Here is a 53,204-nt window from a genome sequence, read left to right as displayed (position 1 = left end):
CGTCGGCATACCGGGCGCGCCGATGGACACCGGCGCTCCCTTGGGGGCGGTGCCTACCGGCCCTACGGGCACGGGGCGCCGCCGTCGGGACGCGCCGTACCCCGCCGCTGAGGGCGGCCCGCCCACGGCACCCTTCGCGGCTCCTGTGTCCGGGGGGCTTCCGGGCGGGTTCCAGGCGCCGCAGGCCGGACACGGCGGGCAGGCCGGGCACGCCGGGGCTTCGTCCGCTCCGTACGCGGATCCGTTCGCGGATCCGTTCGCGGCGCGGACGACCGATGGCGCTTCTTATGGGATGCCCGGCGCGGCGCCCTCTTACGGGCCGCAGGGCGTTCCGGGGGACGCCGACGGCCACGGCTACGCCGCCGGTTTCCCGGTGGCCGGTACGGGTGTTGCGCACCCCCAACAGGCCCCGCCCGCCCCGCACGCCTTCGTGCCGCGGCAGCGCCGGGAGGCCCCGGACGCGGCGGCGGGTTTCCCGGGCCCGGACGCCGTCTTCCCGGCTCCGGGTCCGGCCCCTGCCGCGAACGGTGACGCGTACGGGCCGGACGCGTGGGAGCCCGCGGACGGGCCAGGGGCGGGCCTCGCCACCGATGGATCGTCCTCCCCGTCCGAACGGGACGGCGCGGCGGCTCCCCGGAGGAAGGGCGCCGTGGCCCGGACGCTCACCGGCGTGGCGGCGGCGGCCGTGACCACGGCGCTCGCCGTGGTGATCGGCGGACAGGTCACCGCCGCGCAGAAGGCGGTCGAGGGCGGCGGCGGCCCGGCGCACAGCGAGCCGGACCGGATGCCGGACGCCGACACGGCCTCGCGCTCGCACGCGCGGACGGCTCCCGCCTCGTACGACGAGCGGATGGCGGGGCAGTACCCGATGGCCCCGGACTTCGCCGGGTCGGGGCGCTTCGAGGCCGTCGGCGGTGACGCCCCCGCTCCGGGCCGGGGCACGGTCAAGCGCTACCGCGTGGACGTCGAGGAGGGCCTGGGCCTGGACGGCGAGCTGTTCGCCGACGCGGTGCACAAGACCTTGAACGACGAACGCAGTTGGGCGCACGGCGGCCGGTACGCCTTCCAGCGCGTGGCCTCCGGCACGGCGGATTTCGTCATCACCCTGGCGAGTCCGGGCACCACCGCCAAGTGGTGCGCGAAGTCCGGCCTCGACACGACGCAGGACAACGTCTCCTGCGACTCGGCGGCGACCGAGCGCGTGATGATCAACGCCTACCGGTGGGCGCGGGGCGCGGACACCTACGGCCCCGACCGGATGCACGCCTACCGGCAGATGCTCATCAACCACGAGGTCGGGCACCGGCTCGGGCACAACCACGAGCAGTGCACGAAGCAGGGCGCCCTGGCGCCGGTCATGATGCAGCAGACCAAGTTCCTCAACACCGGCGATCTGACCTGCCGGGCCAACGCCTGGCCGTTCCCCGCCGACCACGATCCGGAACGGCTCGAACGGCACTGACCCCCTGTCGGCGTGCTCGGCGGTCACGGGCGCGCGCACTGCGGGTGGTTGGCCACCGGCGCGCACGGTCGCTCGGCGGGTGCGGCACCGACGCGCCCCTCGGCCATCGCCGCCCGCGCGATGGGCCGTTGGCCACCCGTGCGCACGGTCGCCGACACGCGTCCAGCCGCCCGGAATGACCTGTTTGTCGGGTTCGCTGTGCGCTCTAGAACGCGCTCGGTGGCGGAAGGTTACGCGCGTTCACCCCTTCCGGTGGTGCGATGGACAACCGTCCGCCGCGCCGCGACCCCCGTGCATAACTTCTCCTGGCAAGGGACGGCGACGCCGTCGATCCGGAGAACGCCCCTCGTGGGCGAACGGGGGTGCATTTCATGCGCATCGGACTGCTCACCGACGGTGCCCACGCGTACGCGTCAGGTGAGGTGCGCGCCTGGTGTGACCGGCTCGTGCGCGGGCTCACGAGTCACGAGTTCGACATCTACGCCGTCGGACGCGACGCGTGCGACGCCTGGCCGGAACGGGCCGAACGGCGCGGCGAGCAGGGCACCCGCGGCGGGAACGGCCTGCCGGAGCGGGTGCGGCCGGCGCGCACGGCGGTGCGGGGCGAACCACCGGGGAGCGCGCGCGCCTGCTCCGCGCGCCGCAGACCGCACGGCGTCGGCAGGCGCCAACGACGCCGGTTCCTGGAGCACTTCGGTGACCTCGTGGCGGCGTTCAGCACCGCACCGGACGCGACCGCCCACGGTGCCGCGGGCCCCGCCCCCGACCCGTTCGAAAACGGCTCCGGGCGCACGCCGGCGAGGGCGAAGGCGGACCGTTTCGCCGCCGGCCTCTACGGACTGGCCGAACTCGCCCGCGACGGCGGCGGCCTGCCGTCCCTGCTCCGCTCCGAACAGGCCGTACGGACGCTGGACGCCGCCTGCCGCGCGTCCGGCGCGCTGCGCACCGCGCACGGCGCCCGGGTCGCGGACCTCCTCGCGGTCGCCGACCGGCTCGAACGCGAACTGCGCCCGCTCTCCTTGGACTGGTACGGCGACCCGCCGACCTCCCGCGACCGGCACGGTGGCGACGGCCTGGCCGGAGTCGACCTGTGCCACGCCACCTCGTCCGGCACGGCCGCGCTCCCGGGACTGCTGGCCAAACGCTTCTTCGGTACGCCCCTCCTCGTCACCGAACACGGCACCCGCCTGCGCGAACAGCACCTCGCCCGCGCCGCCTCACCCATGAGCCCGCCCGCCCGCGCGCTGACCGCCGCCTTCCAGAGCGCGCTGACCGCCGAGACCTACGCCCGCGCGGTGCTCGTCACCCCGGACACCGCCCACACCCGCCGCTGGCAGGAGCGCTGCGGCGCGGACCGCGACCGGCTGCGCACGGTCTACCCCGGCGTGGAGGCGGGGCGGTTCACGGCGGTGCCGGACGCGGCGGCCGACCGTTCCGCGGCGCTGGTCTGGGTGGGCGGCGCGGAGCCCGCGCGGGAACTCGTCTGCCTGCTGCATGCCTTCGCGCAGGTACGGCGCGCCGAGCCGACGGCGACGCTGCGCATCGTCCGGACGACGGCCCCCCATGACGCCCACCGGACGACCGGCCCGGACCACCTCGCCCACTGCCGCGCGCTGGCGGACCGGCTCTGCCCGCCCGCGCCGCGGGGCGGCGCCCCCGTCGCCTTCGACACGGTCGGCGGGCCCGGCGCGCCCGGCCCGGAGCATGCCTACGCGGCCGGGACGGTGATCGTCCTCTCCGGCGTCGCCGAGGGGTTCCCGCGGTCCCTGGTGGAGGCCATGCTGTGCGGCCGGGCCACGGTCTCCACCGACGTCGGCGCCGCCTGCGAGGTCATCGGCGGCACCGGCCTGGTGGTCCCGCCCGGCGACCCCCACGCCCTCGCCGACGCCTGCCTCGCGCTGCTGCGCGACCCCGCCCGGCGGGCCCGGCTCGGCGCCGCCGCCCGCGCACGTGCGCTCGAACTGTTCACCGCGGAGCGGTGTGTCGCGGCATTTCGTGGCATCTACCTGGAGCTCATCTCCCACGCCCCGGCCCGCCCCGACGTCCCGGCCCGCCGCGCCGCACCACAGCTCTTCGCCCGCCCCGCCGAGGCCTCCGTACCCGGCCGCTGGACCGCCGCCCGCGGCGGCACCGGGCGACCGGCGGCCCCCGGAGGCCGGGTCCCGCACTGGGCCGGGCCGGGCCCGCACGCCGGGGAGGGCACCGCTTCCCCCGTGGGGGCGACCGGCTCCGTCGATCCGCCACCGGGTGCCGCGGGGGAGAGCGCGCCGATGTTCCCGGCCGGAGCGGTAACGCGGTTCCACCGGGCTGGTTGTGAGGGGTCGGCGGATGAGCAGGTCTGAGACGGGCCGCACGGTCCCGACGGGCGGGGAGGACGGCGTGAACGCCGCGCCGCGCCCGTATGGCAGCGGCCGGGGGGACGGCGAAATCGGCCGACCGGAAGCGGCCGGGCCCTCCGAGCCCGGCGCGCTCACGCCCTACCGGCGCCGCTCGGCCGACCCCGTGCGGTCGCTGATGCGGCAGCACTGGGAGCTGTGCGAGCGGGCCGTGGATCCCCTGGAGATCGCCGCCGGACTGGAGGCCCAGGGGGTCACCGACCGCACGGCGGCCCGCTTCCGGCACCGCGACGTCTTCTCGCTGGCCGAGGAACTGTACGCGCGGGTGCCCCGGGCCGAAGGGCGCGCGCCGGACGAACCGGCGCCGAAGGCACGGAGCGCCGGGACCGTCGTCGTACAGACCGCCCTCCACCTGCTGCCCGGCGCGGTGTGCGCCGCCACCGCCGCCGCGTTCGCCGCGACCGAGGCGTCCGCACCGGGTGCGGACGCCCGACCGGCCGTCGCCGCCGTGGGAGGCGCCTTCACCCTCCTGGCGCTGGGGCTGTGCCTGCGCGGCGGTCCGCTGCGGATCCGGGCCGCCGTCCCCGGCAGCGCCGGGACGAGGGTCGGCCGGATCGGCCGCCCGGTGGTGTCCGTCCTGCTGGGGGGCGGCCTGCCGACCGTCATGGCAGTCGGCTGGTCGGGGGACGGGGCGGGCGTGTCCGTTCCCTGGCCGCTGCCTTCCTCCGCCGTCGGCGTCGTCGTCGCGCTGGCCTGCGCCGTGCTGCCCGCCGCCGGGTGCGCCGGGTGGTTCGCGGTGCGCGGGCGGCGGGAGGTGACGGCGTGCCGGGGGCCGGACGAGTTCGCGGGCCGGATGCGGACCGCGCTGGTGGCCGCCGTCGTGGCCTTCCTCGGCTCCCTGCTCGCCCTGTCGACCGCGGCGGGCACGATCACCGGCGGCGGGACGGCGGGAACGGCGCTCACGGCCGCCACCTCCGGCAGCACCTGGGCGTGCGCCGCGGTGGGCACGCTGCTCTTCCTCGCCCGCCTGCTGGACCTGTACGGCTTCCCCGTCGCGGCCTGCGCCGGACCGGCCGCCGCCGTCGCCGTGGGGGCCGCCGCCACCACCGCCCCACTCGCCCTCCGCGTCCCCGACCTGGCGCCGCCGGCCCGCCCGGTGGAGGCGGCGGCCACCGCGCTCGGCCCGCACGTCCTGCCGGTCCTGGGCTGCGGCGCCGCCACGCTGGGCCTGCTGCTGTACGGGCTGCACGCGCTCACCAGGGCGACCGCGCACCGCCCGGTCCACCGGCCGGAGGCGGTGGCCGAACGACCATGAACACCCCTGGCCCGCCATCGCCCCCCGCCCACCGTTACGCCACGCCGTTACCACCGGCCTCGTCCGTTCCCGTTGCCGTCTCCGTCCCCGCCCTCGTCCCCCTCGCCAGGCCCGCGCTCCGACGCTCGGCGCGTCCCCGCCCCCGTCCCCCGTCCTCCCCGGCCGTGGCCGACGACCCCGCTCCACCCCGGCCGACGCACTTCCGCACCGCCCCCCGCACCGCTCCGCGCGCGGACCGCCCGGCGCGGAACACCGCCCCCACCTCACCCCGCCACACCGCCGTCAAACCGGCCGTCAACCTCGCTCCCGGCGCCGCGACCCGAGCCGCCGGCCCGGCCCCCCTAGGGGCGCACGCCCCCACCTCGCACCCCGGCGCCGTCACCCACGCGGCGATCCCGGGGCGCGACCTGGCGCCGTCATCGTCAGCAGCGCCCCACGCCAGCATTCCGACCGACGCGGACGGCCGTCGTCGTCACCACGGAGACGGAGACGGACACGGAGATGGACGCGGATGCGGAGACGGACGCGGATGCGGACGCGGATGCGGTCACGGACATGGACACGGACGCCGCCCCGGCACCGCTTCCGTCCTCGTCCACCGGCGGCCCGGACGGCACCGTTGCCAAAACCCCGCACCGTCCCGAAACCCCGCACCGTCCCGAAACCCGGCATCGTCCCGAAACCCTGCACCGCCCCCGAGAAGCACGACGTCCCCGAGAAGCACTCCGCCCCCAAGCGGCGCTCGCCCTCCCCCCAACGAGCCCCGGCGCGCACGCCGGTGCCGAAGCACGTCACCCAACCCTGTGCATCCAACCCTCAGAGGAGCCGACACATGAACGTCCAGCCCGCCGAACGCCGCCGGCACCCAGGGGGTACACGATGAGGGTGCTGCTCATCGGAGCCAACGGGTACCTCGGCCGCTACGTGGCCGACCGTCTGCTCGCCGACCCCGCCATCCAGCTCACCGCACTCGGCCGCGGCGACGACGCCGACGTCCGGTTCGACCTCGCCACCGGCAGCCCGGGGGCGCTCACCCGCTTCCTGGACGCCGTCCACCCCGGCGTCGTCGTCAACTGCGCGGGCGCCACGCGCGGCGGCGCCCGCGACCTGACCCGGCACAACACCGTCGCGGTGGCCACCATCTGCGAGTCGCTGCGCCGCAGCGGCTGCGCGGCCCGGCTGGTGCACCTGGGGTGCGCGGCCGAGTACGGGCCCTCGCAGCCCGGTTCGTCCACGGCCGAGGACGCGGTGCCGCGGCCGGGCGGCCCGTACGGCGTCAGCAAGCTCGCCGCCACCGAACTCGTCCTGGGGTCGGGGCTGGACGCCGTGGTGCTGCGGGTCTTCTCGCCGGTGGGGCCCGGGACGCCGGCCGGTTCGCCGCTGGGGCGGCTGGCCGAGGCGATGCGCCGGGCGATGCAGTCCGGGGACAACGAGCTCAAGCTCGGCGGGCTCGGCGTGCAGCGCGACTTCGTGGACGTGCGGGACGTGGCGCGGGCGGTGCACGCCGCCTCGCTGTCCGCGGCCCAGGGCGTGGTGAACATCGGGACCGGCCGGGCGGTGCGGCTGCGGGAGGCCGCCGCCGTGCTGGCGCGGGTCGCCGGGTTCGGGGGCGCGCTGCACGAGTTGGACGCGCCGCACGGGTACCACGGGGGTGCCATGGTCCGGCCGGCCATCCCCGCGCCGTCCACTGAGCACGGCGGCCCGGCGCCCTCGTACCCCTACCCGGACGGCTGCGGGAGCTGGCAGCAGGCGGACGTGCGCACCGCGCGGGACCGGCTGGGCTGGCGCCCGCGGATCGGCCTCGAAGAGTCCCTGGCCGACATCTGGATGGAAGCCGCATGCCGCATCTGATGACCTCGACGAACCCCGCCCGCGCCGGGACGGTCCCGAGCGCCCCGCCGCTGGGCATCGGCGTCCCGGGCTTCGCCCACCCGCTGCTGGCCCCCGCCGAGTGGGCCGAGCTGCTGCGGCTGGCCCGGGGCCGCGCCCGCCCGGCGCCGGGGTGGCGGGCCGCGCTGCACTGGGCGGTGCTGGACGTGGCCGGCGGGCCGGGCGTGCGTCCCGACCCGCACTGCGTGCCGGCCGCCGCCCAGCTCCGCGACGCGGGCGTGCGGCTCCTCGGCCACCTGGACATACGGCACGGCGCCCGCCCACCGGGCGAGGTGCGGGAGGAGGCCCGGCGGTTCGTGGAGTGGTACGGCGTGGACGGCTTCCGGCTGGACCGCTGTCCCACGGAGCGGTCACTGCTTCCCACCATCCGGACGGTCACCGCGGCCCTGCGCGACCTGCGGGAAGGCGCGTACGTCGTGTACGGGCACGGCGCCCACCCCGATCCCGGCTACGCCGAGACCGCCGACCAACTCGTCACCTTCCGCGGCTCCTGGGACGCGTACCGACGGGCGGAGACGGCGGACTGGACGGCCGGGTACCCTCCGGACCGCTTCTGCCACCTCGTGCACGACGTGCCCGCGACGCATCTGGACGAGGTGCTCGGGCTGGCCCGCCGGCGCGGCGCGGGCACGGTCTACGTCACCGACCGGACGGAGCGCTGCGGCGCCCCCTGGGAGTCGCTGCCCGGTTACTGGGACGCTTTCGTCTCGCGCATCGGACCTGGTGTCTCGGAATGAAGAAGGGCGTGGCACTGTTACCGGAAGAACAACCGTACTGAGATCGACCAAACCCCTTGATTGAGGTTTCCCGTGTCGCTGCCACCCCTGGTCGAGCCGGCTTCCGAGCTCACCGTCGATGAGGTTCGCAGATACTCGCGTCACCTGATCATCCCGGATGTCGGGATGGACGGGCAGAAGCGGCTGAAGAACGCCAAGGTGCTGTGTGTCGGTGCCGGCGGCCTGGGCTCCCCCGCGCTGATGTACTTGGCCGCGGCGGGCGTGGGCACGCTGGGCATCGTGGAGTTCGACGAGGTCGACGAGTCGAACCTGCAGCGCCAGATCATCCACAGCCAGTCGGACATCGGCCGCTCCAAGGCCGAGTCCGCGCGGGATTCGGTGCTGGGCATCAACCCGTACGTCACGGTCAACCTGCACGAAGAGCGGCTGGACTCCACGAACGTGATGGAGATCTTCGCGCAGTACGACCTGATCGTGGACGGAACGGACAACTTCGCCACCCGCTACCTGGTCAACGACGCCTGTGTGCTGCTGAACAAGCCGTACGTCTGGGGCTCGATCTACCGGTTCGACGGCCAGGCGTCCGTCTTCTGGTCCGAGCACGGCCCCTGCTACCGCTGCCTGTACCCGGAGCCCCCGCCGCCGGGCATGGTCCCCTCCTGCGCCGAGGGCGGCGTCCTGGGCGTGCTGTGCGCGTCCGTCGGCTCCATCCAGGTCACCGAGGCCATCAAGCTGCTCGCCGGCGTCGGCGACCCGCTGGTCGGCCGTCTGATGATCTACGACGCGCTGGAGATGTCCTACCGCCAGGTCAAGGTCCGCAAGGACCCGAACTGCGCGGTCTGCGGCGAGAACCCCACCGTCACCGAGCTCATCGACTACGAGGCCTTCTGCGGCGTCGTGTCGGAGGAGGCCCAGGAGGCGGCGCTCGGTTCGACGATCACTCCCAAGCAGCTCAAGGAGTGGATCGACGCGGACGAGAAGATCGAGATCATCGACGTCCGCGAGCCGAACGAGTTCGAGATCGTCTCGATCCCCGGCGCCAAGCTGATCCCGAAGAACGAGTTCCTGATGGGCAACGCCCTCAAGGACCTCCCCCAGGACCGCCGCATCGTCCTGCACTGCAAGACGGGCGTCCGCTCCGCGGAGGTCCTGGCGGTCCTGAAGTCCGCCGGGTTCTCCGACGCGGTGCACGTCGGCGGCGGCGTCATCGGCTGGGTGAACACGGTGGAGCCGGAGAAGCCGGTCTACTGACCCGGCCTCTTGGCTGACCGGCGATACAGCGGAAGCCCGCGCCTTCGAGCAGATCGGAGGCGCGGGCTTCCGCTGTGTTACCCCGATGACATGAAAACCGGAGAACGGCCGTAAGGCCCGTCCGCCGAATGTGACAGGCGGGCCTGACGTGTTTTTGTTGGACGTTTGTGGTGTTCAGACGCGGCGGTCCACCCGTACGCGGCGGACAAAGGCCCGCCACTCACGGACGGGGAAGAGAAGGACGGGCCCGTCGGGATCCTTGCTGTCGCGCACGGCAGCGCTCTCTGGGAGAACGGCGACCTCTACGCAGTCGCCGCCGGACGATCCTCCGCCGCTGTGGGTGCTCTTGTGCCAGATGACGCCGTCGAGTTCAGGGATACGCATGATGGTCACCTCGACCTTCCGTGAGTTGGAGCTCATGTCGGATCTGCTGGATCAGTTCCGAACTGTCCGCGGGACTCAGCGCGGCCGACCTCAGTGAGTCGAACGCGAGCGTATAGCGACCAGTTTCCTCCGGTGTCTCCATGTGCAAACTCCCGGTGACATGCTCGACGCACACCACGTCCGAGAAAGCGGGCGTCGGAAAGCCGAAGAGGACGAACGCGCCGATCAATCCGACGTGTGCGCCGGTGTTCAACGGCAACACCTGCATTTCGATGTTGGGGCGGTCGGCGAGTTCCACAAGCCGGTCGAGTTGCGGCCCCATGACCTTGCTGCCACCGACCTGACTGCGCAGCGCCGCCTCTCCTTCGATGACGCAGATTCGTGGGGCGCCGGGCTCGTCCAGAACCGCTTGCCGCCGCATTCGCGTTTCGACGAGTTTTTCCACGCCTTCCAGGCTGATCATTTCCGGATTGGTGCGATACAGCGCGCGGGCGTAATCGGGTGTCTGGAACAGCCCGGGGATCAGTAGCGGTTGGTATGACCGGATGTAGTCGGCCGTCTGCTCGTAATCGATGTGATCGGCGTAGGACGGCAGGGTCGTCCCCAGATGGCGGGTCCACCCCCGCTCGTTTCCTTTGCGCGCGAGGTCGACCAGCCCTTCGATGAACTGAGCGTCCTCGATCCCGTAGAACATCAAGAGATCGCGCAACTCACCGAGCGAGATGCCCAGCCGGGCGTTCTCGATGCGACTGATTTTCGAACGATGACACCCGATGCGTTCGGCGGCTTGTTCCGGTGTTTTCCCGGCTTCCTCTCTGAGTCTGACGAGTGTGGCGGCAAGCCGACGACGGCGGACGCTTGGCCGGGATTCGGCCATGTGTTGCCCCTCTGCTCGATGACGGTTCATCAAGGGTAGTGATATTCGCAGACCTTGGAACTTTTTCTCTTGGGTTCGGTTGCGGCGCGAGTGCGCATCGGAGCACTCTGATGGCCGGTCGCTCACGGTGATGACTCGATCGCTGTGAGCGGCTCTAGGTTGCCGCTGTGCGCCCCGCCGAAGGGCGTCGCCGTGGCAAGAAAACCCCCGCGACCGCGCGCACGGTCCGGGGGCCTGGCCAACGCTGACAAGGAGCGTCGACGTGCTGAACTTTATCGCCCGGCTGCCGAAAACGCGGTCGCGGCTTGTGTTCCTTCTGGCAGACCGGTGCCGGTCGTACGCACATCAGGGTGAGGCGGTTGCCCAGTGGACGTGAAGTCATCACGAGCGCGCCCAAAGGAGAGGCGGTCCGCTGCCGAACCGAGCGAGGACGGGCACACGGCCGTCGCGCGGTGGAGCCCCAGCCTGAGGAGTGTCGGCATGGCCCGGCGGGAACTCCGCGTCTTTTTGGGCGCCGAGGGGCTGGGAGCGATGGAGGACATGGCGCTCTTGGTGCTGTCGGAGCTGTTCACCAACGCCGTGAACCACGCGCGGGTCCCTCGGGGGCGGCAGGTCGAGACGCGTTTCGTCCGATTGGGCGGCGGCCTCCGCATCGAGGTGCATGACGCGGCGGACGAGCGGCCCTGCATGCTGTCGCCGGGGCCCGATTCCGACGGGGGGCGCGGGCTGTTCCTGGTGGCGGCCTTGGCGTCGCGGTGGGGCGTCTCGGAGCGCGGAGGTCCCGGCAAGGCGGTGTGGGCGGAGCTGGCCGGGCCGGTGATGTGACGATCGGAGAAAGGCCGTCAGGCCCGTCCGCCGAGTGCTGGCGGACGGGCCTGACGGGTGATGGGTCCCAGGTGTGCCTACCGGCAGGTCGTTCCCGACTTCGGGACCTTGCCGTTGAGGAGGTAGGCGTTGACGGTGCGGGTGAGGCAGGGGTTGCCGGTGGGGTAGGCGCCGTGGCCCTCGCCCTGGTAGGTGACGTGGATGCCGACGCCCCTGCCGAGGGCGCGGGCCATCGTGCGGGAGCCCTCGTACGGGGTCGCCGGGTCGCCCGTGGTGCCGACGACCAGGATCGGGGCGGCGCCCTCGGCGGCGACCTGGGGCGTGCGGGCGGCCCCGGCGACCGGCCAGTTGGCGCACCATCCGGCGGTGTCCCAGGCCAGCATCGGGCCGAAGACCGGGGAGGCCGCGCGGAAGCGCGGGAGTTGGGCCTTGGCCTCGGCGAGGGTGGGGCGGGCGCTGGTGTCGGCGCAGGAGACCGCCCGCTGGGAGTGGCTCTGGGTGCCGTAGTGCCCGCGTTCGTCGCGGTTGTTGTAAACGTCGGCGAGGGCGAGCAGGCCGGTGCCGGTGTGCCGTCGCAGCGCCTCCTGGAGGGCGATGGTCAGGTGCGGCCACATGTCCTTGCTGTAGAGCGGCAGGGTGATGCCGGTCAGGGCCTGGGTCTGGGTGAGCCGGCGGGTGCCGGAGGTCGGCAGGGGCTTGGTGTCCAGCCGGGCGAGGAAGGCGGCGAGGGTGCGGGTGCCCTGCTGGGGGCCGCCGCCCACGGGGCAGTCCCGGCCCTGCTTGGCGCAGTCCGTCAGGTAGTTGTTCAGGGCCCGCTGGAAACCCGACGCCTGGCCGAACGCGTGGGTGACGGCGTCCGCGGACGGGTCGACCACGGCGTCCAGCACCGCCCGCCCGACCCGGCGGGGGAACAGGTGTGCGTACGTACCGCCGAGCTGGGTTCCGTACGAGAAGCCGAAGTAGTGCAGCTTGGCGTCACCGAGCAGGTGCCGCATCAGATCCAGGTCGCGGGCGGCGTCGGCGGTGCCGGCGTGGGGGAGGAGCGCGCCCGCGCGGCGCGCGCAGCCGGCGCCGAAGGTCGTGGCGTCCTTGAGAAAGGCCCGTTCCTCGGCCGCGTCGTCGGGCGTGCTGTCCACGTTGGCGGCGGCCTCCAGCTCCGCGTCGTCGCGGCACCGCACCCCCGCGCTCGCGCCCACCCCGCGCGGGTCGAAGCTCACCAGGTCGTAGCGCGACCGCAGGCCCTCGAACGTCGCGGCCGACGTGGGCAGGCTGGTCACGCCGGAGTCGCCGGGGCCGCCGAAGTTGAAGACCAGGGAGCCGATGCGGGAGGTTCCGCCGGCGGTCCCTCCCTTGGCTGCCTCGGCGGCCTTGGTGCGGGCCCGGATCAGGGCGATGGGGATCGTCCGGCCGTCCGGGTGCGCGTAGTCCAGGGGCGCCTTGAAGGAGGCGCACTGCCAAGAGGTGCCGTCGGGCAGCGGCTTGGGCGGCTTGCCGTCGCCGCCCTGGGCGCGGGTGGGGGCGGTGCAGGGCTTCCAGGCGAGTTTCTGGCCGGTCAGCGACGCGGGGAGCTGGGGGAGCGCCGGGCCGCTACGGCCTTCCGGCTCCGCCGTGCCGCGCGGGGCGCCCGCCGGCGGGGTCGCCTTGGCGTCCGGGTCGGGGCCGCCGCCCCCGCCGCACGCCGTGCCGGCGAGCAGGGTGAGTGCGGCCAGCGCGGCCAGTGCGACCGGTCTGCCGCGGCGTGCGGACCGCCGCGTGGCGGTCGTGGTCAGGCCCATCGTGCTCCCGTCCCCGGCGCTGTCCGCCGGTCCCGTGTCGTGCGGTGCGGTGTGGTGCGGTGTGTGCGGTGCGGTGTGGTCGTCGCGTTTCCGGTGTGGTGTGTGTGGCGCGGTCGTCGCGTTTCCGGTGTGGTGCCGGTTTGATGCCGGGTGGGTGAGGGGGTGGGTTTCGGCAGGTGGTGCGTCGTGCGTGGTGTGCGTCGTGTGCCGGGGGAGGTCGGGCGTTCTGCGTATGCGTACGGGAATCCGTCCGCGTACGAACCCCCGCAAGCGGACGAGATGTCACGAAAGGTCGGTAAACGAACACCGATCGTCATCGTAAGCCCCGGGCGTCCGCCCGATGGCAGGCGCGACGCGGAGCCCTACCGTGTGGGCATGGACTTCTTTCCCCCTCCCCGAGCGAGGGACGAAGAGCTGGCCGAGAGGCCGGAGCGGGTGCCATGGCAGGACGTCCCGGAGGCCGTCCTCGGTGGCATCGTTCCTCTGGAGCGCATCCTGGTCCGGAACGATCATTTGGTGATCGCCGCGACCGAAGCGGTCGCCTATCAGGACGGTGTGGAGCTGCGGCTGCTGCTGCGCGCCCGGCGGCGGCCCGGCATGAGCAGGCGGCAGTGGGTCGAGATCTCGCGCGGTATGTGGGGCGACGACGTGTACTCGTGGGACGAGGACGCCGAGCGCACACCGGGCCGGTACCCGGACGCGCTGCTGCGCTTCGGCGTGCGGTTCGCCGACGGCACGACCGCGACCACCGTCGACGCCGACGCCGAGCCGGAGCCGGGCGTCTGGCCGCCACCGCGCCCCGACGGCCCGGTGCTGGTGCTGAACGACGGCGGGGGCAGCGGCGCGGAGGACTCGATCGAGTCCGAGCGGTCCCTGTGGCTGTGGCCGCTGCCGCCGGAGGAGGCGTTCGAGCTGGCCGTGGAGTGGCCGCTGCTCGGTGTCGACCTGACCTTCGTCCCCCTGGACGGGGCGGCGATCAGGGAGGCATCGCGGCGCGCGCGGCCCTTCTGGGACGACTGAGCGCGCCCCTTTTGGGGACTGGGCGACGAAGCCGCGGGTGTTCGCTGGAGCGACGGGGCTGCGGGGTCCGCAGGAAGCGACGAGGCTGTCGCGGGGTTCGCTGGAAGTGACGAGGCTGTCGCGGGGTCCGCTAGATCGCCCCGCGCCGCTGCAGGAACGTGAACGCCACCCAGCCCGGCAGCACCGGCAGCCAGAAGACCATCAGCCGGAAGAGCAGCACGGCCGGGAACGCGGTCTCGGCTTCAAGACCGGCGAACGTCAGCGCCGTGATCAGCGCGCCCTCGACGGCGCCCACGCCACCCGGGGTGGGCGCCGCCGACCCCAGGGCGTTGCCCGCCAGGAACGCCACCGCGATGGCCGCGTAACTGATCTCGCCGCCGGCGCCGAAGGCCCGGATCGAGGCGTCCAGGCACATCACGTTCGCGAGGGTGAGCAGCAGCATGCCGCCGATGCCGGTGACCAGCTTGCGGGGGCGTTGCAGGATGTCAAGCATGCGCGGGATCACGCCCGCGAACAGCGACCGCAGCCGGGTGACGACGAACTTCCGCAGTGCCGGGACGGCGGTGACCACCAGCACCAGCACGGCCGCCGTCAGCAGCCCCGCGATGACCGTGCGGGAGGGAGAGATGTCGGCCGTGCTCTCCGTGCCGGTCAGGTAGCCGAAGGTCAGCAGCAGCAGGATGTGGCTGCCCAGGCCGAAGAGCTGGGACGCGCCGACGCTGGCCACCGCCAGCCCCGGCCGGATACCGGCGCGCTGGAGGAAGCGGGTGTTGAGCGCCACGCCGCCCACCGCCGCCGGCGCGACCAGCTTCACGAAGTTCCCGGCGATCTGCGCCTGGACGGTGCGGACGAAGGAGACCTTCTCCGGTACGAAGCCCAGCAGGCTCTGCGCCGCCGCGATGTAGGTGAGCGCGGAGAACATCGCCGCCGCCACCACCCAGCCCCAGTGGGCCTCGCTGACCACCTTGTTCAGCGGGACGTGGGCGAGCTGGGAGAGCAGCAGGTACACCGCGATGGCGCCGGCGATCCAGCTGACCAGGATGCGCGGGCTGAGGCGTTCGAGGCGGGCCGGTTCCACCGGGGCGGTCGGGCGCACCAGCAGCACCTGGCGGCGGATCTGCGCGAGCAGGTCCTCCTCGCGGGCCTCCTCCATCGCCTCGTCGATGGCCCGTTTCTCGGCGTTCTTCCGGGCGCGCAGGGCCTTGCGGCTGGGCTGCTCCTCGGCGGTGGCGCCGTCGAGGGAACCGGCCGCGACGGCCTCGGCGCGCAGTTCCTTGGCGGCGCGGGACGCCTCCAGCACCGCCTCGCGCTCCCGCTTGGCGCGCTCCCGGGCGAGCCGGCGCAGGGTGGCGCGGGTGGTGCGGCTGAGTGCGATGGGCTGGAGGAGGGGGAGGCTGTCGGCGACCGCGTCCGGTCCGAGGACCTCGACGGCGGCGGCGACCGCGCGCTCCGCGCCGACCCGCAGCCCGAAGGTGGCCAGGAGCTGCGCGACGTCCATACGGAGGACGAGGTCGCCCGCCGCGATCTCGCCGCCCCTCAGGTCGGTGAGGACGACCGTGCCGGAACGATCCACCAGCAGCGCGTCACCCACCAGGCGCCGGTGTGCGATCCGGCGCGACTGGAGGGCCGCGACCTGCCGCCACGCGCTGTGCATCAGCTCGTCCGTGACCTCCTTGTCCGCCAGCGCGTCCAGGGACTGCCCGCCGATGTGCTCGTACACGAGCATCACGGCGTCCGGGCCCAGCTCGGAGGTGGCGATCAGCTTGGGGGCGTTGGCCCCGGCGGCGATGGCCGCGTAGGCGAGCAGCGCCTCCTGCTCCAGCGTCTGCCGCAGGGACTGGAGGCTGCGGCGCTGGTTGATGCCGCGCAGCGACAGCCGCCGCCACAGGCGGTAGTAGAAGCCCTGGGCCTGCTGCTCGCGGTCCACGACCGTGACGTCGATGGGCGGGCCGTCCTCCAGGGTGACGACGTACCGGCGGCCCCGGTCGGAGTGCTCGGGGTGCTCCGGGTGGGCCAGGTCCTCGGCGCGGACGGCGCTGACCGGGGTGAAGCCCACCCGGCGCAGCCCCGCCAGGAGGTGCTGGCCGGTGGGCCGCACATTGGGTGACCCGACCGCGTACAGCGTCCCGAAGGCGACCGTCCAGCCGATGAGGACGGTGATGACGATGGCGAACGGCGTGGTGTACCGCCCGACCAGCACCGCGAACGCGTCCAGCAGCAGCACGCCCCACATGGCGACCCGCCAGCGCGGGCGCCGGGACATGCCCACCGCCGTCATATAGGCGATGACGGGTGCCAGATAGCTGTGCACCGGGGCGGTGAGGGCGCCGTTGGACAGCGGCTGGGTGAGCGCGTTGCGGATCGACTCCGGGGCGGACTCGGTCACCCACAGGTCGGTGGCCAGGGAGACGCCGTGCGCCAGAACCGCCGCCAGGACGCCGTCCGCGATGCGCAGCCCGTCCCGTTTGATCAGCCGTTCGACGGCGAAGGCGACCGGTACGACCAGGACGGCGATGCTGGACGCCAGTCCGGCGAAGTTGATCAGCAGCCGGGGCGCCAGCCCGGCGCCCTCGCCGATGTCGTTCTGGAGCCCCTGGGTGGTGCCGTGGGCGAAGGTCGCCAGCAGCAGGACGAGCGCGATCCCGACGATGCCGAGCAGCAGCCGCAGCAGGTCCGACGGGCGGTGCACCCGGGCGGGCAGCAGCGGCTCGTCCCCGGAGAGGTGGTCGGCGTGGAACTCGCTGCCGATGTGGTCGCCGGGGGTGGGGGCGAGCTTGCTGTTTTTGGCGATTTTTGGGGATTTGGGTGATTTAGGGGACTTATTAGGCTTTGGGTTTCTGGTGGGGTGGTGGAGCCCGGGTGGGTCGGTGGTTGCGGTGGCTCCCCCGGGGTGGGACGGGTGGGGGGCGGCGTTCCGGGGAGGGGCGGCCGGGGCCGGTTCGCCGGTGGGGGTCGGCTGCCGGTTGGCGGTGCTGGCCGGGCGGGTGGCTGTTTCCGTTCGGTCGGCGGTGTTGTCCGTGTGGCTGGCTGTTTCCGTCCGGTTGGCGGCGTCCGGTTGTTCCAGCCTGTTGTCCGTTTCCGGGCGGTTGGCTGTTTCCGGCTGCTTGGCAGCATCCGCTTGCTTGGCTGTTTCCGGCTGGTTGGCCGTTTCCGGTCGCTTGGCAGCATCCGGCGCGTCGGCGGTTTCGGGCTGCCCGTCGGTTTCCGGCTGTTCCGTCCGGGTGGGGCGGCCGGTCGCGTCGGTCGCGCGGGGGGCCTCGGTGGCCGAGGGGGCTTCCCTGTCGTCTCCGGCCGTTTCCCCGGCCAGGGGTGGCCGGGGGGTGTCGCCGGGCGTGCCGGAGTCGGAGGCGTCCCGCGTCGTCGTCTCTGCGAGCTGTCCGGTCCGCTCCGGGCGTGGTGGCCTCGGGGACTCGTCGGCTCGTTCGGCCTTCTTTATCGTGCTCGCCTTTTCCGTCTCGGAAGCCACCCTGGACGACTTCCCCCGTCGCTGCCCGTACTCCTGCTGTCCGTGCCGCTTTCCGTACCGGCGCCATCGGTGCCGCGCCGCCCGCTCGGCCTGCCTGGGGCGGGCCGGGTCGGAGCCGTCTTCGGCCAGCGCGTCAGGGGTGCCCGCCTCCCGTGGAGGCACCGCACCCTGCTGCTCGGCCGTCTCTTCTTGATCGCGTATCACCAGTCACCGCCCGGAAGATGGTGGCACGGACCTGCGGCGGAGGGGGGCATCAGGGTGCATTTCGGCGTCCGGCGCAGCGAATGGTGCGTCAGCGTACTCGGTCGCGTACGAACGGTGATCACCGCGGGGGTGCGGCGGGCACCCGGCCGTTGTCGGTGGGGTGGGGCAGGATGGGGGGAATGAGCGGAGGGGCACGGGAAGCCGAGAGCGGTCCGTCGAGCGGGGGCGGCCTGTCGAGCGAGGGCGGTCCGCCGAGCGGGGGCGCGGACGCGGCGTACGCGCAGATCCCCGCGTACGCGGAACGCGTGCTGGACGTGGCGGAGCTGATCCCGCCCGGCCGGGTCATGACGTACGGCGACGTCGCGGAGTGGCTGGGGGAGGGCGGGCCGCGCCAGGTGGGCCGGGTGATGGCCCTGTACGGCGGCGGTGTGCCCTGGTGGCGCGTGGTCCGCGCGGACGGCGCGCTGCTCCCGGGCAGCGAACTGCGGGCCCTGGCGCACTACCGGGACGAGGGCACGCCCCTGCGCCCGGCGCCCCGCTCGGCCGAGGGCCACATACCGCGCCTCGACATGCGCCGCGCACGGTGGGACGGCCGGGTGCCGGACGAGGATGGCCGGATATCGGGCGGGAACGGCCGGATATCGGGCGATACGGAGGAGGAAGGGGCGGCAGAGAGCGGTACGGGGCGGTGAAGGGACAAGGCAGGGGCGTGCGGACGCGGACGGCGTCCCGTAAGCCCGGTCGTCGCGGCGCCCGGTCGGCCTCGCGGTCGGGACGGTCCGCGTTCGGGGCTTGCCCGGCGTCACGGCCGGGCCGACCCGCGTCCCTGGCTTCCCGGCCCGCGGCTTCCGGCCTCCTGGCGTTCCGGCTCCCGCCTTACCGGCCCTCGCCTTCCCGCCCCCCGGCCTTCCGTTTCCCAGGAGCGTGGCCTTCCCGGCCCCCGGCCCTCCGCTCCCCAGGAGCGTGACGGACACCACGGCGTGCCCGCCCGCGTCCGAGAAGGCGCAGGTCGGGCGGGTGGCGGCGGCCGGGCGCGGCACGTCGTAGGCGGCGGACTCGCCGGGGACGGCGGCGGGACTCCTCACACCTGACAGCATCCGACGTACGGTCGTGAGACGCGCTGCGGCTCGTGCGCCACCTGGCGTAGCGTCGGGCACGTCCCGCACGACCGCCCCGGGCGCGGCCCCGGCCCACCGGGGCACCACCCTGTCCACGGTTCGCACGAACCGCTGGACGACCGTCCGCACCACTACCAGTACCTCCCCCAGGACCGGCGATCCACGTGAGTTCCCCCTTCTCGGCCGGCTCGTCCGCGCTGCCGCACCAACGGGCGCCGCGACGGGACGCCTCCGGCGCGTACCGGCTGGTGCGCACCCCGCCGGGTCAAGGGGACCCACCTGTTCTGGACGCAGCGCAGCGCGCGGTGGTTGACCACGGGCGCGGGCCCCTGCTCGTCCTGGCGGGCCCGGGGACGGGGAAGACGACGACGCTGGTGGAGTCGGTGGTCCGGCGGGTGCGCGCGGGCGCCGATCCGGAGCGGATCCTCGTCCTCACCTTCAGCCGCAAGGCCGCCGTCGAACTGCGCGACCGGATGGCCGCCCGCCTGGGCGCCCACGGCCCGCAGGCCACCACCTTCCACTCCTACTGTTACGCGCTCGTGCGGGCCCATCAGGACGCCGACCTGTTCGCCGATCCGCTCCGGTTGCTCTCCGGCCCCGAGCAGGACCTCGTGGTCCGTGAGCTGCTGGAGGGGCAGGCCGAGCTGGCGGGCGACGGCCGGGCGCGGGTCGGCTGGCCGGACGAGCTGCGGGCCTGCCTGACCACCAGGGGGTTCGCCGACGAGGTCCGCGCGGTGCTGGCCCGCAGCCGCGAACTCGGCCTAGGCGCGGACGCCCTCGCCGCCTTCGCCGCGCGCGCCGGACGCCCGGACTGGGAGGCGGCGGCCGGGTTCCTCGCGGAGTACCTGGACGTCCTGGACGCCCAGGGGGTGCTGGACTACGCGGAACTCGTCCACCGGGCCGTCCTTCTGGCGGAGCGGCCCGAGGTGGCGGCGGAGCTGGCGGGCCGGTACGACGCGGTCTTCGTCGACGAGTACCAGGACACCGACGTCGCGCAGGTGCGGCTGCTGCGCGCGCTGGCCGGGCACGGCCGCACGCTCGTCGCCTTCGGTGACCCCGACCAGTCGATCTACGCCTTCCGCGGCGCCGACGTCAACGGCATCCTCGACTTCCCCCGGACATTCCCGCGCGAGGACGGGAGTCCGGCCCCGGTGGAGGTGCTGGGCACCTCCCGCCGTTCGGGCGCGGCGCTGCTGGCGGCCACCCGCCTCCTCACGCACCGGATGCCGCTCACCCGATTGCCGGCCCAAAAGGTGCGCGCCCATAGGGAGCTCGCTCCCGTACGGGACGGGGGCCGCGTCGAGGTGTACACGTACCCGACGCCCGGCGCGGAACTGGAGAACATCGCGGACCTGCTGCGGCGCGCCCACCTGGAGGACGGGGTGCCGTGGCGCGACATGGCCGTTCTCGTGCGCGCCGGTGGCCGTTCGATACCCGGCGTGCGGCGCGCGCTGACCTCCGCGGGCGTGCCGCTCGACATCGACGGCGACGACCTGCCGCTGCGCCACGAGCCCGCGGTGGCGCCCCTTCTGGTGGCGTTGCGGGCGGCGGCGCGGGGGGCGCTGGCGGATGTGACGGCGGCGGGTGAGGGCGCGGAGGGTTCTGCGGCCACGGAGGGTTCTGCGGCCACGGAGGCTGACGGCTCGGTGATTGCTGAGGTCGAGAGGCCCGTCGACGATCAAGCCGACGAGGTCACGGTCATGGAAGCCGATGACGTCGCGGCCCTGGAGGCTGACGGTGACGCGCTCCCCAGTGACGCGCTCCCTGGTGACGCGCTCCCTGGTGACGCGCTCCCTGGTGACGTGCTTCCTGGTGACGCAGTCCCTGGTGACGCGGTTTCTGGTGACGCGGCCCCTGAACCCGACACCCCCCTGGCACCGTCCCCCACCGCCTCCACCCCGCCCGGCGGCCTCGACGTCGAGTCCGCCATCGAGCTGCTGACCTCCCCCCTCGGCGGCATGGACCCCGCCGACCTGCGGCGTCTGGGCCGTGCGCTGCGCGAGGAGGAACGGGCCGCGGGCCGGGCCGTGCCGCGCCCTTCCGATGTCCTGATCGCGGAGGCGCTCGCCGAGCCGCAGTGCCTGGTGGCGCACGACCCGGCGTACGCGCGGGGTGCGCAGCGCCTGGGGCTGCTGCTCCGTAAGGCGCGCGAACTGCTGGCGGGCGGCGGCACCGCCGAAGAGGCCCTGTGGGAGCTGTGGAACGGCACGACCTGGCCGGACCGGCTGGAGCGGGCCGCCCGGCGCGGCGGCGCGGCGGGCCGCAACGCGGACCGGGACCTGGACGCGGTGGTCGCCCTCTTCGAGACGGCGGCCCGCGCGGAGCAGCGTACGGGTGGTCGCGGCGCGCTGAACTTCCTGGAGGAACTGGACGCGCAGGACATCGCCGCGGACACGCTCACCCGCCGCGCAGCGCGCCCCGACGCGGTGCGCCTGATGACGGCCCACCGTTCCAAGGGGCTGGAGTGGCGGCTCGTGGTGGTGGCCGGGGTGCAGGAGGGGCTCTGGCCCGACCTGCGCCGACGGGGTTCGCTCCTGGAGGCGGACCGGATCGGCCGGGACGGCATCGCCGAACCGCTGACGCCGGGCGCGCTGCTCTCCGAGGAGCGCCGGCTGTTCTATGTGGCCGCCACGCGGGCCCGGGAGCGTCTGATCGTCACGGCGGTGAAGGCCGCCTCCGAGGACGGTGACCAGCCCTCCCGCTTCCTGGGCGAGCTGGGCGTCGAGCCGAAGGACGTCACGGGCCGCCCGCGCCGCCCGCTGTCCGTGGCCGCGCTGGTCGCCGAACTGCGCGCCACCACCGTGGACCCGGCGGCCTCGCCCGCCCTGCGCGAGGCCGCCGCGGTGCGGCTGGCGCGGCTGGCGGCGCTGTCCGACGAGGAGGGCCGGCCGCTGGTCCCGGCCGCGCACCCGGACCGCTGGTGGGGGCTGGAGGAGCCGACGCGCAGCACGGTGCCGCTGCGGGACCGCGACCGGCCGGTGGTGCTGTCCGGCAGCGCGCTGGACCAGCTCGCGAACAGCTGCTCCCTCCAGTGGTTCCTGGGCCGGGAGGTCAAGGCGGAGCCGCCGGCGACCGTGGCCCAGGGGTTCGGCAACGTCGTCCACGTCCTGGCGGACGAGGTCGCCTCCGGACGCACGCCCGCCGACCTGACCGTCCTGATGGCGCGCCTGGACTCCGTATGGGACGCGCTCGCCTTCGACGCCCCCTGGAAGTCCCGGCAGGAGAAGGAGAACGCCCGCGCCGCCCTGGAGCGCTTCCTGCGCTGGCACGTCCTGGAGCGGGAGGCACACGCCCGGACGGTCCTCGCCACCGAGCACGCCTTCGACGTGACGCTGGAGGCGGGCGAGTACGGCATCCGCATCCGGGGCAGCATGGACCGCGTCGAACGGGACGCCGAGGGCCGCGCGTACGTGGTGGACTTCAAGACCGGCAAGCAGAAACCGACCGGCCCCGAGGTGGCCCGTCACCCGCAGCTCGCCGTCTACCAGCTCGCCGTGGCCCAGGGCGCGGTGGACGACGTCTTCGACGGGCGCCGGCCCGAGTCCGGGGGCGCGGAACTCGTCCACCTGCGCCTGGGCGCGCCCAAGAAGGAGGGCGGCGACACGCTGCCCGCCGTACAGGCGCAGCCCCCGCTGGAGGGGGAGTGGGTGGGCGAACTGCTCGCCACCGCGGCGGCCCGCGTCCTGGAGGAGCGCTTCACCCCGTCCACCGGGCAGCACTGCACCCACTGCGCCTTCCGCCACGCCTGCTCGGCGCGGCCGGAGGGGCGGCAGGTGGTGGAGTGATCTTCGGCGGGGGGCTTGGGCTCCTGGGGGCTCCGGGGCGAGGCCGGGGTCGGGGCTTCGTCCCGGTCCGGGCGTCTCGGGTCCGGAGCACCGCGCGCCCGGCGTTGGATGCCTGGCGTTTCGCGTTCGGTGTCGGACCTGTGCCAGGGGTCTGGCGTTCTGCGTTCGGCGCCGGTCCTGCGTCGGATGCCTGACGTTTCGCCTTCGGCGTCCGCCCCGCGTCGGAAGCCTGGCGTTCAGCCTCCGGCACCCGCCCCGCGGCTGAGGCTCCCGGCCCCGCCTGATGCGTCTGACCTGCGCCGTTGCCGGACGGCCCGGAGTTGTCAGTGGTGCCCGGTACGGTTTTTGTTGTGTCCGCTCGCATCACCGACCCCGAGCAGCTCAAGCAGCTCCTCGGCATCCCGTTCACCCCGGAGCAGATGGCCTGCATCACAGCGCCGCCCGCCCCGCAGGTGATCGTGGCCGGGGCCGGGTCGGGCAAGACCACGGTCATGGCCGCGCGGGTGGTGTGGCTGGTGGGGACGGGGCAGGTCGCGCCCGAGCAGGTCCTCGGGCTGACGTTCACGAACAAGGCGGCCGGAGAGCTGTCCGAGCGGGTCCGCAAGGCGCTGGAGGCGGCCGGCGTCACCGAGCCGGGAGGCGCGTTCCCAGAAGGAGGGTTCGCAGACGGGCGGGGAGCGGGCCCGGAGGAGGAGCACGTCCCCGGCGAGCCCCGCATCTCCACCTACCACGCCTTCGCCGGGCAGCTCCTGAAGGACCACGGCCTGCGCATCGGCCTGGAGCCCACGGCCCGCCTGCTCGCAGACGCCACGCGCTTCCAGCTCGCCGCCCGGGTGCTGCGGGCCGCGCCCGGCCCGTATCCGGCGCTGACCAAGTCGCTGCCCTCCCTGGTGGAGGACCTGCTCGCGCTGGACGGCGAGCTCGCCGAGCACCTGGTGGAACCCGAGCGGCTGCGCGCGTACGACACCGAGCTGCTGGCCACCCTGGAGGGCGTCAAGCTCTCCAACGCCGACCTGCGCAAGGTCCCCGAGACCGCCGAGGGGCGCCGCGAGCTGCTGGAGCTGGTCGGCGCCTACCGGAGCGAGAAGCGCCGCCGCGACCTGCTCGACTTCGGTGACCAGATCGCCCTGTCCGCGACGCTGGCGATGACGCGCCCGGAGGTGGGCGACCTGCTGCGGCAGGAGTTCCGGGTCGTCCTCCTGGACGAGTACCAGGACACCTCCGTCGCCCAGCGGCTCCTGCTGTCCGGCCTCTTCGGCGGCGGCACGGGCCACGCCGTCACCGCCGTCGGCGACCCCTGCCAGGCGATCTACGGCTGGCGCGGCGCCTCCGTCGCCAACCTCGACGACTTCCCCGCGCACTTCCCCTTCGCCGACGGCACCCCGGCCCGGCGGTACGCGCTCAGCGAGAACCGCCGCAGCGGCGGCCGGCTGCTGGACCTGGCCAACGGGCTCGCCGCCCCCCTGCGCGCGATGCACGAGGGCGTGGAGGCGCTGCGCCCGGCCCCCGGCGCGGAGCGCGACGGCGTGGTGCGCTGCGCGCTGCTGCCCACCCACGCCGAGGAGATGGCCTGGCTCGCCGACTCCATCGCCCACCTGGTGCGGACGGGGACGCCACCGGGCGAGATCGCGGTGCTGTGCCGTACGGCGGGCGACTTCGCCCGCATCCAGGGCGAGCTGGTCGCACGCGAGATCCCGGTGGAGGTCGTCGGCCTCTCCGGGCTGCTGCACCTCCCGGAGGTCGCCGATCTGGTCGCCGTCTGCGAGGTGCTCCAGGACCCCACGGCCAACGCCGCCCTGGTGCGCCTCCTGGTGGGGCCGCGCTGGCGGATCGGCCCCCGGGACCTGGCGCTGCTGGGGCGCCGGGCCCGCATGCTGGTGCACCGCCCGGGCCGGACCGAGGACCCCGAGCGGCGGCTGGCCGAGGCGGTGGAGGGCGTGGACCCGGCCGAGGCGATCTCCCTCGCCGACGCGCTCGACACCTTCCTGGAGGCCGAGGGCCACCCCGACGACCAGCTGCCCTTCTCCCCGGAGGCGCGGGTCCGCTTCGCCCGCCTCGCCACGGAACTGCGCGAGCTGCGGCGTTCCCTCGCCGACCCGCTGATGGACGTGCTGCACCGGGTGCTGGCCACCACGGGCCTGGAGGTGGAGCTGTCCGCGTCCCCGCACGCCCTGGCGGCCCGCCGCCGCGAGACCCTGGGGAACTTCCTCGACGTCGCCGCCGCCTTCGCCGCCAAGCAGGGCGGCGCGGCCCTGGACGGCGAGGCGACGCTGCTGTCCTTCCTCGGCTTCCTGCGCACGGCCGTCCAGTACGAGAAGGGGCTGGACAGCTCGCTCCCGGGCGGCGAGGACACCGTCAAGGTGCTCACCGCCCACAAGTCCAAGGGCCTGGAGTGGAACGTGGTGGCGGTGCCCGGCCTGGTCACCAAGCAGTTCCCCAGCGAGCAGGCCCGCGAGTCGTGGATCTCCCAGCCCAAGGTGCTGCCGCACGGCCTGCGCGGCGACGCCGCCACGCTCCCGGACGTCGAGGACTGGAGCAGCCGCGGCCTGAAGTCCTTCAAGGAGGCGATGAAGGAGCACCAGGAGACGGAGGAGCTGCGCCTGGGCTACGTCACGTTCACCCGCCCGCGCTCCCTCCTGCTCGGCTCCGGCCACTGGTGGGGCCCCGACCAGAAGAGGCCGCGCGGCCCCTCGTCCTTCTTGGAGGCCCTGCGCGCCCACTGCGAGGCGGGCCACGGCGAGATCGAGGCCTGGGCCGATCCCCCGGAGGAGGACGAGGAGAACCCGGCCCTGCGAGAGGCCGTCGCCGAACAGGACTGGCCGCTGCCGCTCGACCCGACGGCCACCGCCCGCCGCCGGAAGGCCGCCGCCACGGTCCGCCGCCACCTCGACGCCCTGCTCTCCCCGTCCACCGCCCCGGCCGGCCCCGCGGGCAGCACCCACGACGCCCCGCACCCGGCCGCGGACGCGCCCGGGCCGCGCACCGGGCACCCGGCCGCGCTCGCCGACTCCCCGGACTGGCCCTGGCCCCCCGAGGACGAGCCGCCCTTCGAGGCCCCGTACGACAACGAGCCTCCCTTTGGCGAGCCGTACGACGACGAGCCGCCCTTCGAGGCCCCGTACGACGACGACCCGTACGCGTACGAGCCCCTCCCGGAGGAGGCGCACGCCCACGAGCTGCCCGAAGACGTGCCGCAGGAGGACGACGCGGCACACGGACACGCGCCGCACGAGCACGCGGCGGACGAGGACGAGCAGCCGCCCCACGACCCGGCGAACCCTCACCCGTCCCCGTCCCCGTACGACGCTCACGAGCTGGACGCCTCGGATGATCCCTACGACGAGGCCCCCGCCGAGACGCGGCCCGGCAACGACCTGCTCCCCGAGGAACGCCGCGCCGTGGCGTCCTGGGACCGGGATCTGGACGCGCTGGCCGACGAGCTGCGCCGCGCCCGCGCCACCGTCTGGGAGGTGCCGATCCCGCCGGTGCTCAGCGCGTCGCAGATGATGCGGCTGGCCGCCGACCCGGAAGGGTTCGCGCGGGAGCTGGCCCGCCCCATGCCGCGCCCGCCGCAGCCCGGGGCCCGCCGGGGCACCCGGTTCCACGCCTGGGTCGAGTCCCGCTTCGAGGAGCTGACGCTGCCCATGCTCGGCCCGGACGAGCTGCCGGGCGGAGACGACGAGTACGGCCCGCTGCCCGGGGGCGGAGCCGAGCCGGGCGACGGCATCACGGACGAACGGGATCTGGAGGCGCTCAAGGAAGCGTTCGCCCGCACCCCGTACGCCCACCGCACTCCGTACCGCGTCGAGGCGCCGTTCCAGCTCGTCCTCGCCGGCCGGGTGATCCGCGGGCGGATCGACGCCGTCTACAAGGTCAGCGGCCCCGACGGGATCAGGTACGAGATCGTCGACTGGAAGACCGGCCGGTCCGGCACCGCCGATCCCCTCCAGCTCGCCCTGTACCGGCTGGGCTGGGCCGAGCAGCGCGGCGTCCCGCCGTCCGCGGTGGACGCCGTCTTCCTGCACGTCCGCAGCGGCGAGGTGGTCCGTCCGGAGGGACTGCCCGGGCGGGCCGAACTGGAACGCGTCCTGCTCGGCGACACACAAGGGACCGACGGGGCGGACGGGACGGACGCGAAGCCCGGCCGGGAGACGACCGGGACACCTGGCAGAAAAGGCGCGCCCGGCAGGAAAGGCGCACCTGGCAGGAAAGGCGCGCCCGGCCAAAGAGGCGCACCCGACGGAAAAGGCGCACCTGGCAGGAAAGGCGCGCCCGGCCAAAGAGGCGCACCCGACGGAAAAGGCGCACCTGGCAGGAAAGGCGCGCCCGGCCAAAGACGCGCACCCGACGGAACGGAAACACCCGGCGGAAGCGAAGTGACCCCCCGGACAGGTGTGACGAACGAGTCGCACGAGACCCCTGATCCCCTGCCCGGGGAAGCCGGATAGGCTCGTTGGTATGAGCAGCTCGATCCCGGACAGCGCCGTCCGCACGTACATCGACCACCACCGCGACGGCTTCCTCGCGGAGCTGTCCGAGTGGCTGCGCATCCCGTCCGTGTCCGCCGACCCCGACCGCGCCCCGGACGTGCGCCGCAGCGCCGAATGGCTGGCGGCCAAGCTCACGGCCACGGGTTTCCCGGTCGCCGAGGTCTGGGAGACACCGGGCGCCCCGGCGGTCTACGCCGAGTGGCCCTCGGGTGATCCGGACGCGCCCACCGTCCTCGTCTACGGTCACCACGACGTGCAGCCCGCGGCCCGGGAGGACGGCTGGCGCACCGACCCGTTCGAGCCGGAGGTCGTCGACGGAAAGCTGTACGCCCGCGGTGCCGCCGACGACAAGGGACAGGTCTTCTTCCACACCCTCGGCGTGCGCGCACACCTGGCCGCGACCGGCCGCACGGCGCCCGCCGTGAACCTCAAGCTGCTCATCGAGGGCGAGGAGGAGTCCGGCTCGCCGCACTTCCCCGACCTCATACAGCGGCACGCCGCCCGGCTGGCGTGCGACGCGGTGATCGTCTCGGACACGGGCATGTGGTCCAAGGACGTCCCGACGGTGTGCACGGGCATGCGCGGCCTCACCGACTGCCAGGTCGATCTGTACGGCCCGGACCAGGACATCCACTCGGGTTCGTTCGGCGGCGCCGTCCCCAACCCGGCCACCGAGGCCGCCCGCCTGGTCGCGGCGCTGCACGACGAGGACCGGCGCGTCACCGTCCCCGGGTTCTACGACGGGGTGGTGCCGCTCACCGACGAGGAACGCGAGCTGTTCGCCGAGCTGCCCTTCGACGAGGCCGAGTGGCTGCGCACGGCGCACTCGCACGCCACCCTCGGCGAGGCGGGCCACACCACCCTGGAGCGCCTGTGGGCGCGCCCCACCGCCGAGGTGAACGGCATCGGCGGCGGGTACCAGGGCCCCGGCGGGAAGACCATCGTCCCGTCGTCCGCCCGGCTGAAGCTGTCCTTCCGCCTGGTGGCGGGCCAGGACGCGGGCAAGGTCGAGCAGTCCTTCCGCGACTGGGTCGCCGCCCGCCTCCCGGAGGGCATCCGCCACGAGATCACCTTCTGGGGCGCCACCCGCCCCTGCCTGACCCCGCTCGGCCACCCGGCCCTCCAGTCGGTCGTACGGGCCATGGGCCGGGCGTTCGGCGGCAAGATCCGTTTCACCCGTGAGGGCGGCTCCGGCCCCGCCGCCGACCTGCAGGACGTGCTCGGGGTGCCGGTGCTGTTCCTGGGGATCTCCATCCCCTCGGACGGCTGGCACGCGCCGAACGAGAAGGTGGAGTTGGACCTCCTGATGAAGGGCGTCGAGACCGCCGCGTACCTGTGGGGCGACCTGGCGGAGAACTGGCGCACCGCTTGACCCGTGCCCGTACCGCCGTCCCGACCCGCGCGCACCCGCAGCAGACACCTACGCCACAGGGGGAGTTGGAAACAGCAGTGACCACCTGGACCGACCACGAAGCCGACCGGCCGCTCACCTTCAGCGTGCCGAGCGGCATCGACCGCTCCGCCCACCACCGCCTGGACGAGGCGTGGCTCGCCGCGGCCTGGAGCCACCCGACGACGCGCGTCTTCGTGGTCTCCGGAGGCCAGGCGCTCATCGACGACACCCCCGACGGCCGCACCGAGCTGATCATGACGCCGTCCTTCGAGGCGCCCATGACGGAGGCGCACCGGTACTTCCTGGGCACGGACGAGGACGGCATCCGCTACTTCGCCCTCCAGAAGGACTCCCTCCCCGGGCGCATGGACCAGTCCGCGCGCCCGGCAGGGCTGCGCGAGGCGGGGCTGCTGCTCTCGCCGCGCGACGCCGGGCTGCTGGTGCACGCGGTCGCCCTGGAGAACTGGCAGCGGCTGCATCGTTTCTGCTCGCGCTGCGGCGAACGCACCGTCATCGCCGCCGCCGGCCACATCCGCCGCTGCCCGGCCTGCGGCGCCGAGCACTACCCGCGCACCGACCCCGCCGTGATCATGCTGGTCACGGACGAGGAGGACCGCGCGCTGCTCGGCCGCCAGGTGCACTGGCCCGAGGGCCGCTTCTCCACCCTCGCGGGCTTCGTCGAGCCGGGCGAGACCCTGGAGCAGTCGGTGGCTCGTGAGGTCTACGAGGAGGCGGGGGTGGTGGTCGGCGAGGTCGAGTACGTCGCCAGCCAGCCGTGGCCCTTCCCCTCCAGCCTGATGCTGGGCTTCATGGCGCGCGCCACCTCCTCCGAGATCCAGGTGGACGGCGAGGAGATCGAGGAGGCCCGCTGGTTCTCCCGGGAGGATCTGCGCGCCGCCTTCGAATCCGGCGAGGTGCTGCCTCCGTACGGGATCTCCATCGCGGCCCGCCTGATCGAACTCTGGTACGGCAAGCCGCTGCCGAGGCCGTAAGGCCCATAGGGCGCACGAGGCCATAGGGACGCACGAGACCTATAGGGGCACGCGAAGCGCCAGGGCCCACCAGGCCCGTAGGGGCAACGAGGCCGACAGGGCACCCGAAGTCGGCAGGGCACCCGAGGCCGACAGGGCATCCGAAGTCGGCAGGGCACCCGAAGTCGGCAGGGCACCCGAGGCCGACAGGGCACACGAAGCCGACAGGGCACACGAAAAGGCCCCGGGGACGCGACGGCACGTCCGTACGCGGCGCATCGCGCGTCGTACGTACCCTCGCGACCCCGGGGCCTTCCCTGACGTTGCCGGGCTCTCCCGGCACGACGGGGTGTCCGGGCGCCTAAACACCCGTCCCGCGCGTCGTTGCCCGTCACGCCGCGTTCGAGACGCCCAGTGTCTGCTTGACCTGGGCCAGACTCGGGTTCGTCATGACCACCGCCTCGCCGCCCGTGGTGGGGACCACCTGGACGGTCGGGACCGTCTGGTTGCCGCCGTTCACCGTCTCCACGAACGCCGCCGACTCCGGGTCGTGCTCGATGTTGATCTCGGTGTACGCGATGCCCTCGCGGTCGAGCTGCGTCTTCAGTCGACGGCAGTAGCCGCACCAGGTCGTGCTGTACATCGTCACCGTGCCTGCCATGGGTTCGGCGCTCCTCTTGTCCGTGGTGATCCGGGGATCACGGTCCTTGCTCTTCCTGCCCGGCCGCGCACTCGCCGACGGCCGCGCGCGTACGCGTCCCCGACGAGCGGCGCCAACGCCGTACGACCGCGATGACGTGCGGCGACGCGGACCGCCACCCCGATCATCACGGCTCGGCCGCCGTGCACTGGAAGAACATCCGACGGGCCCCGGCCATTCCCGCCACCCGCGACCGTGCGTGCACGACCGCCTGCACAGGGGGCCCGGCCCGCCCGGCAGGCCGTCGGCAGTCCGCGCGGACGGACGGCCGCGGGCTCCGGCCCGTCGCCGTCCGTGGGCCCGGGGGAGCGGCTCCTCGCAGCTGGGGGCCGGAGGAGGCCCACAGCGAAACGGACGCGACCCGCACGGCGAAGTGAACGATCCCCCGCACGGCGAAGTGGGCGAGCCCCCGCGCGACAGAGTGGGCGAAGCCGTCCCCCACCACTGTCCGTGCACATTCGTACGACCGCGAGCCACCGCCTGTGGACAACTTTCCCGGCCGCCTCTGCCGACCTGGCAGCATGGCAGAGTGACAGCAGCAACGGACTCCACCCTCTTCCCGCAGGCCACCCCGGAATCGCCCTACGCGGCGCCGCCCCGGGACGCCGACGCGGTGCTGGAGGGGCTCGATCCCGAGCAGCGCGAGGTCGCGACGGCGCTGCACGGGCCGGTCTGCGTGCTGGCCGGCGCCGGCACGGGCAAGACCCGGGCGATCACCCACCGGATCGCCTACGGCGTGCGGGCCGGCATCCTGCAGCCCGCCAGCGTCCTCGCCGTCACGTTCACCGCGCGCGCCGCCGGTGAGATGCGCGGCCGGCTGCGGCAGCTCGGCGCCGGCGGGGTCCAGGCCCGCACGTTCCACTCCGCCGCCCTGCGCCAGCTCCAGTTCTTCTGGCCCAAGGCCGTCGGCGGTGAGCTGCCGCGCCTGCTGGAGCGCAAGGCCCAGTTCGTCGCCGAGGCCGCCGCCCGCTGCCGCCTCCGCCTGGACCGCAACGAGCTGCGCGACGTCACCAGTGAGATCGAGTGGTCCAAGGTCACCCAGACGGTGCCCGCCGACTACGCCGCCGCCACCGCCAAGGCCCACCGCGAGCCCCCGCGGGACCCTGCCGAGATCGCCCAGATCTACACCACGTACGAACAGCTCAAGCGCGACCGCGGCATGATCGACTTCGAGGACGTGCTGTTGCTCACGGTCGGCGTGCTCCAGGACCGGCACGACATCGCCGATCAGGTCCGCTCCCAGTACCAGCACTTCGTCGTCGACGAGTACCAGGACGTCAGCCCGCTCCAGCAGCGGTTGCTGGATCTGTGGCTCGGCGACCGGCCGAACGTCTGCGTGGTCGGCGACGCCAGCCAGACGATCTACAGCTTCACCGGCGCCACCCCGGACCACCTGCTCGACTTCCGGACCCGCCATCCGGACGCGACGGTGGTCCGGCTCGTCCGCGACTACCGCTCCACCCCGCAGGTCGTCCACCTGGCCAACGGCCTGCTGGCCCAGGCCCGGGGCCGCGCCGCCGACCACCGGCTGGAGCTGGTCTCCCAGCGCCCGGCGGGCCCCGAGCCGGTCTACACCGAGTACGCCGACGAGCCCGCCGAGGCCGAGGGCGTCGCCCGGCGCGTCCGCGACCTCATCGCCTCCGGCGTCCCCGCCGCGGAGATAGCGGTCCTCTTCCGCGTCAACGCCCAGTCCGGGCTCTACGAGCAGGCGCTGGGGGATCAGGAGGTGCCCTACCAGCTGCGCGGCGCCGAGCGGTTCTTCGAACGGCCCGAGGTGCGCGAGGCCGGGGTGGCGCTGCGCAGCGCGGCCCGCTTCGGCGGCAACGACGCCCTGCTCGACGACGCCGTGGACCTGCCCTCCCAGGTGCGCGCGGTGCTGAGCACCAAGGGCTGGACCGACCGCGCCCCGGCCGGTACGGGCGCGGTGCGGGATCGCTGGGAGTCCCTGGCCGCGCTGGTCCGGCTGGCCGACGAGTTCGCCGGGGCGCGGCCGGACGCCACCCTCGCCGATCTCGTCGCCGAGCTGGACGAGCGGGCCAACGCGCAGCACGCGCCCACCGTCGAGGGCGTCACGCTGGCGTCCCTGCACGCCGCCAAGGGCCTGGAGTGGGACGCCGTCTTCCTGGTCGGCCTCACCGACGGCATGCTCCCCATCACCTACGCCCGGACCGACGAGCAGATAGAGGAGGAGCGCCGCCTCCTCTATGTAGGGGTCACCAGGGCCCGCCGTCACCTGTCTCTGTCCTGGTCGCTCGCCCGCTCGCCGGGCGGCCGTGCCTCCCGCCGCCCCAGCCGTTTCCTGGACGGGCTGCGGCCGGGCTCGGGGGCCGCGGCCCGCCGCACGGCCGGGGGCATCGCGGGGGGCCTGGAGCGGGGCGAGGGTTCCGGCGCCGTCGCGGGCCTGGGGCCGGCGGCCGGTACGCGGCGTCGCACGGCGCGGGGCACCGTCCGCTGCCGGGTCTGCCGCAGGACGCTGACCCAGGCCGGCGAGATGAAGCTGATGCGCTGCGAGGACTGCCCCTCGGAGCTGGACGAGGCGCTGTACGAGCGGCTGCGCGACTGGCGCGCGGAGCAGGCCCGGGAGATGGGGCAGCCGGAGTTCTGCGTCTTCACCGACAAGACCTTGCTGGCCATCGCGGAGGCGGCGCCGGGGACGGCGTCGGAGCTCTCCGCCATCCCCGGGGTGATCTCCCGCAAGCTGCACCGGTTCGGGGACGCGGTCCTCGCCCTGTGCGCGGGGGAGGAACCGTCCGGCCTGCCCGGTCAGCCCGGCGAAGCTCCCGGTGAGGACGTTGGGGAAGGGAACGCCACAGGGGTCGAACCCGATCCCGGAAAGTCATCGGAAAAATAGTTTGCGCGTGCGGAGCGCATCCCCATAGCCTTCGGAACACGGAGACAACGGGCCTTCCGGGAACCGCTGGATCCGTGCTGTACTGAACAAGCTTTGGGCCGTTTGACCGGCCCCCCGAGACGCCGAGAGGAGGCGAGACCAGTGATCAGCTTCATGGAGACCAAGATGACCGATCTTTCGGTCGTCGCCGCCTGCACGCTCGGCTCCTCGCACCAGGGCACCGGTCTGTCCGGCTTCGGCCGGGTTTCCGCCGACGCCGCCGCCCGTCCCGCGTTCCTGGCATCCCTCCAGGTCAACGAGGTCAACGAGCGACCGACCCAGGCACCGGCGGTAGTGGCGATCCAGGCAGCGGCACCCACCGCTGCCGTCGCGGCTCCCAATGGTGCCGGATCCCCGAAGCAGTACCGCAAGCAGCAGGAAAAGTGGGCCTTCCGTGGCCTTGAACCCTGGAGAGATCCAGCCTGATCGGCATGATCAGGTCGGCACCTTCCAGGGCCGCGGAACCCACACCGGGATCCGCGGCCCTTTTGTTTTGCCAAACGCGCCCAGCCACCAGCCGGGCCGAACAGACGAGGAACACACCGCCGTGCAGCTCCAGACGCGCACCCCGTCCGTCGCCACCGACCTGATTCCTCCGCCCGACCTCCAGGAGAACTCCTTGTTGCCCCTCACCGAGCTCGACAACCAGATCGACCGCCTCGGCGCCGCTGTCCCGTGTCGCACCTACGACCCGGAAGTCTTCTTCGCCGAGTCCCCGGCCGACGTCGAGTACGCCAAGTCGCTGTGCCAGACCTGTCCGGTGCGCGAGTCCTGCCTCGCCGGCGCCAAGGACCGCCGTGAGCCGTGGGGCGTCTGGGGTGGCGAGCTCTTCGTCCAGGGCGTCGTCGTGGCCCGCAAGCGCCCCCGTGGCCGTCCGCGCAAGAACCCGGTCACGGCATGAACACCGCACGCACAGGAACGATCGACCGTCCCTCCCAGAGGGACCCCCAGAAGCAGGACCCGACGATGAACCCCTTCCACACCGAAGCCACCGCCCCCACCCACTCGGACGTCCTTGAGGCACGTCAGAACAGGATCCGTGAAATGCAACTCATCCCAGAAGCCCTGGCGCGCGCGCATATACATGAACGCCTCAGGCAGGCCGAGGCGGACCGCCGGGCCGTGCGGTTCAGCCGCGCCCGGCGGATGCAGCGCCGCGCCGAACGCGCGTCGCTCCGCGCCCGCCGCGCCCTGGCCCTCGCCGTGATGCAGTAACCGTCCCCTTCCCGGCACTGCTCCCGGCCCACCGGCCGTTTCTTTCCGCGGGGTCCGTCCAACAGGGCGGGCCCCGCGCCCCGTTGGGGTGGAGCGCACGCGGTGGTGCCGCGGCAGGGTTCTGTTGCGTTGTGTCCCGCTTCGCCGTTCCGTGGGGCTATCGTCTACGGGTGGACCACAAACCCCGCAAACACACGGAGTTGACCACCCGGCCGAGCCGCGAGAACGGTTCGGCCCGCACCGTCCGGCAGGCCCGGACGAGGACGGTGTGTACCCGCTGCGGTGCGACCGCCGAAGGCGAGGCCGTCACCTGGACCTGTTCGGTGGAGGGCGGCGTACGCCGCTACTTCTGTGACAGATGCGCCCGGGAGAACATCCGCTCCATCGAGGGGCGCCTGGACTCGGCGTGGTGGTGACGGGACGGCCGCCGAAGGTACCGGCCGCCCGGCCGGCACCTTCGGGCGGACCGCCCCCGGTCGTCACGGGCTTCAGGCCGGGGTGCCTTCGGCAGCGTCCTCCTGCGCCGTGTCCGCCGGATCAGTGGCGCTCTCCGCGCCGTCCAGATCTCTCGCCTCGGCGGTGAAGCCCGGTACCCATGCCTCCAATTCGTCCCGCAGCCGTACCGTCGCGCCCAACTGGCACAGGACGCCGATGGTGCTGAGCGTCACACGGTGTATCAGGAGGTAGGACGGGGGCAGGTTGAGCTGCCGGCCCAGTTGGTGGGCGGGGGAGCGGGGGTCGGCGATCCGGGCCCCCTGGGCGCGCATCCACCCCCGCGTGAAGGTGAACTCCGGCGCTCGCGCGGGCTCGATGATCGGCAGGAGGTAGTCCAGCACCGCGTCCGGATCCAGCTCGATCGACTCTTTGACGAAGCCCTCCGCGCACAGGTGGTCGTAGACGGCCTCGGCTTCGCCTTCCAGCGTCATCCGCAGGGCCGTGCCGATCGTCGGCGGCAGGCCGTCGGGGAGGCGGTCCACCGTGCCGAAGTCCAGCACGCCCAGCCGCCATTTCTCGGGCGGGCCGTCCGGGGCGTCCCCGGTGAGCAGCCGGAAGTTGCCCGGGTGCGGGTCGGCGTGCAGCAGGCCCGTGCGGGCGGTGCCGGAGAAGAGGAAGCGGGCCAGCAACTGCCCGGCCCGGTCCCGCTCCTCCTGGGTGCCGTCGGCGATCACCTCGGACAGCGGGACGCCGTCCATCCACTCCGTCACCAGGACCTGCTCGCTCTGGTGGACGACCGCGGGAACCAGGACGTCCGGGTCGTCGGCGAATTCCTCGGCGTGTGCCTGCTGGGCCTGGGCCTCCAGGCCGTAGTCCAGTTCCTCGGAGACCCGGTCGCGCAGCTCGGAGATCAGCGGCTTGATGTCCATGCCCGGGATCAGAGGGCCGAGCAGTCGGGCGAACCTGCTCAACTGCGTCAGATCGGAGAGCAGCGCGGCGCCCGCTCCCGGATACTGCACCTTCACGGCGACCTCGCGGCCGTCGTGCCACACGGCCCGGTGCACCTGCCCGATGGAGGCCGCCGCGGACGGTTTGTCGTCGAAGTCCTCGAACAGGTCGCGCCAGTCGGCGCCGAGCCGCTCCGCGAGCACCGCGTGGACGGTGCTGGTCGGCATGGGCGGGGCGGCTTCCTGCAACTTGGTCAGCGCGGCGCGGTACGGACCGGCGATTTCCTCGGGCAGCGCCGACTCGAAGACGGACAGCGCCTGCCCGAACTTCATCGCTCCGCCCTTGAGCTCCCCGAGCACCCGGAAGAGCTGTTCGGCCGTGCGTTGCTGCAGTTCCCGGCCGACGATCTCCGCCGACCGGCCGCCGATCCGTTTGCCGAGCCCCCAGGTGGCGCGGCCGGCGAACCCCAGTGGCAGCGCGGCCAGCTTGGCGGTGCGGGTCACCGCCTTGCGGGGAAGATCAGACATGCGCTCCTCCAACTCACACTGTCCCCAACCGGGGTTACTCCGTCATTGTTGCCTGTCGAGGGCGAATATCCGAGGAATCCTCGGTCGTGGGCGGGGTCGCGGCACCACAAGCGCATTCCGGGTGTGGCGCGATCGGGCGCGTGGTCCAGTCGGTGGAGCAGAAGGTGAACTCCATGCGCGCGCCCGTGCAAGGCGGCAGCCGCCCGTCCAGGAAGGCCAGCGCCTGCGCGGCGGCGAGCCCGGCGACCACCGTGGCCAGCGCGGCATCGCATGCCGGGACGGCCGGTGAGCCGCGCCCCGAACGCCATTGCGCCAGCAAGCGGGGCCAGGCCGCTTCCTCGTCCGTGCGCCGCAGCTCCCAGCAGCGGGCGCACGCCGAGGTGCCCGGCAGCACCAGGGGACCCACCACTCCCGTGTTCTCGATGACGCCCGCGTACAGGTGGGGAATGCCGGACAGCAGGAGCGGCTCCGTCAGCAGGGGATCGGGTGCGTAGGCGGCGAGGCCGTCGCGCGGTGTGAGGACGACCAGCGAGGTGCCCGGCTCGCCGGAGGACGCCGGGCCGCCCGGCGTGGGGCGGGAGCGGCGGGTCCAGGGGGAGAAGCGGTGCACCAGCCGCCGCGCGGCCACATCGCGGCGTTCCCCGACCTGATCCGGGCCGAGGCCGGCCGGGAGGACGTCCCACGGCTCGACCCGGCCGCCGTCCAGCACTTCGACGTTGCCGATCCCCGCCGTGGAGAGCAGGGCCGCGACCGCGGAGCCCACCCTGCCGGCGCCCCGCACCCGCGCGCGCATGGCCTTGCGCGCTCCCATGCGCTCCAATGCGCCCGCCGGCTCGGAATGCTGCACGGAGAGTGAGGCCAGATCCGGGCGCAGCCGGCCGAAGGCCGCCTCGTCCGCCCGCACGGTCTCGGCCCCGGCTCCCCCGGCCGCGGGGGCTTCCAGCAGCCCGGCGTCCCCCAGCCGGGCCACCACGCCCCGCGCCTGCGCGGCCGTCAGATCCAGTGCCCGGGCCTCCTCCTCCAACTGCCGCACGCTGCGCGTACCGTCGATCAGCTCCAGAAAACTGCCGGTCGCCGTGTCGACCGGCCCCAGCACCACCGCGTGTGCCGGAGCCACCCCGAACCGCACGGTGTGCCGGTCCCGCCAGCCGCGCCGCAGCGCGGGCTTGAGCATCGGATGCACGACATCCGCCCCCCCGTCGATCATTGGTCCGTCCCTCCCCGCCCGTCCCACCGCTCGCGGCGGGACGGTTTTCAGCATGCCCGCGGCGGCGTGACTCCGCCGAAAGTTGTCCACAGGTGGACAGCGATAGTCGTACAAGTTCTGCACGCCCTGGCGTGTCAGGGAGTGTTCCGATCACGGAACCTTTTCCGGGCGGGACTTCACGCCCTGCCAACAGGTAACGTCGGGGCGTGCCCGCCGACCCACTGCACCGTGCCGCAGACACGACCCGCAGGAGCGCTCCGAGCCCGCCCGCCCACGGCTCCGGAACGAGCGCGGTCGAGGTGCGCCGGAGTTCACGGCGCCGCCGGACGGTCTCCGCCTACCGCGAGGGCGATCGCACCGTCGTCCTGATCCCGGCCCGGATGTCCGAGGCCGAGGAACGGCGCTGGGTGACGGTCATGCTGGACAAGCTCGCGGCCCAGGAGAGCCGGCGGATGCTGGGGGACAGCGATCTGGCCGAGCGCGCGGAGCGTCTGTCGGGGCAGTACCTGGACGGCCGGGCGCGCCCCGCCTCGGTGCGCTGGGTCACCAATCAGAACACCCGGTGGGGCTCCTGCACCCCGGCCGAAGGCAGTATCCGCCTCTCGCACCGCCTTCAGGGCATGCCGGAGTACGTCATCGACTACGTGCTCCTGCACGAACTCGCGCATCTCCTCGTGCCGGGGCACGGCCCGCGCTTCTGGCGGCTGCTGGACGCCTACCCCCGCACGGAGCGGGCGCGCGGCTACCTGGAGGGAGTGGTCGCCGCCGAGCGGCTGCCCCACGTCCCGGCCGCCCGCACGGAGTGACCGGCGGACGAGCGCCGGCAGACGGATGCCCGTGGTCCGATGGGCCACGGGCATCCGCACGTCAGGGGGCGCCGGTGCCTCGCGGGGCAGGGCGTACGGCTTCCGAGGGCCCGACAGCAGCCGCCCCAAGCCGTTGGAAGGCTCTCGAAGCGGGTTCCTACAGCAGCGCCCGGGTGCGTTCCATGAGGCGGACCACCGAAGTGTCGGCGACCTCCGCCACCTCGTCGTAACCGAACCAGCGCAGGTCCAGCGACTCCTCGCTGATCACCGGCTCGGCGCCCTCGGGGACCACCGCCGCGTACTGGACGTCCAGGTGCCAGGCGCACGGCGTCAGGTGCCGGTCCAGGCGCACCGGCCCGCCCGGCAGCAGCGTCAGCCCGCGGGCGATGCCGGACTCCTCGCGGGCCTCGCGCAGCGCGGCGTCCGCCAGCGTGCCGTCCGCCGGCTCGCAGTGGCCGCCCATCTGGAGCCACATCCTCAGCTTGCGGTGCAGCGTGAGCAGCACCCGCTCGCCGACCGGGTCGATCACCAGGGCGCTCGCCGTGATGTGGCCGTCCGCACACGACCGCCACACGCCGTCCGTATGGGCGGCGAGGTGGTCCAGGTAGGTCAGCCGCAGGTCTTCCTGATCGGTGGACGGCGCGGACCACTCCTTCAGGGTCCGCGTCGCGTCGTCGTGCAGGCTCACTTGCCGTCGTCGCCCTCGCCGTCGGACGTCCCGGGCTCCCGGCCCGGCCGGTCGTCACCGGAGGGCTGCTCCGGCTTCTTCAGGTCCGGCCCCTTGCCGCTCGCGGCCTCGCCGAGCATCTTGTCCAGCTCGGAGAAGTCCAGGTGCTCGCGGTGCACGAAGCCGTCGGGGTCGTCCAGGTCCTGGGCGGTCGGCAGCATGTCCGGGTGCTCCCACAGGCCGTCGCGGCCCTCCAGGCCCCGGGCGTCCGTCAGGGAGGCCCACAGGCGCGCGGCGTCCCGCAGGCGCCGCGGGCGCAGCTCCAGGCCGATCAGGGTGGCGAACGTCTGCTCGGCCGGGCCACCGGTCGCCCGGCGGCGCCGCAGCGTCTCGCGCAGCGCGTCCGCCGACGGCAGGTGCGGCGCGGCGGCGGCGTGCACGACCGCGTCCACCCAGCCCTCGACCAGCGCAAGCGCCGTCTCCAGGCGGGCCAGCGCGGCCTTCTGCTCCGGGCTGTCCTCGGGCTGGAACATGCCCTGCTGGAGCGCGCTCTGCAGCTCCTCGGGGTTCTGCGGGTCGAACTGGCCGACCACGTCCTCCAGCTTGGTGGTGTCCACCTTGATGCCGCGGGCGTAGCCCTCCACCGCGCCGAACAGGTGCGAGCGCAGCCACGGCACGTGGGCGAAGAGCCGCTGGTGGGCGGCCTCGCGCAGCGCCAGGTAGAGGCGCACCTCGTCCAGGGGGATGCCCAGGCCCTTGCCGAAGTTCGCCACGTTGCCCGGAAGCAGCGCGGCCTTGCCCGCCGGGCCCAGGGGCAGCCCGACGTCCGTGGAACCGACGACCTCGCCGCCTAGGACGCCCAGCGCCTGCCCGATCTGGGTGCCGAACATCGCGCCGCCCATGGAGCGCATCATCCCCAGCAGCGGGCCCGCCATGGCCTGCATCTCCTGGGGCAGGACGTCGCCCATCGCCATGCCGACGCGCTCGGCGACCGGGTCCACCAGTTCCTTCCAGACCGGCAGGGTCTCCTCGACCCACTCCGCCCGGCTCCACGCCACGACCGTGTGCGCGCCCGAGGGGAGCGAGGTCACACCGTCCAGCCACAGGTCGGCCAGGCGGACCGCCTCCTGGACGGCCGCCCGCTCGCCCGGCGACACGCTCGCGTCCTTGCTGCCGTCCTCGGCGCCCTGGGCCACGGTCTGGCGGGCGATGTCCTTGGCCATGTCCCAGTTCACCGGCCCGCCCTCGTACGAGAGCATCTGGCCGAGCTTCTGGAAGGCGGCGCCCAGGTCGCCAGGGTTCATCTCGCCACCAAGGCCGCCCATGCCGCCGAAGAGCGCCGCGAACGGATTGTCCGCGCCACCGCTCCCGCCGCCGAACCCGAACGGGTTCGCGGGGCCCTGGCTACCTCCCTGGCCGCCCTTCTGCTTGCCGTTGTCGCCGTCCTCCGGCTCCTCCGGCGGAAGGCCGAATCCAAATGGGGTATCACTCACGGGTTTCCTCGGCTCGTAGGGCCGCCGGCCCGGGGCCGACGGCGGCTGCCCGACAACTCCTTCCAGCCTAGACACCCCGCGCGGCTTCGGGGCTCGGTGCTCCGCTGTCATGGTGCCTGCGGCAGGATGGACGCCACCTGGTACGTACGTGTCAGTACGCGTTCGTACTGAAGACAACCGCTGGAGACGCCCGGTGAGTTCCCCAGATCCGTCCGTTCGCGCAGCGCGAAACGTTGCGGCAACGACCGAGAAAGCAGCCGGAACGGCAGGTGACGCCCCCGTGACGGGGCTGCGACGGCCCGTCGTCGCGGTCACCGGCGCCGCTTCCGGGGTCGGTGCCCTGCTGACCCGGGCGCTGGCCGCGTCCGACGAGGTCAAGCGGGTGGTGGCCATCGACGAACGGCGCGGGGAGGCCGCCGAGGCGCACTGGCACGTCCTCGACGTGCGGGATCCGGCCATCGCCGACAAACTGCGCGGCGCCGACGTCGTCGTCCACCTGGCGGTCGACCTCGACCTGGAGACCGACGCCGCGGCCCGTACGGCGTACAACGTGCGCGGTACGCAGACGGTGCTCACGGCCGCCGCGGCGGCCGGCGTCCACCGCGTCGTGCTGTGCACCTCCGCCATGGTCTACGGGGCGCTGCCCGACAACGACGTGCCGCTGGCCGAGGACGCCGAGCTGCGCGCCACCCCCGACGCCACCGGGGTCGGCGACCTCCTGGAGATCGAGCGCCTGGCCCGCCGCGCGCCCCGCGCGCACCCCGGCCTGAACGTCACCGTCCTGCGCCCCGCCGTCCTGGTGGGCGGCACCGACACCGCGCTGACCCGGTACTTCGAGTCCCCGCGTCTCCTGGTGGTGGCGGGCTCCCGGCCGACCTGGCAGTTCTGCCACGTCGAGGACCTGGTCGGCGCCCTGGAGTACGCGGCCCTGGAGAAGGTCGAGGGCGAGCTGGCGGTGGGCTGCGACGGCTGGCTGGAGCAGGAGGAGATCGAGGAGCTGAGCGGCATCCGGCGCATGGAGCTGCCGTCCTCGGTCGCCCTGGGCGCCGCCGCACGGCTGCACCGGATCGGCCTGACGCCCTCGCCCGCCGGGGACCTCGCCTACACGATGCACCCCTGGGTGGTCAGCGGCAGCCGCCTGCACGCGGCGGGCTGGCGCCCCCGGTGGACGAACGAGGAGGTGCTGGCCGAGCTGCTGGAGGAGGTCGCGGGCCGCCACACGCTCGCGGGCCGCCGTCTGGGCCGCAAGGACGCCACCGCGGCGGGCGCCGCCGGTGCCACGGTCGCCCTGCTGGGCACCGCCGCCCTGGTCCGCCGCGCCCGCAAGGCACGGCGGCGCATCTGACGCCGCCGGGGCGGTTGCGGGCCCGGGAGCGCGTGCGGGTCTGGGAGGGGAGCGTTCCTGCGAGCGGGCCGGCTCGCGCTCCCGCGCTCGGGTAGTGCGCGCGCCGGGACGCGCGCGGGCGCGGACGCATCCGTGCGCTGCATCGCAGGCCGTGCGCGCCGTGCCCTCCACCGCCTCCCGCGCCCTGCCGCCCCCGATACATCCTGGCCTGCCGACCGGGCCCCGCTCCCGGCCCCCGTAGCGCCGCACGCTCACCTCCTCGGGCGCCGCTGCCGGAGGCGCCCGCCCCCCGGCGGCCCGAGGAACCGCCCCGCGCCGACGCTGTACGAGCCTCCATACGAAACCCCGGCACGTCCGGTGGAACGGCCATTCCGCGGAACGCCCCAGGTGGGGCACGATGGTCCGCATGTCCGGCACGCATGCCCCCCAGCCACGCGCCCCCCGCACCGACGAGCAGCCCGCCACGGGCCCGGCCCACCCGCCGCGCCCCGCTCCCGACCACCCCGGGGAGCGGGCCGCCGCCGACCCGATCCGCCTCCTGGCCGTCCGGGAGACGCCCCTGTCCGTCGACGAGGTGTTCGCGGCCGTCAGGGACGGCGCCGCGGGCGGCACGGCCCTGTTCGTCGGCACGGTCCGGTCCCATGACGGCGGAGCCGACGTGGACGGGCTCGGCTACTCCGCGCACCCCTCCGTCGAAGCCGAGCTGCGGCGGGTGGCCGAAAGGGTGGTGGCCGACTTCCCGGTCCGCGCGCTGGCCGCCGTCCACCGCGTGGGTGACCTGACGATCGGCGACCTGGCCGTCGTGGTCGCCGTCTCCTGCCCGCACCGGGCCGAGGCCTTCGCCGCCTGCCGCCGCCTGATCGACGACCTCAAGCACGAGGTGCCGATCTGGAAGCACCAGACGTTCTCCGACGGCTCGGAGGAGTGGGTGGGGGCCTGAGCCCTCCGGCCTTTGGGACGGTGCCCGAGCGACGAGGGCGAGCGCCCCGCCCGTCCCCCGCGGGCTCCGCCATAGGGAAGGAACCTTCCGGCTCACCGGCGCGTCTCACCAACGGCTGCGCGACGCGCCGGTGGCGTAACCGGCCCCTGTCGCGGGCGTTGTGCTGTTGAGTGGTTAATCTGCTTATCCGTCGGTGCGGTTGCGCGAAAAGGATCGGGAGGGCCGCTGTGGGTGCTCTTCTCTGGCTGCTGATCCCGGTGCTCGCCGTCATCGCCGCGGCGATCTGGAGTACCTGGGCGACGCGCAACCGCAAGGCCGGCGATGTCGCGGAGCTGGCGGGTTACGCCCGTTTCCGCGAGGCCATGGAGAAGGAGCGTTCCGGCTCCGACGCCGCCTGACCAGCGGGTCCGTCCCGTGAGGACCGTCGCCTGACGAGCCGGCCCCCTCCCGCGAGGACCGCCGCCTGACCAGTCGGCCACGCTTCTCACCGGCGCCGCCTGACCGCACGCCCGTACGGGCGGCCCCGCGATTCGCTTGTCGGACCGGTCCCGTACTGTCGTTCCATGCCACGCCGCACCGCGACGCTGCTCGCCTCGACCCTCATGTTGATCGCGCTGCTCTGCGCCGGAGTGCTCATCCCCGTCCCCTACGGGGAGATGTCGCCGGGGCCGACGGTCAACACGCTCGGGGACCACGACGGCGAACCGGTGCTCCAGATCTCGGGCCACGAGACCTACCCGACCACCGGGCACCTCAACATGACGACGGTCCGGGTGACCGGCCCGCAGTACAAGATGAACCTCTTCGAGGCGGTGTACGGCTGGCTGACCAGGGACAACGCCGTCGTTCCGCAGCGCACGCTCTACCCGCAGGACCAGACCCCGGAGCAGGCCGACCAGGAGAACGCCGAGGAGTTCAGCCAGTCCCAGGAGAGCGCCAAGGTGGCCGCCCTCAAGGCGCTGGACATCCCGGTCCAGACGCAGACGGTCGTGGCGTCCGTCGTGAAGGGCAAGCCGGCCGACGGGAAGCTGCACGCCGGTGACGTGATCAAGGCCGTCGACGGCACGCCGGTCAAGAACCACGGCGAGGTGGCCGAACTGGTCACCAAGCACAAGGCCGGCGAGAAGGTGCGCTTCACAATCATTCCGGCGAAGGACGCCGCGGCGGCCGAGAAGAAGGGCAAACGGCCCGAGGGCGGCGAGAAGGAGATCTCACTCAGCACCGCGTCGGGGCCGAAGGGACGGGCCATCGTCGGCATTCAGGCCGGTATCGATCACATTTTTCCGTTCTCGATCGACATCAAGCTCGCCGACGTCGGCGGTCCCAGCGCCGGCCTGATGTTCGCGCTCGGGATCGTCGACAAGATCACCCCCGAGGACCTGACGGGCGGCAAGTTCGTGGCCGGTACGGGGACGATCGACGAGAACGGCAAGGTCGGCCCGATCGGCGGCATCTCGATGAAGACGGTCGCCGCGCGTGCCAAGGGGGCGGAGTTCTTCCTCACGCCGGAGGACAACTGCACCACCGCGTCGAAGGAGACCCCGGACGGCCTGCGGCTGGTCAAGGTGCGCACCATCGACGACGCGATGAAGGCCCTCGAAAAGATCCGCAAGGGCGACACGGCCCACCTGCCGAGCTGCGCCACGGGCCGCTCCTGACGAGGACCGCGCGCGCCGAAGCGACGTTGTGTACGGTCGCGCCGGCGTGAGGTGGGCCACCGGTCCCGGGCGGCCGAAGCCTCCCGAGGCACCGACCGCGGACGGCCGAAGCCGCCCAGGCACCAGGCTCGTCCGCAGCCGGTCTCAGGCCCGCCCGAGCCCGCGCCCAGCCGACGAGCCCCAGCCGTCCCGAGCCCCCGGAACCGGCCCAAGCCCGCCCCGAGCCCCCGAGCCCGACCGGGCGCAAGCCCGCCGCGCCCCCCAACGCGGACGGACCGGCCCTCAGGGCCCACAAGGGATGCAAGGCCCGCGCCGCCTGCAAGGCCCCCCGGACTCTCAGGGCCGAAAGCACCCAAAACGGCTCAAGCGCTTCAAACGCCCCGAGCCCCCCCAGCCCCTCACCCCTCGAACGTCGCCGCCAGCGCGTCCGCCAGCCCCGGGACCAGCGCGGCCCCGGTCAGCACCTCGGAGGCGGAGTCCTTCTCGCGCAGCCGCAGCGCCGACTCGCGCGCCCCGGTCCGCAGCACCGCCACCGTCATCCGGACCTCCTGGCGGTCCGGGTGCTCGGCGACCCACTTGGCGAGCCGCTCCTCGTCGAGGTCCTCCGGTACGGAGTCCTCGGCGGACGGCGGCAGCATCAGGCGCTCCACGGTGAGCGCGCACCCGATGACCGGGTCGGGCCAGGCGATGGTGGCGAGGAACTCGTCCAGCGGGACGTCGGCGGGGACCTCGTCCTGCTCGATGGGGGTCAGGGAAGTGGTGGCGGAGTCGTCGATGCCGAGCTGTTCGGCGAGCGCCGGCTCCTGGGCGCGGAGCTTGGCCGAGTCGACGAGGGCGAACAGACGGGCGGGCTGGTCCCAGCCGAGTCCGGAGGCGTACTCGTCGATCTCCAGCACGGCGCGGGTCAGGGGGTCGGCGGCGAGCGGGGTGCCGCCGTCAAGGGGGAGGTTGGTCATGTCCAACATCGTGCCTTGTCCACCCCGGAAATCGGGAACCGAGTAAAGCCTTAGTAAGTTGCAACAGTGGGTCCTACTATCGCCGGGCCCGCATACACGACAGCGAACTTCGAGGTGCGCACCTTGGCTTTCCAGATGCCGGACCGCGGCGGAGGCCCGACAGGGCCACGGATCAGAGTCGGCCGACCGTCCCGGCGGATCCGGACCCTGCTCATGACAGTGGGCGTGCTGGCGGTGCTGGCCATGCTCTTCGTCATGTTCGCCGGGTTCTGGACCGACTGGCTCTGGTACCGCTCGGTGAACTTCTCCTCGGTCTTCACCACCACCCTGTGGACCAAGATCGGACTGTTCGCCGCCTTCGGCCTGCTGATGGCCCTGGCGGTGGGGATCAACATCTGGCTGGCGCACCGGCTGCGGCCACCGCTCAGCGCGATGTCCTCGGAACAGCAGAACCTGGACCGCTACCGGATGGGCATCGCGCCCTTCAAGAAGTGGGTGCTGATCGCCGTCACGGCCCTGGTGGGCCTGATCGCGGGCGCCTCCGCCTCCGGGCAGTGGCGCACGTGGCTCCAGTGGGTGAACGGCGTGCCGTTCGGCAAGACGGACCCGCAGTTCGGCAAGGACGTCTCGTTCTACGCCTTCGACCTGCCCTGGTACCGCTTCCTGCTGAGCTTCGGGTTCGCCTGCGCGGTGCTGTGCCTGATCGCGGCGGCGCTGACGCACTACCTGTACGGCGGGCTGCGGCTGACCAGCCCCGGTTCGCGGGCCACCGCCGCCGCCACCGGGCACCTGTCCGTCCTGCTGGGCCTGTTCGTGACGCTCAAGGCCGTCGCGTACTGGCTCGACCGGTACGGCCTCGCCGTGAAGTCCAGCGGCCTGAAGTCGGCCGACGGCTGGACGGGCCTGCGCTACGTCGACGCCAACGCCTACCTGCCGGCGAAGACGATCCTGTTCTTCATCGCCGCCATCTGCGCGGTGCTCTTCTTCGCCACCCTCTGGCGCCGTACGTGGCAGCTGCCCGTGATCGGGTTCGGCCTGATGGTGCTCTCCGCGATCCTCATCGGCGGCCTGTACCCGGCGATCGTGCAGAAGTTCCAGGTCCAGCCGAACGAGCAGGCCAAGGAAGCGCCGTACATCAAGCAGAACATCAAGGCCACCCGCGACGCGTACGACATCGGCGAGTCGGCCGTGACGGGCTACAAGGGCGACTACAAGCCCACGTCGAAGGCGGACCGCGACAAGCTGCGGGACAACGCCGACACCACCGCGAGCATGCGGCTGCTGGACCCGAACGTGGTCTCGCCGGCCTTCCAGCAACAGCAGCAGGTCCGCGGCTACTACCAGTTCCCCTCCACCCTTGACGTCGACCGCTACAAGGACAAGGACGGAAAGGAGCAGGACACCGTCATCGGTCTGCGCGAGCTGAACATCGCCGGCATCCCCGAGCGGAACTGGATCAACGACCACTTCAAGTACACCCACGGCTACGGCGCGGTCGCGGCCAAGGGCACCGAGACCGCCGACGGCGGCGGCCCGAAGTACAGCGAGAGCGACCTGCCGTCGGAGGGCCAGCTCGGGAAGTACGAGCAGCGCGTCTACTACGGCGAGAAGACCACGCAGTACTCCATCGTGGGCGGGCCGCAGAAGGAGCTGGACTACTCCGACGACACCGGCGAGAAGAGCTACAGCTACAAGGGCAAGAGCGGGGTCAACCTCGCCAACCCGTTCAACCGCGCCGCGTACGCGGTGGCCTTCGGCGAGCCGCAGATCCTGTACTCCGGCGCGATCGGCGAGGGCTCGCGGATCCTGTACAACCGCACGCCCAAGGAGCGCGTCGAGGCCGTCGCGCCGTGGCTGACCATCGATGGCGACGCCTACCCGGCGGTCGTCGACGGCCGCATCCAGTGGATCGTGGACGCGTACACGACCAGCAACGGCTACCCGTACGCCTCGCGCACCACGCTCGGCGACACCACCGCCGACTCGCTCACCAACGGTCAGCGCGCGGTCGTGGCCCAGCAGAACCAGGTCAACTACATCCGCAACTCGGTCAAGGCGACGGTCGACGCGTACGACGGCACCGTCAAGCTCTACCAGTGGGACACCAAGGACCCGGTCCTGAAGACCTGGATGAAGTCCTTTCCCAGCACCGTCGAGAAGCGCAGCGCGATCAGCGACTCGCTGATGGCCCACCTGCGCTACCCGCAGGACCTGTTCAAGGTGCAGCGCCAGCTCCTGACGACGTACCACGTCAAGGACCCGGGTACGTTCTACACCGGCAGCGAGCGCTGGCAGATCCCGAACGACCCGACGAACAAGTCGGGCAATTCGGTGCCGCCGTACTACCTGAGCATGAAGATGCCGGACCAGGAGAAGCAGACCTTCTCGCTGACGACCACCTTCACGCCCAACAAGCGCGACAACCTCGGCGCCTTCATGGCCGTCGACGCGGACGCCAAGAGTCCGGACTACGGCAAGATCCGCATCCTGAAACTGCCGTCCCAGACGCCGGTGCCGGGTCCGCAGCTCGTGCAGTCCAAGTTCAACTCCGATCCGACGATCGCCGACGAACTCAACGTCCTCAAGAAGCTGGGCGACTCGGAGATCGAGTACGGCAACCTGCTCACTGTCCCCCTGGACGGCGGCCTGCTGTACGTCGAACCGGTCTTCCTGCGCGGCGCCGGCACCGACTACCCGCTCCTGAAGAAGGTGCTCGTCAGCTACGGCGACAGCAAGCCGGTGCTGCGGGACAGCCTTGAGGAGGCGCTGGACGTGGTCTTCGACAGCAAGGCGGCGGACACCGGCAAGAAGCCGCCGGCCACCGGCGGCGACACGGGCCGCCCGCCGTCGATCGGCGATCAGCAGAGCGTCCAGGACGCGCTGGACGAGGCCAAGAAGGCCATCGAGGAGGGCGAGCAGGCCCGCCGGTCCGGCGACTGGGGCGCGTTCGGCGACGCCCAGAAGAAGATCGAGGAGGCGCTCGACCGGGCCATCGAGGCGGAGAAGAAGGCCGCTTCCGGGCCGGGTTCCGGCGACGGCAAGAACGCCGACGGCAAGAACACCGACGGAAAGAACGCCGACAAGGGGAACCAGAAGGACGGCCAACAGGGCGGCTGAGCCACGGCCCGGCCGCTGAGGCCGGGCCCCGTCCCGCGTCGTGGTAGGGTTGAAATACAACGACGCGGGGTGGAGCAGCTCGGTAGCTCGCTGGGCTCATAACCCAGAGGTCGCAGGTTCAAATCCTGTCCCCGCTACTGAAAAGACGAAGGCCCGGATCCGCTACAGGATCCGGGCCTTCGTCATGCTTACGGATGTGTACGCACCGTGCGTGTTTGTATACGCTGCGTACGCGCATGCTCGTGGTGTGTGCCCCCGGTGGGCGTGGTGTGCGCGGATGTGTGGTCGCTGTCGCGGGCGCCGTACGGGCCGTTCCCGAGGGCGCGCCGGCACGGAGCGGAACCGGAGAGCGAGGGTTTGGCGTGTCTCTGTGTCGGGAAGTCGACAAAACGCTGTAGTGACCTCACTGGCTGCGGTATACGAGGTGTACCCGGGTTACGGGTGGTGCGACGATGGCCCTTATGGGGGACAAGGCGAGGTTGTTGGAGACAGGTACGTTGGCGCACGCGCCCGATGGCGGGCAGGGAAACGACGTGCCGCTGGACGCGATGGACGCCATGGAGGTCGCCGACGCGGCGGACGCGTCCGACGCCGTCATCGAGTCCGGACACCGCCGCGCCGCCGAAGCCGGGGACACCGCCGCCATGAGCGTGCTGGGCGCGCTGCTGCTGCGCCGCGGAGACCTGGACGGCGCCGAGCCCCACCTGCGCTCCGCCACCGCCGCCGGCGACCGGGCCGCCGCCAACAACCTCGGCGTCCTCCTCCACCAGCGGGGCTACGCCGACGAGGCCGCCGGATGGTGGCGGATCGCCGCCGTGGCTGGCTCCGCCGCCGCGGCGCACGCCCTGGGGCGGCACTACCGCGAACGGGGCGACGAGCCCGCCGCCGAATACTGGCTGCGCCAGTCCGCCGAGTCCGGCCACTACCTGGGCGCGTACGCGCTCGCCGACCTGCTGGAGCACCGGGGGGACGTGGGCGCCGAGCGGTGGTTCCGGGCCGCCGCCGAGCGCGGCCACCGGGAGGCCGCCTACCGGCTGGCCCGCATCCTGGAGGAGCGCGCGACGAAGGGCGACCGCGGCCCGCACACCCTCGGCGGGCGCGCCGCCCCAGAAGAGGCCAAGGCCGCGAGCGGTGAGCCGCAGGCCGAGGCCGAGCAGTGGTACCGGCAGGCCGCCGCGCGCGGCCACCGCCGCGCCGCCCTCCACCTGGGCACGCTCCTGGAGGAGCGCGGCGACACGAAGGAGGCGGCGCACTGGTACCTGTGCGCCGCCAAGAGCGGGGAGGCGCGCGCCGCCTGCGCGCTGGGCTTCCTGCTGCGGGACGCCGGGGACGAGGACAGCGCGGCCGAATGGTGGCGGCGCGCCGCCCAGGACGGCGACGGCAACGCCGCCAACGCGCTCGGCGCGCTGCACGCCGACCGCGGCGAGACACAGACCGCCGAGCGCTGGTACCGGGTCGCCCTGGAGGCCGGCGACGTGAACGGCGCCTACAACATCGGGCTGCTCTGCGCCGAGCAGGGCCGGGCCGGGCGCGGCGAGCAGTGGTACCGCCGGGCCGCCTACGCGGGGCACCGCGAGGCCGCCAACGCGCTCGCCGTGCTGCTGCTCCAGCGCGGTGACGCGGCCGGAGCCGAACCGTGGTTCTCCAAGGCCGCCGAGGCGGGCAGCGTGGACGCGGCGTTCAACCTCGGCATCCTGCACGCCGGGCGCGGTGAGGAGCGGCTGGCGCAGCGGTGGTACGAGCGCGCCGCCGAGGCCGGGCACACCGAGGCGGCCCTCCAGGTGGCCATCGCGCACCTGAGGGACGGCGACACCGAGGCCGCCGAGCGCCACCTGCGGTGCGCGGCCGAGGGCGGCAGCGCGGAGGCCGCCTTCCGGCTCGCCGACCTGCTGGACCGCGGGTCGGCGGGGGAGCGGGACGAGGAGAGCACCCGGTGGTACGAGCGGGCGGCACGGCAGGGGCACCGCCGCGCCCAGGTGCGGGTCGGCATGTTCGCGGCGGCGCGCGGGGACGCGTGGGAGGCCGCGAGCTGGTACCGCGCCGCGGCCGAGGCGGGCAGCCGCAACGGGGCGTTCAACCTCGGGCTGCTGCTGGCTCGTGAGGGCAGCCTTCCGGAGGCCGCGCTGTGGTGGACCCGGGCCGCGGAGAACGGGCACGGGCGCGCCGCGCTGCGCCTGGCGCTGCTCGCCGCCCGGCGGGGCGCGCTCGCCGAGGGGCACCGGTGGTGCGCGCGGGCCGTGGAGTGCGGGCCGCCCGAGGTGGCGGAGCGCGCGGCCCGGCTGCGGGCGGCCCTCCAGGAGGAACTGAGCGCGTAAGGGGCGGGTCGCGAGCACTGGCCTGGGCGCGACGCACGGTGATTTGCGCGGGTCGGCGGCCTGGGGTTAGTGTTGGGGCATACCGACGCGGGGTGGAGCAGCTCGGTAGCTCGCTGGGCTCATAACCCAGAGGTCGCAGGTTCAAATCCTGTCCCCGCTACTGAACACCGAAGGCCCGGATTCGTTTACGTGACGAATCCGGGCCTTCGGTGTTTTTCGCGTACGTTTCGACAAGCTGGGGCGACGGGTGGGGTGTGCGTCTCGTCGAGGGGCGCGCAAGGCCCGTACGGGAGGGTGCGGCACGGAAGAGGGCGCGACGGAACGACGCGCGCCGGTGGGTGCGCCTGGCGCGTGCGCTGTCTGGGGCGTGACGGGCAGACCGTGCGGGGTCCGGCCGTCTTTGTGGGCGGTCGGCCTGCCTTGTGGGCGGCCGGGCCGTCTTGTGGGCGGTCGACGCGGAAGCCGGCCGGCCCGGGGTCAGTCGGCCTGGGCGCAGGTCGGGCAGATGCCCCGGTAGGTGACCGTGACCTCGGAGACCTGGAAGCCGAAGCGTTCCGGTTCCGGGAGCGCGGCCATGGGGTTGCCCTCAAGGTGGACGTCGCGGATGGTGCCGCACCGGGAGCAGATCAGGTGCTGGTGATCGTGGTGGGCGTTGGGGTCGTAACGTTTCGCCCGCCCGTCCGTGCTGACCTCGATCACCTCGCCCAGGGACACCAGCTCGCCCAGGGTGTTGTAGACGGTGGCGCGCGAGATCTCGGGGAGTCGTTCCGTGGCCCGGGCGTGCACCTCGTCGGCGGTGTAGTGGACGTGGTCCCCGTCGAGCACCTCGGCGACGACGCGTCGCTGCGCGGTCAGCCGCCAGCCGCGTCCCCGGAGTCGTTCCAGCAGGTCACTCATGCCAATCACCTATCAGTCAGATAAGGAACAAGGGTAGCAGCGGTGTGTCCATCACCGGATCAGGTAAGAAATTCGGGAGCTTCTTGACTTAGACATTGTCCAATGTAGGATCGGCTGCGGCGCAAGCCAAGGGCAGGCAGATCACTCAGGAGGCGCACTGTGTCGGTAGAGAGCACCACCGGACCGCTGACCACGGAGGCCGGGGCTCCGGTCGCGGACAACCAGAACAGCGAGACGGCCGGCATAGGCGGCCCCGGTCTGATCCAGGACCAGCTGCTCATCGAGAAGCTCGCGCACTTCAACCGCGAGCGCATCCCGGAGCGTGTGGTCCACGCCCGCGGCGCCGGCGCGTACGGCACCTTCACCGTGACCGCGGACGTCACGAAGTACACCCGCGCCAAGTTCCTCTCGGAGATCGGCAAGGAGACCGAGGTCTTCCTGCGCTTCTCCACCGTCGCGGGCAACCTCGGCGCGGCGGACGCAGTGCGTGACCCGCGCGGCTTCGCGGTGAAGTTCTACACCGAAGAGGGCAACTACGACCTCGTCGGCAACAACACCCCGGTGTTCTTCATCAAGGACGCCATCAAGTTCCCCGACTTCATCCACACCCAGAAGCGCGACCCGTACACCGGCTCGCAGGAGGCGGACAACGTCTGGGACTTCTGGGGCCTGTCGCCCGAGTCCACCCACCAGGTGACCTGGCTGTTCGGTGACCGCGGCATCCCGGCCTCCTACCGTCACATGGACGGCTTCGGCTCGCACACCTTCCAGTGGAGCAACGAGGCGGGCGAGGTCTTCTGGGTCAAGTACCACTTCAAGACCGACCAGGGCATCAAGAACCTCACCCAGGAAGAGGCCAACAAGCTCGCCGGTGAGGACCCGGACAGCCACCAGCGCGACCTGCGCGAGGCCATCGAGCGCGGCGAGTTCCCGTCCTGGACCGTCAGCGTCCAGGTCATGCCGGCGGCGGAGGCGGCGAACTACCGCTTCAACCCGTTCGACCTGACCAAGGTCTGGCCGCACGCGGACTACCCGCTGATCGAGGTCGGCAAGCTGGAGCTCAACCGCAACCCGGAGAACATCTTCGCCGAGGTCGAGCAGTCGATCTTCTCCCCGCACCACTTCGTGCCGGGCATCGGCCCGTCCCCCGACAAGATGCTCCAGGGCCGCCTGTTCGCCTACGCGGACGCGCACCGCTACCGCGTCGGCATCAACGCCGACCACCTGCCGGTGAACCGCCCGCACGCCACCGAGGCGCGCACCTACGGCCGGGACGGCTACATGTACGACGGCCGCCACGGCAAGGCCAAGAACTACGAGCCGAACAGCTTCGCCGGCCCCGTCCAGACCGGCAAGGCCCTGTGGCAGCCCGCCGCGGTGACCGGCTACACCGGTGAGCACGAGGCGCCCTCGCACGCCGAGGACAACGACTTCGTGCAGGCCGGCAACCTGTACCGCCTGATGTCGGAGGACGAGAAGGAGCGCCTGATCAACAACCTGGCGGGCTTCATCTCGAAGGTCTCGCGCGACGACATCGCCCAGCGCGCGATCGAGAACTTCCGCAAGGCGGACGAGGACTACGGCAAGCGGCTGGAGGCCGCGGTCCAGGCCCTGCGTGGCTGATCAGCGCCTGCCGTAAGACCGAAGAGGCCGGACGCCAAGGGGCTCCGGCCTCTTCGCGTGCCCGCGTGCGGGTCCGTACGCGGGGCGGGCCGGGGCGGTGCCGCTTCTTGCCCCGAGCCGTCCCGCGTCCTCGTACGGATCCCGCGTGGCACCCCGACGGGGCGCC

37 protein-coding genes and 2 tRNA genes are annotated in these 53,204 nt (G+C 73.1%); 28 read left to right on the top strand and 11 right to left on the bottom strand.

The window, feature by feature from the left end:
- The first annotated feature begins 22 nt into the window (after positions 1–22).
- The 6 genes from ABZX96_RS30685 to moeZ all read left to right on the top strand — a co-directional run bounded on the left by ABZX96_RS30685 (position 23) and on the right by moeZ (position 8,991).
- Positions 23–1,462, top strand: a complete 1,440-nt coding sequence (locus ABZX96_RS30685) for a DUF3152 domain-containing protein (protein ID WP_355550679.1) — start codon at positions 23–25, stop codon at positions 1,460–1,462.
- Between the two features lie 371 nt (positions 1,463–1,833).
- A complete protein-coding gene (locus ABZX96_RS30680) occupies positions 1,834–3,804 on the top strand; it encodes a DUF3492 domain-containing protein (protein WP_355550672.1) in 1,971 nt (656 codons plus the stop codon).
- Positions 3,791–5,113 (top strand): hypothetical protein, encoded by a 1,323-nt coding sequence (locus ABZX96_RS30675; protein ID WP_355550671.1) that lies wholly within the window; start codon positions 3,791–3,793, stop codon positions 5,111–5,113. The genes ABZX96_RS30680 and ABZX96_RS30675 overlap by 14 nt, the downstream gene beginning before the upstream one ends.
- A gap of 879 nt (positions 5,114–5,992) precedes the next feature.
- A complete protein-coding gene (locus ABZX96_RS30670) occupies positions 5,993–6,964 on the top strand; it encodes an NAD-dependent epimerase/dehydratase family protein (protein ID WP_355550669.1) in 972 nt (323 codons plus the stop codon).
- The gene (locus tag ABZX96_RS30665; protein WP_355550667.1) at positions 6,952–7,740 is read left to right on the top strand and encodes a spherulation-specific family 4 protein; all 789 of its coding nucleotides are present in this window, start codon (positions 6,952–6,954) and stop codon (positions 7,738–7,740) included. The genes ABZX96_RS30670 and ABZX96_RS30665 overlap by 13 nt, the downstream gene beginning before the upstream one ends.
- 72 nt (positions 7,741–7,812) lie before the next feature.
- Positions 7,813–8,991 carry an adenylyltransferase/sulfurtransferase MoeZ gene (gene moeZ, locus ABZX96_RS30660; protein ID WP_355550665.1) on the top strand — a complete coding sequence of 393 codons (1,179 nt, stop codon included), beginning with the start codon at positions 7,813–7,815 and terminating at the stop codon, positions 8,989–8,991.
- 174 nt (positions 8,992–9,165) lie between these two features.
- Here the strand turns inward: moeZ and ABZX96_RS30655 are convergent, their stop codons facing one another.
- Together ABZX96_RS30655 and ABZX96_RS30650 are read right to left on the bottom strand one after the other, a co-directional pair.
- Positions 9,166–9,375: a DUF397 domain-containing protein gene (locus ABZX96_RS30655; RefSeq protein WP_355550663.1), complete on the bottom strand. Its 210-nt coding sequence runs from the start codon at positions 9,373–9,375 to the stop codon at positions 9,166–9,168.
- A complete protein-coding gene (locus ABZX96_RS30650) occupies positions 9,362–10,252 on the bottom strand; it encodes a helix-turn-helix transcriptional regulator (RefSeq protein WP_355550661.1) in 891 nt (296 codons plus the stop codon). Before ABZX96_RS30650 ends, ABZX96_RS30655 begins: the two co-directional genes overlap by 14 nt.
- Before the next feature lie 372 nt (positions 10,253–10,624).
- Between ABZX96_RS30650 and ABZX96_RS30645 the strand changes: the two genes are divergently transcribed.
- Positions 10,625–11,077, top strand: coding sequence for an ATP-binding protein (locus ABZX96_RS30645; RefSeq protein ID WP_355550659.1), 453 nt, complete (start codon positions 10,625–10,627; stop codon positions 11,075–11,077).
- 77 nt (positions 11,078–11,154) lie between these two features.
- Here the strand turns inward: ABZX96_RS30645 and ABZX96_RS30640 are convergent, their stop codons facing one another.
- Positions 11,155–12,852 (bottom strand): alpha/beta hydrolase, encoded by a 1,698-nt coding sequence (locus ABZX96_RS30640; RefSeq protein WP_355550658.1) that lies wholly within the window; start codon positions 12,850–12,852, stop codon positions 11,155–11,157.
- A 375-nt stretch (positions 12,853–13,227) separates the two neighbouring features.
- Here ABZX96_RS30640 and ABZX96_RS30635 point away from each other — a divergent pair, with 375 nt between their 5' ends.
- Entirely contained in the window at positions 13,228–13,872 is a 645-nt protein-coding gene (locus tag ABZX96_RS30635; RefSeq protein ID WP_355550656.1) for a hypothetical protein, read from the top strand.
- 130 nt (positions 13,873–14,002) lie between these two features.
- On the opposite strand, the gene ABZX96_RS30630 is transcribed toward ABZX96_RS30635, so the two are convergent.
- Positions 14,003–16,663: a flippase-like domain-containing protein gene (locus ABZX96_RS30630; protein WP_355550677.1), complete on the bottom strand. Its 2,661-nt coding sequence runs from the start codon at positions 16,661–16,663 to the stop codon at positions 14,003–14,005.
- A gap of 1,058 nt (positions 16,664–17,721) precedes the next feature.
- Here ABZX96_RS30630 and ABZX96_RS30625 point away from each other — a divergent pair.
- From ABZX96_RS30625 to nudC, 5 genes are all read left to right on the top strand, one after another.
- On the top strand, positions 17,722–18,234 hold the full coding sequence (locus tag ABZX96_RS30625) for an MGMT family protein (RefSeq protein ID WP_355550654.1): 513 nt from the start codon (positions 17,722–17,724) through the stop codon (positions 18,232–18,234).
- A gap of 590 nt (positions 18,235–18,824) precedes the next feature.
- A complete protein-coding gene (locus tag ABZX96_RS30620) occupies positions 18,825–22,445 on the top strand; it encodes an ATP-dependent DNA helicase (protein ID WP_355550652.1) in 3,621 nt (1,206 codons plus the stop codon).
- A gap of 350 nt (positions 22,446–22,795) precedes the next feature.
- Positions 22,796–26,893, top strand: coding sequence for a UvrD-helicase domain-containing protein (locus ABZX96_RS30615; RefSeq protein ID WP_355550650.1), 4,098 nt, complete (start codon positions 22,796–22,798; stop codon positions 26,891–26,893).
- A gap of 10 nt (positions 26,894–26,903) precedes the next feature.
- Positions 26,904–28,307: a dipeptidase gene (locus ABZX96_RS30610; RefSeq protein WP_355550648.1), complete on the top strand. Its 1,404-nt coding sequence runs from the start codon at positions 26,904–26,906 to the stop codon at positions 28,305–28,307.
- Positions 28,308–28,384: 77 nt separating this feature from the next.
- Positions 28,385–29,320 (top strand): NAD(+) diphosphatase, encoded by a 936-nt coding sequence (gene nudC, locus ABZX96_RS30605; protein WP_355550646.1) that lies wholly within the window; start codon positions 28,385–28,387, stop codon positions 29,318–29,320.
- A 370-nt stretch (positions 29,321–29,690) separates the two neighbouring features.
- Here nudC and ABZX96_RS30600 read toward each other — a convergent pair whose 3' ends face one another.
- On the bottom strand, positions 29,691–29,960 hold the full coding sequence (locus ABZX96_RS30600) for a mycoredoxin (RefSeq protein ID WP_355550645.1): 270 nt from the start codon (positions 29,958–29,960) through the stop codon (positions 29,691–29,693).
- Between the two features lie 568 nt (positions 29,961–30,528).
- Here ABZX96_RS30600 and ABZX96_RS30595 point away from each other — a divergent pair.
- From ABZX96_RS30595 to ABZX96_RS30575, 5 genes are all read left to right on the top strand, one after another.
- Positions 30,529–32,850 carry an ATP-dependent DNA helicase UvrD2 gene (locus tag ABZX96_RS30595; RefSeq protein WP_355550643.1) on the top strand — a complete coding sequence of 774 codons (2,322 nt, stop codon included), beginning with the start codon at positions 30,529–30,531 and terminating at the stop codon, positions 32,848–32,850.
- A 141-nt stretch (positions 32,851–32,991) separates the two neighbouring features.
- Positions 32,992–33,315, top strand: a complete 324-nt coding sequence (locus tag ABZX96_RS30590) for a hypothetical protein (protein ID WP_355550641.1) — start codon at positions 32,992–32,994, stop codon at positions 33,313–33,315.
- A gap of 121 nt (positions 33,316–33,436) precedes the next feature.
- Complete coding sequence (locus tag ABZX96_RS30585) at positions 33,437–33,790, top strand: WhiB family transcriptional regulator (RefSeq protein ID WP_355550639.1); 354 nt, start codon at positions 33,437–33,439, stop codon at positions 33,788–33,790.
- Positions 33,787–34,104, top strand: a complete 318-nt coding sequence (locus tag ABZX96_RS30580; RefSeq protein WP_355550637.1) for a hypothetical protein — start codon at positions 33,787–33,789, stop codon at positions 34,102–34,104. The genes ABZX96_RS30585 and ABZX96_RS30580 overlap by 4 nt, the downstream gene beginning before the upstream one ends.
- Positions 34,105–34,274: 170 nt before the next feature.
- Positions 34,275–34,520 carry a hypothetical protein gene (locus ABZX96_RS30575; RefSeq protein WP_355550636.1) on the top strand — a complete coding sequence of 82 codons (246 nt, stop codon included), beginning with the start codon at positions 34,275–34,277 and terminating at the stop codon, positions 34,518–34,520.
- A gap of 72 nt (positions 34,521–34,592) precedes the next feature.
- On the opposite strand, the gene ABZX96_RS30570 is transcribed toward ABZX96_RS30575, so the two are convergent.
- Together ABZX96_RS30570 and ABZX96_RS30565 are read right to left on the bottom strand one after the other, a co-directional pair.
- On the bottom strand, positions 34,593–36,014 hold the full coding sequence (locus tag ABZX96_RS30570; protein ID WP_355550634.1) for an AarF/ABC1/UbiB kinase family protein: 1,422 nt from the start codon (positions 36,012–36,014) through the stop codon (positions 34,593–34,595).
- 34 nt (positions 36,015–36,048) lie between these two features.
- On the bottom strand, positions 36,049–37,188 hold the full coding sequence (locus tag ABZX96_RS30565) for a TOMM precursor leader peptide-binding protein (protein ID WP_355550675.1): 1,140 nt from the start codon (positions 37,186–37,188) through the stop codon (positions 36,049–36,051).
- A 239-nt stretch (positions 37,189–37,427) separates the two neighbouring features.
- Here ABZX96_RS30565 and ABZX96_RS30560 point away from each other — a divergent pair, with 239 nt between their 5' ends.
- Positions 37,428–38,027: a M48 family metallopeptidase gene (locus ABZX96_RS30560; protein WP_355550632.1), complete on the top strand. Its 600-nt coding sequence runs from the start codon at positions 37,428–37,430 to the stop codon at positions 38,025–38,027.
- Positions 38,028–38,184: 157 nt separating this feature from the next.
- Here ABZX96_RS30560 and ABZX96_RS30555 read toward each other — a convergent pair whose 3' ends face one another.
- Both ABZX96_RS30555 and ABZX96_RS30550 read right to left on the bottom strand, forming a co-directional pair.
- Positions 38,185–38,715 carry an NUDIX hydrolase gene (locus tag ABZX96_RS30555; RefSeq protein ID WP_355550630.1) on the bottom strand — a complete coding sequence of 177 codons (531 nt, stop codon included), beginning with the start codon at positions 38,713–38,715 and terminating at the stop codon, positions 38,185–38,187.
- Entirely contained in the window at positions 38,712–40,187 is a 1,476-nt protein-coding gene (locus tag ABZX96_RS30550; RefSeq protein WP_355550628.1) for a zinc-dependent metalloprotease, read from the bottom strand. Before ABZX96_RS30550 ends, ABZX96_RS30555 begins: the two co-directional genes overlap by 4 nt.
- A 193-nt stretch (positions 40,188–40,380) precedes the next feature.
- Between ABZX96_RS30550 and ABZX96_RS30545 the strand changes: the two genes are divergently transcribed.
- The 4 genes from ABZX96_RS30545 to ABZX96_RS30530 all read left to right on the top strand — a co-directional run bounded on the left by ABZX96_RS30545 (position 40,381) and on the right by ABZX96_RS30530 (position 44,130).
- Positions 40,381–41,532, top strand: coding sequence for an SDR family oxidoreductase (locus ABZX96_RS30545; protein ID WP_355550627.1), 1,152 nt, complete (start codon positions 40,381–40,383; stop codon positions 41,530–41,532).
- A 406-nt stretch (positions 41,533–41,938) separates the two neighbouring features.
- Complete coding sequence (locus ABZX96_RS30540) at positions 41,939–42,472, top strand: molybdenum cofactor biosynthesis protein MoaE (protein WP_355550626.1); 534 nt, start codon at positions 41,939–41,941, stop codon at positions 42,470–42,472.
- Between the two features lie 227 nt (positions 42,473–42,699).
- Entirely contained in the window at positions 42,700–42,870 is a 171-nt protein-coding gene (locus ABZX96_RS30535; protein WP_355550624.1) for a hypothetical protein, read from the top strand.
- Between the two features lie 165 nt (positions 42,871–43,035).
- The gene (locus ABZX96_RS30530) at positions 43,036–44,130 is read left to right on the top strand and encodes a PDZ domain-containing protein (RefSeq protein ID WP_355550622.1); all 1,095 of its coding nucleotides are present in this window, start codon (positions 43,036–43,038) and stop codon (positions 44,128–44,130) included.
- Positions 44,131–44,528: 398 nt separating this feature from the next.
- Here the strand turns inward: ABZX96_RS30530 and ABZX96_RS30525 are convergent, their stop codons facing one another.
- Positions 44,529–45,086: a PPA1309 family protein gene (locus ABZX96_RS30525; protein WP_355550621.1), complete on the bottom strand. Its 558-nt coding sequence runs from the start codon at positions 45,084–45,086 to the stop codon at positions 44,529–44,531.
- A 135-nt stretch (positions 45,087–45,221) separates the two neighbouring features.
- On the opposite strand from ABZX96_RS30525, the gene ABZX96_RS30520 reads away from it, so the two are divergent.
- The 4 genes from ABZX96_RS30520 to ABZX96_RS30505 all read left to right on the top strand — a co-directional run bounded on the left by ABZX96_RS30520 (position 45,222) and on the right by ABZX96_RS30505 (position 50,678).
- Complete coding sequence (locus tag ABZX96_RS30520) at positions 45,222–48,203, top strand: UPF0182 family protein (RefSeq protein WP_355550674.1); 2,982 nt, start codon at positions 45,222–45,224, stop codon at positions 48,201–48,203.
- Positions 48,204–48,266: 63 nt separating this feature from the next.
- Positions 48,267–48,340, top strand: a tRNA-Met gene (locus tag ABZX96_RS30515).
- A gap of 315 nt (positions 48,341–48,655) precedes the next feature.
- A complete protein-coding gene (locus ABZX96_RS30510) occupies positions 48,656–50,518 on the top strand; it encodes a sel1 repeat family protein (RefSeq protein WP_355550619.1) in 1,863 nt (620 codons plus the stop codon).
- 86 nt (positions 50,519–50,604) lie between these two features.
- Positions 50,605–50,678, top strand: a tRNA-Met gene (locus ABZX96_RS30505).
- Between the two features lie 317 nt (positions 50,679–50,995).
- Here ABZX96_RS30505 and ABZX96_RS30500 read toward each other — a convergent pair.
- Positions 50,996–51,415 carry a Fur family transcriptional regulator gene (locus tag ABZX96_RS30500; protein WP_355550617.1) on the bottom strand — a complete coding sequence of 140 codons (420 nt, stop codon included), beginning with the start codon at positions 51,413–51,415 and terminating at the stop codon, positions 50,996–50,998.
- A 159-nt stretch (positions 51,416–51,574) separates the two neighbouring features.
- Between ABZX96_RS30500 and ABZX96_RS30495 the strand changes: the two genes are divergently transcribed.
- A complete protein-coding gene (locus tag ABZX96_RS30495; RefSeq protein ID WP_355550615.1) occupies positions 51,575–53,038 on the top strand; it encodes a catalase in 1,464 nt (487 codons plus the stop codon).
- Positions 53,039–53,204 lie beyond the last annotated feature (166 nt).

This window comes from Streptomyces sp. NPDC003077, assembly GCF_040611095.1.
Taxonomy (GTDB): domain Bacteria; phylum Actinomycetota; class Actinomycetes; order Streptomycetales; family Streptomycetaceae; genus Streptomyces.
Note: the sequence above shows the minus strand (reverse complement) of the source record. Positions and strands in the feature narration are given on the sequence as shown.

Coding starts and splice junctions, on each gene's coding strand:
- ABZX96_RS30520 (WP_355550674.1), top strand. CDS start 45,222: ATGCCGGACCGCGGCGGAGGCCCGACAGGGCCACGGATCAGAGTCGGC.
- ABZX96_RS30610 (WP_355550648.1), top strand. CDS start 26,904: ATGAGCAGCTCGATCCCGGACAGCGCCGTCCGCACGTACATCGACCAC.
- ABZX96_RS30675 (WP_355550671.1), top strand. CDS start 3,791: ATGAGCAGGTCTGAGACGGGCCGCACGGTCCCGACGGGCGGGGAGGAC.
- ABZX96_RS30540 (WP_355550626.1), top strand. CDS start 41,939: ATGTCCGGCACGCATGCCCCCCAGCCACGCGCCCCCCGCACCGACGAG.
- ABZX96_RS30510 (WP_355550619.1), top strand. CDS start 48,656: ATGGCCCTTATGGGGGACAAGGCGAGGTTGTTGGAGACAGGTACGTTG.
- ABZX96_RS30530 (WP_355550622.1), top strand. CDS start 43,036: ATGCCACGCCGCACCGCGACGCTGCTCGCCTCGACCCTCATGTTGATC.
- ABZX96_RS30525 (WP_355550621.1), bottom strand. CDS start 45,086: ATGACCAACCTCCCCCTTGACGGCGGCACCCCGCTCGCCGCCGACCCC.
- ABZX96_RS30655 (WP_355550663.1), bottom strand. CDS start 9,375: ATGCGTATCCCTGAACTCGACGGCGTCATCTGGCACAAGAGCACCCAC.
- ABZX96_RS30600 (WP_355550645.1), bottom strand. CDS start 29,960: ATGGCAGGCACGGTGACGATGTACAGCACGACCTGGTGCGGCTACTGC.
- ABZX96_RS30625 (WP_355550654.1), top strand. CDS start 17,722: ATGAGCGGAGGGGCACGGGAAGCCGAGAGCGGTCCGTCGAGCGGGGGC.
- ABZX96_RS30500 (WP_355550617.1), bottom strand. CDS start 51,415: ATGAGTGACCTGCTGGAACGACTCCGGGGACGCGGCTGGCGGCTGACC.
- ABZX96_RS30640 (WP_355550658.1), bottom strand. CDS start 12,852: ATGGGCCTGACCACGACCGCCACGCGGCGGTCCGCACGCCGCGGCAGA.
- ABZX96_RS30685 (WP_355550679.1), top strand. CDS start 23: ATGGACACCGGCGCTCCCTTGGGGGCGGTGCCTACCGGCCCTACGGGC.
- ABZX96_RS30650 (WP_355550661.1), bottom strand. CDS start 10,252: ATGGCCGAATCCCGGCCAAGCGTCCGCCGTCGTCGGCTTGCCGCCACA.
- ABZX96_RS30635 (WP_355550656.1), top strand. CDS start 13,228: ATGGACTTCTTTCCCCCTCCCCGAGCGAGGGACGAAGAGCTGGCCGAG.
- ABZX96_RS30670 (WP_355550669.1), top strand. CDS start 5,993: ATGAGGGTGCTGCTCATCGGAGCCAACGGGTACCTCGGCCGCTACGTG.
- ABZX96_RS30680 (WP_355550672.1), top strand. CDS start 1,834: ATGCGCATCGGACTGCTCACCGACGGTGCCCACGCGTACGCGTCAGGT.
- ABZX96_RS30565 (WP_355550675.1), bottom strand. CDS start 37,188: ATGCTCAAGCCCGCGCTGCGGCGCGGCTGGCGGGACCGGCACACCGTG.
- ABZX96_RS30580 (WP_355550637.1), top strand. CDS start 33,787: ATGAACACCGCACGCACAGGAACGATCGACCGTCCCTCCCAGAGGGAC.
- ABZX96_RS30570 (WP_355550634.1), bottom strand. CDS start 36,014: ATGTCTGATCTTCCCCGCAAGGCGGTGACCCGCACCGCCAAGCTGGCC.
- ABZX96_RS30665 (WP_355550667.1), top strand. CDS start 6,952: ATGCCGCATCTGATGACCTCGACGAACCCCGCCCGCGCCGGGACGGTC.